Raw genomic sequence first — 57450 nt, 5'->3', positions numbered from 1 at the left:
CCCCACCCCCGTAGGACCGGTCAGCCGCCCCCCAGCGGCGTAAAGCCAGGTTAAGGAAGGCAGGGGGGCCGTCTCGTCCTCCGCCGGGACGAACCCGCCCCGGGCCCTGGTACGGAGGAACCCCTAGGGGCTGTAAGCCCTTGGGCGGACCTGTCGTCGGGGTCGCCTCCTCCCCCGGGCCCACCCCAGCCTCATCCCTCCCGCCGCATGAGGGTCAAGTGGGAAGCTGGTCCCGGCAGATAGGTGCAGGGGGAAAGGAAATCCCGTGGGCGGCGACACCAGACCGGCGGTGCGCGAGGGCACCCGGCGCGAGGGGCCCGAGCGGCGGGGCGCGGTGGTGGCCGCCCTGATGCTGTCGATGGCGCTGGCCGCGCTCGACTCGACGATCGTCTCCACCGCCGTGCCCCAGATCGTGGGCGACCTCGGCGGCTTCTCCTACTTCTCCTGGCTGTTCTCCGGCTATCTGCTCGCGGTCACCGTCACCCTGCCCGTCTACGGCAAGCTCTCCGACACCTTCGGGCGCAAGCCGGTGCTGGTGGCGGGCGCGGCCCTGTTCCTGCTCGGCTCGCTGCTGTGCGCGCTCGCCTGGAACATGGGCGCGCTGATCGCCTTCCGGATCGTGCAGGGGCTCGGCGGCGGCGCGCTCCAGGGCACGGTGCAGACGCTGGCCGCAGATCTGTACCCGCTCGAGGAGCGGCCCCGGATCCAGGCCCGGCTGTCCACGGTGTGGGCGGTGTCCGCGGTGGCGGGGCCGGGGGTGGGCGGGGTGCTGGCGGCGTACGCGGACTGGCGGTGGATCTTCCTGGTCAACCTGCCGGTCGGGGCGGTGGCGTTGTGGCTGATCGTGCGCCATCTGCACGAGCCGCAGCGGGAGTTGCCGGCCGCCCGGCCGCGGATCGACTGGGCGGGCGCCGTCGCGGTGTTCGCCTGCGGCGGGGTGCTGCTCACCGCGCTGGTGCAGGGCGGGGTGGCCTGGCCCTGGCTGTCGGCGCCGTCGATCGCCCTGCTGGGTACGGGAGTTGCCCTGGTGGGGGTGGTGGTGCTGGTGGAGCGGCGGGCGGCGGAGCCGATCATCCCGGGCTGGGTGTGGCGCCGCCGGACGATCGCCGCGGTGAACCTCGCGCTCGGCGCGCTGGGTCTGCTGATGGTCGCGCCCACGGTGTTCCTGCCCACCTACGCGCAGTCGGTGCTGGGGCTCGGGCCGGTGGCGGCCGGGTTCGTGCTGTCGGTGTGGACGCTGAGCTGGCCGGTGTCGGCGGCGCTGAGCCAGCACGTGTACCGCAGGATCGGCTTCCGGGACACGGCGGTGCTCGGCATGGCGGGGGCGGCGCTGTGCCTGTTCGCCTTCCCCTTCCTGCCGTACCCCGGTGACGCCTGGCAGCCGGCGCTGCTGATGCTGCTGCTCGGCGGCGCCCTCGGGCTGTTCCAGCTGCCGCTGATCGTGGGGGTGCAGTCGACGGTGGGCTGGTCGGAGCGGGGTACGACGACGGCGTCGGTGCTGTTCTGCCGGCAGACCGGGCAGACGCTGGGCGCGGCGGTGTTCGGCGCGGTCGCCAACGGGGTGCTCGCGGCGCGCGTCGGCGGGGCGGGCGACCTGGACTCGGTGACCCGCGCCCTGGGCTCCGGCTCGGGGGCGGAGGCGACCCGGCGGGCCATCGCGGAGGCGGTGCACGCGGTGTACCTGGGAGCGGCGGGCGCGGCGGCGCTGGCGGTCCTGGTGCTGCTCCTCGTCGCGCCGCGGAAATTTCCGGTGCTCGCCGACTGAGCGGTCCCTACCCTGGTGGCCATGGTGAGGCCGGAACGGCTGCGGCAGGAGCACGCGGAGGCCCTGCTGGTCTTCGAGCGGGAGAACCGGGCCTACTTCGCCCGGACGATCCCCGACCGCGGCGACGACTTCTTCCGGCCCGCCGTCTTCGCGGCCCGGCTCCGGGCCCTGCTGACCGAGCAGGAACTCGGCATCTGCCACTTCCATGTGCTGCTCGACGACGAGGGCCGGCTGGTGGGGCGGATGAACCTGATGGACGCGGAGAACGGCGGTGCCGAACTCGGCTACCGCATCGCGCGGAGCGCGGCGGGCCGGGGCGTGGCGACGGCGGCGGTCGGACAGATGTGCCGGCTGTCGGCGCGGACGTACGGGCTCCGGGTCCTCACCGCGGTCACCACCCAGGACAACCCCGCCTCGCGCACGGTCCTGGAACGCAACGGTTTCACCCGCACCGGCGAGCCGGAGGTCGACGGCCGGCCGGGCGTCTCCTATCGCCGTGCGCTGTAGCGGCCGGCACCCGATCACCTCGTAGCGGGCGCTCTCGAAAAGTCGGAGTTAACGGCGGTAACACCCGAGGTCAGACCGGTCGGGGCGGAAGTAAGCGCATACCGACCGATCAGTTTGCCGAAACCCTCGCGCAGGGGGCTACCAACAAGTAACGTGCGTCCTCGCTCGACCGCCCCCCACCTCCCTGCGGTCCCTACCGGACCCGAGCCGCCACGCAAGGAGCACGGGATGTCCTTCGACCCGTATCCGCCGTACCCCCACCGGCCGCCGCAAGTGCAGCCGTACGCCACCTACCCCTGGCAGCCGCCCGCGCCCGCCGAACCGCCGCCCTACCGTCCCCCGCGCCACCCTCCCCTCGGGCACCACAGCGACCTGCGGATCCTGCGCAGCGCCTACCGCTGGCAGCGCCGCACCGCCACGCTCACCGCGCTGGGCTACTTCGTGCTGTTCCTCGTGCTGTCGGCGGCCGCGCCGTCCGTGATGGCCGGCGAGGTCACCGACGGCCTGCCCACCGGACTGCTGCTCGCCCTGATCCAGCTCCCCGTCACCTGGCTCGCGATCGCCGTCTACGAGCACACCGCGCGCCGCCGTGTGGACCCGCTCGCCGAGCGCATCCGCAAGCAGGCCGAGGTGGACGCCCGTCGCGAGGGGGCCTCGCACCGATGACCAGCCAGTTCAGCGGCGACACCCAGACGATGTCGCTGGTCGCCTTCTCCGCCGTCGTCACCATCACCCTGCTGCTGTGCGTGATGACCGGCCCCGACCGGGACGACCTCGACGAGTTCTACACCGGCTACGGCTCCCTGTCCGCGATGCGCAACGGCCTGGCCATCGGCGGTGACTACATCTCCGCCGCGACCGTGCTCGGCACCAGCGGCGTCATCGCCCTGTACGGCTACGACGGCATCGTCCTCGCCCTCAGCACCGCGCTGTCGCTGATGCTGCTGATGTTCCTGCTGGCCGAACCCCTGCGCAACGCGGGCCGGTTCACCATGGGCGACGCGCTGGCCCGCCGGATGCCCGGCCGCGGCGTGCGGATCGCGGCCTGCGCGGTGACCATCGCCGCCCTGCTGCCGCTGATGCTGGTCCAACTGGCCGGCACCGGACAGCTGATGGCGTTCCTGCTCGGCTTCTCCGGCGACTCGCTGAAGACCGGGTGCATCATCGGCCTCGGCGCCCTGATGATCAGCTACGCGGCGATCGGCGGCATGAAGGGCACCGCCCTCATCCAGATCCTGAAGATGGTGATGCTGCTGGGCTCCGGCGCGGTGGTCGCCGTCCTGGTGCTGAGCAGGTTCGACTGGAACCCGGCGGCGCTGTTCGACGCGGCCGCCGAGCGGAGCGGGGTGGGCTCCGCCTTCCTCAACCCGGGGCTGCAGTTCTCGGGCGGACCGATGCCGGGCCTGGACATGGTCAGCTCGCATCTCGCGGTCGTCCTCGGCGGTGCCTGTCTGCCGCACATCACCATGCGGATGTACACCGCCTCCAGCGCCCGTCAGGTGCGCCGCTCGATGTCCTGGGCGGTCTCCACGGTCGTGCTGTTCGTGCTGGTCATCACGGTGGTCGGGTTCGGGGCGACCGCGCTGATCGGGCGCGCGGTGATCGCCGGGGCCGACCCGCAGGGCAACACCGCCTATCTCCTCGGCTCGCAGGCCGCGTTCGGGCCGGAGGTGTCCACCGCGGAGACCTTCCTGTTCACCGCGGTCACCACGGCGATCTTCCTCACCGTGCTCGCCTCCGTCGCGGGGATGATCCTCGCCTGCGCCAACTCCCTCGCCCACGACGTGTTCGCCACCCGGTTCAGGGAGCTGTCGGGGCGGCGCGAGATGACGGTGGCGCGGCTGTCCGCAGTCGCGGTGGGCGTGCCGGCGATCCTGCTGGCCACGCTGGTGCAGCACCGGAGCCTCCAGCCGCTGGTCACGCTGTCGTTCTGCATCGGCGCCTCCGCCATCGCGCCGGCCCTGGTCCTCAGCCTCTTCTGGCGCCGCTACACCCGCGCCGGCCTGCTGGCCACGCTGATCGGCGGAACGCTGGTGGTGCTGCTGCTGATGCCGGGCACCAACCTGGTCTCCGGCTCCCCCTACTCCGCCTTCCCCGAGGCCGACTTCAACTGGTACCCGTTCACGACGACCGCGCTGGTCTCCGTACCGGCGGGCTTCCTGTTCGGCTGGCTGGGGACGGTGGCGTCGGGGCACCGCAGGGCGGAGGAGCAGCGGCGGCAGTACGAGGCCGTGGAGGGATGGATCCTGGCGGGGGCACTGCGCCGCAAGGGCTGACCCCGCCGAAAGTTCTCCCGAACCCCGGCAACCTCTCGCGCCACCTGCGGCGACAAGGGGGCGGAAGTGCCGATGGCCTTCCGCCCCCGAACCTCCGAAGCGAGAGCGACGACGTGAGCGAGAGAGCAACCGACCGCGGGCACCGGCCGCGGCACAGGAAGTCCCACCGCCGGGCGGTGCTGATCGGCGGCCTGGTCACCGCACTGGGCGCGGGCGCCGTCACCGGCGGCATGCTGATGACGGCCTCCGCGTCGGGCCCCGGCGCCGGCGCCTACCGGCTGGTCAACGCGGCCGACAGCACCTGTCTGAGCCTGCCGGCCTCCGGCACCCAGCTGGCCACCGCCGCCTGCGCCGACGGTGCGGCCGGCCAGGTGTGGCAACTGGCCGAGGCGGACGGCGGATTCACCGTCAAGGACGCGGCCGGGCTGTGCGCCACGGTGAAGGGCGCGTCCACCTCGGCCGGCAAGGCCGTGCAGCAGCAGACCTGTGACGGCGGCGCGGCCCAGGTGTGGCGGCTCGACGCGGTCGGCGAGGCCCACCACCTGGTGAACGCCAACAGCGACAAGTGCCTGAACGCCAAGTCGGCGCTGGTGCAGCAGAACTCCTGCGACAAGGCGAGCAGCAAGAGCTGGACGCTGGTGGCGCAGGGCACCACGGTGCCCTCCCCCACCGCGACCGCCACCGCTACGAAGACGCCGACGCCCACGGCCACCGCTACGGCGACGAAGACGCCCACCGCCACCGCCACCCCCACGGCGACCGCCACCGGCGGCACCGGCCTCGGCGCCTGGCCCACCGCCACCGGCAACCAGTCGGTGTCCGAGACGATCGAGGTCTCCGGCACCTTCGACGGCGCCCTCAAGCGCTTCTCCGGCTCCGGCGAGCTCGGCAGCGACGGCCAGTCCGAGAGCCAGGGCCCGCTGTTCAAGCTGGCCGACGGCGCCGTGCTGAAGAACGTCGTCCTCGGCTCCCCGGCAGCCGACGGCGTCCACTGCTCGGGCAGCTGCACGCTGCAGAACGTGTGGTGGGAGGACGTCGGCGAGGACGCCGCCACCTTCAAGGGCAAGTCCACCTCCGCCACGTACCTGGTGGACGGCGGCGGCGCCCGCAAGGCGGACGACAAGGTCCTGCAGTTCAACGGCGCCGGCACCCTCACCGTCCGCGACTTCCAGGTGGAGGACTTCGGCAAGCTGGTCCGCTCCTGCGGCAACTGCTCCACCCAGTACCAGCGGCACGTCGTCATCAGCAACGTGAAGGTGACCGCGCCCGGCAAGACCCTGGTGGGCATCAACTCCAACTACGGCGACACCGCGACCCTCTCGCGCGTCACCGTCGTGGGGGACGACGACCTCAAGATCTGCGAGCGCTTCAAGGGCAACAGCTCCGGCGCCGAGCCGACGTCCCTGGGCAGCGGCCCGGACGGCACGTACTGCCGCTACAGCACCTCGGACATCACCTTCCAGTGATGCCGGTTCCGACGAGGGGTGCCCGGGTCCCGGGCACCCCTCTCGGCCGCTGCGCTACTCCGCCGCCGCCCGCCCGGTCAGGGTGGTGAGGCTGTCGCGCACATGGTCCATATGGGCGCGTACGTCGTCCCACAGCTCCCCGTGCTCGCGCAGCACGCGCTCGGTCTCCCGGGCGATCCGCTCCTCGCGCACCCGCGCCCCGGCGAGCAGCTCGGCCGCCCGCTCCCGCGCCTCCTCCAGGTACGGCGGCACCACGGCCCGGGTCTCGGCGAGCACCCGCTCCGCGTCGGACAGCGCCGCCTCCGCGCGGGCGAGGCGCTCCACGTTCCGCGCCTCGGCCGCCACCGCCCGCTCCTCGGCCTCCCGTTCGAAGGCGGCCGAGCGTTCCGCGTGCTCCCCGGCCTGCCGGGCGAGCACGCCCTCGGTGCGCCGACGGGCCTCGCGCAGCGCGCCCAGCGCCTCCGCGCGGCCCTCCTTGACCTCGCGCCGGGCCACGATCCGGGTCTCGTCCGCCTCGGCCCGCGCGGCGAGCAGCACCTCACGGGCCCGCTCCTCGACCTCGGCGCGTACGGCGCCGGCCCGGGTCAGGGCCGCGCCGCGCACGCCGTCCGCGTACTCCCGCGCCGCCTCGGTGAGCCGCCGGGCCTCGTCTTCGGCGCCCTCCCGCAGGGCGGCGGCCTCCTCCAGCCCGAGCCGGAGGATCTGCCGGGCGCGCTCGGGGAGGGTGTCGTAGGTCTGCGGCGCGAGCCGGGCCACGGTCTCCCGCAGCCGTTCCGCCTCGCCCTCCATCTCCTTGGCGAGCACGGTCAGCCGGGCGGCGCGCTCCCAGGCGTCGTCCCGGTCCCGGCAGAGCGCGGCGGCGTAGGCGTCGACCTGCTCGGGACGGTAGCCGCGCCCCCGGACGGCACTGAAGCCGTGGGACGGGACCGGTGTGCCGGTCATGCGGGAACCCCTCTCCATCGGACGGACGCGAAAAAGATGATTTCGCGGACATACTGATGTATCGGAAAGAAAGGCTCATAACGCGACACTCCGGGCGGAGGTCACGGGCACTGCCCTGCCCAGGTGCCGAACTCCCCGCCCGGTCGGGGCCGGACACACGAAAGCCGGGCCCGGTCGTCACCGACGACCGGGCCCGGCTCACTCACCCGTGTGCCGCTCAGCGGCGGCGGGTCACAGCAGGCCGTCCCACATCTGCTCCAGCAGCACCGACCACCAGCTCTCCGGCGAACCGAGCGCCGCCGGGTCCAGGGAGGCCAGCTGGGCCTGGAAGTCGACGGTCCAGCGGCCCGCCTGCTCCTGGTTCAGCCCGAACCGCAGCCGCCACATCCGGCCCAGCAGCCCCAGGCAGCGCTGGAACTCGGGCAGCCCGGTGTTGACGAACTGCGGCGGCACCGGGGCACCGCCGGGGCCCGCCTCCACCGGCACGGCGACGATGTTGGCCGTGCCGTACTGCACGCACAGCGCCCGGCCGAAGTCGCTGCCCATCACCAGGTACGACCCGGCGTCCGCGGCCGGCTGCACCCCGCGCTCGGCCGCGAGCTCCGCCAGCGTCGGCACCGGGCGCCCGGGCTGGGCCTGCGCCCAGAAGAAGGGGCCCATGTCCATCGGCAGCCCCGCCACGACCAGCGAGTGCGCGACGATCGGCGGCACCCCCTGCCGGGATACGGCGGCCTGCTCGAACCGGAACACGCCCGGACCGAAGGCAGCGGCCAGCTCCTGCGCGATCCCCTCCGGCGGGATCGGGGGCGTGGGCGGCACCGGCTGGAGCGGCGCCCGCGCCGGCGCGAGCCGTGCGGGACCGTCCGCCACCTGGTGCAGTTCGCCCTGGTGCGCGAGCAGCTGCTGCATGCCCTGCTGCCGGCTGGCGTGGTCCGTGCCGTACGGCGCGATGCTCGCGATCCGCGCCTGCGGCCACTGCTCCCGGATCATCCGCGCGCAGTAGGCGCCCGGCAGTTCGCAGGACTCCAGTTCGGTGTGAAGCTCCAGCACCTGGTCCGGCGGCACGTTCATGGCCCGCAGCTCGTGGAAGATCTGCCACTCCGGGTGCGGCGTGCCCGGCGCCGAACGCCGGATCAGCTGCTGCTCGGAGCCGTCCTGCGCGCGGTAGCGCAGCACGGCCTGGTAGCCCGGTCCCACGGTCGGCTGACCGGTGGGCTGCGGATAGCCGTACGCCGGGGGCTGCTGACCGGGGACCGGCTGCCCGGGCGGCGGTACGGCGCCAGGCGGCATCGGCGGCTGGGGCGCGCCCGGGGCCATGCCGGGGACGCCCGGGGCGCCCGGCGGCGGAGGCACGCCGGGGCCGCCCACCGGGGGTGCGGAGAGCACGGTCTCGGCGTGGTGCACGGCACCGCGCCCGGCGCTCGGGGCGCCCGGGGCCGCGGGGCCGCCCGGCGGCGGGGTCTGCGTGCCGGGGACGCCGGGGGGCTGCGGGGCTCCGGGGCCGCCGGGGGCACCGCCCAGCTGGCTCGGGTCGGCCAGCATCGTGGCGGCGTGGTGGACACCGCCGGGAGGCGTGCCACCGGGTGCGCCGGGCGGCCGAGGGGCGCCGGGCGGCGCCGGTGCGGGCGGACCGGCGGGCGCGTCGGGGCCCTCGGGGCCGAGCGCGGAGACCAGTTGCGTGGGCTGGTACCCGCCGGCGGGGGCTCCCGGAGGCGGCGTGGCGCCGGGGACGCCCGGGGCGCCCGGGGCGCCGGGGACGCCCGGCGGGGGCGGCGGGGTGGCGCCGCCCGGCGCGCGGCGCGGCGGTGCCGCCTTGCTCGTCGCGGCGTCGGCGATGTCACCGGCGTTCGGGGCGAGCGGGCGGTCGGGGGTCCGCGGTCCGGGAGCGGCGGGCGGAGGCGTGGCACCCGGCGCGGGGGCGCCGTGCGGGGGCGTACCCGGCGCGTTCTGGCCGCCGAGCGACGGTGTGACCGCCGTCGGCGGAAGCTGGCTGCCGCCGGAGATCAGCGCCGTCTTCGCATCCGGCGCGACGGGCGGCGGCGTGTTGTCGTCGGTGCCGCTCAGCGGCGGCGCGAACACGGTCAGGGGCAGCGGTACGGAACGGTCGTCGCCGGCGTCGGCGTTGGTGTCCGTACCGGCCCACGGGGTCGCCCCCGCGGGAGCCGGAGCCGGAGCCGGAACCGGAGGCGTCGCGGGCGCGCCCGCACCGTCACTCGCACCGGCGTCCGGCCAGGCGGCCGCACCAGCACCCGGACCCGTACCCGCACCGTCGGCGACAGGCGCCCCCGGCGCGGGAGTCGGCGTCGCCGCGGCCGCCGCGGCCCCCGAGCCGGGCACCCCGGCCTGGGTCTGCGGAAGCGAACCCGAACCCGGCACCCCCGCCTGGGTCTGCGGCAGCGAACCGGAATCCGCCGCGGCACCGGAGGCGGCGCCCCCGGAGGTGTCGCCACCGCTGCGGCGCCCGGGGATGCCCATCTGGTCCGCGGCCTCCTGCAACCACTCCGGCGGAGTCAGCAGGAACGACGTCTGGTTGAGGTCCACGCGCGCGGCGGGCGCCGGCGCGGGTTCCTCGGCGGCCTCGGGGCGGCCGTACTCCTCCTCGTAGCGGCGGATCACCTCGCCCACCGGCAGCGCGGGCCACAGGGTGGCCTCCCCGCTGTCGCGGGCGATGACGAGCCGCTGCGCGCCGCCGTCCGAGCGGGGTCCGTCGGCGCGGTCCTCGGCCCACACCACGAACCCGAGTTCGAACTCCCGCACCCGCACCTCACGATGCTGGTACGACGGCACCTCGCCGTTGATCCACTCCTCGGCGCGCTCCTGCGCCTGAGCGAACGTCACCATTGCGAAACTCACTCCCCAGACACGGAGGTAGACACCGGCACGGCGCGGGCGAAGCCGCCGTCGACCATGAGGTTCGCCACCGTCTCCAACTCCGGCGGCGATCCCGCCAGCCTGGAGAGGAAGGCGTCGAAGTCGTCACCGCAGGGCAGCAGCAGCCGCGCCACCCGGTCGGCCGGCGCCCACGAGGGATCGACGTCACGGGCGTCGTCGTAGGCGCAGAACCACACCGAGCCGATGCGCTCGCCCTTGACCTTCACGGCCAGCAGGCCGCCCTGGACGAAGCCGACGCCCAGGTAGTCCTTGGTCAGGTGGTCGCGCAGGCACTTGTTGACGTAGACCAGGTCGTTGACGGCGGCCTCGTCGCGCACCGTGAAGAACGGCTGGTCGATCAGGAGGCCCAGCTCCGCGTCGAGCGCGGTGCCCACCGGCGCGCAGCCGCCCGCCGCCTTCAGGAACGAGCGGTAGGCGCCGGGCAGCCGGTAGCCGAGGTCCTCCTCGACGCCCAGCACCTGCGCCTCGCTCACCGCGGTACCGGACTTCGGCAGCCCTATGTGGGCGGGGCGCGTCTCCTGGAGCGGCCGGGTGCCCCGCTTGTCCTGGTCGACGGCCGCCGTCGCGATGCCGCCGTGGTGCCGCAGCAGGGCCTTCACCTCGACCGGGACCAGCTCCAGCCGCCGCGAGCCCAGGACGTGGTGCCACGTCCAGCCGTGCGGCGTGGCCACCGACGGCACCGTGTCCCACAGTTCGTGGCCGGTCGCCGACAGCGCCGCGTTCGCCGACACGTAGTCGGTCAGGCGCAGTTCGTCGACGCCGAAGCCCTCCGGCGGATCGGCGATCTCGGCGGCCGCGCGCGCGTAGGGCGAGAAGTCGGGATACCCGTGCTCGTCCATCCGCACCCCCCTGGGGTGGCGGGCTGCCCTGACCGGGTCCGGGAAGTGCACGACCTGCCCGGCGTAGGGCGCGTTCGGCGGCACGGTGTGTTCCCCGGCCTGGCGGCCGGGAGGTGCTCCCAGCCCGAGCCGACCTGTCGTCATGGCAGTTGCCCCCTGCGGCATCCTGGTACGGCACGCAATGTCCGGCCTAGGCCGCTGCGCCCCGTATCGTCTGTCTCCACGCGTAGGCCGCATGGATGGCGGTGCCGACAGCCTATGCCGTAGGACGACACGGGTCACCGGGCCCCGGTCAGGGCCCCTCCGCTTCCGTGACCAGCCGTCACCCCATCGTGACAGCCTGCCCAAACCCGGGCGTGTCGCACGGCCCCAGCTTCCGCACCAGCCACGCCGTTTGGCACTCTGTGAGATCCGGGGGGATGCTCGGGAGGGGATGACGATCATGAACGCGACGCAGACAGGACCGCACGGGGGTGCGAGATCCGGCACGTCCGGCGACCCCCGGGTCGGCTGGAGCGCCACCGAGGCGCCGCACGCCCCTGCCCTGCGCCACCGCCGCGACGGCATACTCCCCACCATCGCCGCCGCCCTGTCGGTGCGCGGTGCCACCCTCACCGGCACCGCCGCCCGCGGCGACCTGCCGCCCGCGCTGCACCCGCTGGTCCAGGACTTCCTGGACACGCTCACCAGCGCCCAGCGCGACCGGTTCACCGGCCGCTGCGCCGAGACGATCCTCATCTCCCGGCACCTGACCACCGCGGACGCCGCCCGCAGCAAACGTGCCGCCCGCAAACCGCTGTCCAACGGCGAGGCCCGCAAGATTCTGAGGCAGGCCAAGCTCACCACGCGCCGCATCCGTGAGGACGGCGACCCGCTGCACGGCAGCTTCGCCGCCCCGTGCCGCGCCTGTACGGCCCTCAGCGCGCACTTCGGCGTCCGGGTCGTCGACCCCGCGACCGACGGCTGAGGCCCGCGCCCCCGTACCCGCACGATTGAAGGCAGATGCTTCCGGATCCCCGTACCTCCACCACCCGCTTCGCCGTACCCGTCGACGCCGCCCTGCGCGCCGCCGGCTGGCAGCCCGGCCGCTGGGACATCAAGCAGGCCGAGATCTGGGCCGACGCCCTGCGCGAGCACGCCTCGCCGGCGGGCCACCGGCACACCGTCTTCCCCGCCGCGGTGGAGGCGTGGGCGGAGTTCGGCGGACTGCGCCTGACGCCCCCCGGCCCCGGCCGCCAGGTCGCCCCGGCCGCCGTCCACCTCGACCCGCTGCACGGCCTGCACATGGCCCGCACCCTCGGCGACCTCGGCCGCGCCCTGGACACCGAGGTCTGCCCCCTCGGCACCGAGACCGACACCCACGCCCTGCTGGCCATCGACGCCGAGGGCCGCGTCTACACCCTCGACCACACCGGCGACTGGTACCTCGGCCCGGACATCGACCTGGCCCTCACCACCCTCGTAGCAGGCACGGAACCGACCCGCCTGACAGCGGGCTGACCCCCACGGGCCCGCTGCCGCGGAGAAACCGGCCCCGAAGACCCGTCGTCGCCTTCCTGTCCTCCACCCGCGGACCGGCCCGGCGACCTCCGGCGGCCCCCGCTGCGTGAGCCCGCAGAAAGCCTGTGGGACGCCGCCGGGCCCCGCGCGAGCCTGTCCGAGCGCGGGTCACACAGCCCCGTCGCCGACGCGCCGAGCGTGCGTGCCGGCACCGCCGGACAGACGGCAAGGGGACAACACGCCCCACACCGCCCGAGCGCGGGCTCACACAACCCCGTCGCCGACGCGGCAAACATGCATGGCCCAGCGCCGCCGGCCAGAGTCCAACGGGACAACACGCCACCCGAGCCCCCGCCGGCCTCATCGAGCACCGGTCACACAACCCTTCGCCAGCACGGCAAGCACGCATACCGACACCGCCGAGCGAACGACAACGGGACGACCGGCACCACGCCGCCAAGACCCCGCGCAAGCCTGATCGAGCGCAGGTCACACAGCCCTGTCAGCGGGACAACGCGCATGCATGCACGGCACCGCGGGGCCAACGGCAACGGGACGACAAGCCCTACGGAGCCGGACCCGCACGAGCCAGGGCCACACAGCGCCCCGTCGCCGGCACGACGAGCATGCGCACCGGGCAGCGCCGAGCGGACGGCCCACGCCGCCAAGACCCCGCGCAAGCCTGATCAGCGCAGTCACACAGCCCCGCCAACACGACAACGCGCACGCATACCCGGCACCGCCGGGCCGACAGCAACGGAACGACCAGCCCACGGAGCCGGACCCGCGCGAGCCAAGGCCACACGGCCCCATCGCCAGCACGGCAAGCACGCGTGCCGGGCGCCGCCGAGCGGGCGGCAATGCAACGACTGACCCCACGCCGCCCGAGCCCGCGCCGCACAGCCCCGCCGACAGGACAACGCGCGTGCATGCCCGGCGCCGCCGAGCGGGGTGGGCGGGCGGGTGGCAAGGGACCGGCGCGACCTACGCCGCCGGGATCACCGCCGACACCCGGAAGCCCCCGGCGTCCGTCGGACCGGAGACGAAGACGCCGCCCAGGGCGGAGACCCGCTCCTTCATGCCGACCAGGCCGTTGCCGCCGGACGGCAGCCGGGCCAGGGAGCCGGAGGTCACCTCGGGCGGCGGCTCGTTCTCCACCTGCATCGCGATCTCGGCCATCCGGTGCGCGAGCCGTACGTGCGTCTTCGCGCCCGCCGCGTGCTTGTGGACGTTGGTCAGCGCCTCCTGGACCACCCGGTACGCCGTCTGCTCGACCTCCGGCGCGTAGGCGCGGGCGTCGCCCTCGACGGAGAGGTTGACCACCATCCCGGCCGCGGCCGACTGCCCGATCAGTTCGTCCAGTTCCGACAGACACGGCCCCTCGGCCGAGGCCGGCGGTCCCTCGCCCCCGGCGGCGCGGGAGGCCGCGGCCGCCGCGGCGGCGCCCACCGCGGCCAGCGGCACGGCCGCGCGCCGCTCGGTACGGCCGTCGGCGGCCCGCAGCACGCCGAGCATCTCGCGCAGTTCCGTCAGGGCCTGCCGGCCCATGTCGCCCACCAGGGCCGCGTTCTTCACGGCCTTCTCCGGGTCCTTGCGGGCGACGGCCTGGAGCGCCGCCGCGTGCACGACCATCAGGCTCACCCGGTGCGCGACCACGTCGTGCATCTCGCGCGCGATCCGCGTCCGCTCCTCGCCGCGCGCCCACTCCGCGCGCTCCTCGGCGCGTTCCGCGAGCAGTTGCAGCTCCCGCTCCAGGGAGTCCGCCCGCTCCCGCAGCGACTCCATCAGCCGCCGCCGGGCGCCCACGTACAGCCCGAGCAGCACGGGCGGCGCCGTCATACCGAGCGAGGTGGTGATCGCGCCGATCGGCACGAACCAGTCCCCGAACTGCAGGTCGCCCTGGTCCACGCCCTGGCGCAGCCAGACGAACGTCACGATCAGCATCCCGATCTGCGACATCCCGGCCAGCGCGGCGATGATCCGCCGGGGCAGTTCCGAGGCGGCGAGGGTGTACAGACCCACGACGATCATCAGGAAGCCCATCTGGGCCGGCATCACCGCGATGGACACCAGGACGACGGCGATGGGCCAGCGCCGCCGCACCACCAGCACCGAGCCGGCCAGCACCCCGAAGAGCACACCCACGAAGCGCGGTATCCCCGCGTCCGCGGCGAAGGCGAACCCTTTCGCCCCGCATTCCAGCGCGGACACGGCGGCCAGAGCGATGTCCAATGCCGCACTGCGCCACCTGTCCCACCACCAGGGTCCGGGCCCTGCCCGGTCCGCGGCGTGGTCTTCCCCCGTCGTGGTCATGGCTCCAGCCTACGGGCGGTGAGCGCCGGATTTCCGGTGACTTTCGACGACTGGCCTACACCACGGCGCCCGGTGGAACGGCGATATCGACGTCCGAAATCCCTCGAACTGCCGAATCGCTCACCGTTCGACCCCGGAAGATCCAATTCCGCCCTCCGTGACGCCTTCGCCGACTCGTACCGTCGCACGGAAGGCGCCCGGTACGGCATAGTGGGGGACGCCGTCCGGTGACCTGACCGATCGTCCGGTTCCATCGGGTTCATTCCCCCGTGGTGTAATTGGCAGCACCGTGGCTTTTGGTGCCATTTGTCCGGGTTCGAGTCCTGGCGGGGGAGCCAACGCACGTTCCGGGCCCTGACAGTTGAGTCGGGGCCCGCTCTCATATCCCCCACGAAACGCCCCGGTATCCTGCGGATGTCCCACCCCATCCCAAAAGCCGAAGGGCAACTCCGTGAGCGCCATTCGCCCGGCAGCCGTCGTCGTTCTCGCAGCGGGTGAGGGCACCCGTATGAAGTCGGCCACACCCAAGGTCCTGCACGAGATCTGTGGCCGTTCCCTGGTGGGCCATGTGCTCGCCGCCGCCCGCGAGTTGCAGCCCGAGAACCTGGTCGTGGTCGTCGGCCACGCCCGCGAGCAGGTCACCGCCCACCTCGCCGAGGCCGACCCCGCGGTGCGCACCGCGGTGCAGGCGCAGCAGAACGGCACCGGGCACGCCGTACGGATGGCCCTGGAGGAGCTCGGCGGCACCGTCGACGGGACCGTCGTCGTCGTCTGCGGCGACACCCCGCTGCTCACCGGCGCGACGCTGCGCGACCTCGCCGCCACCCACTCCGGCGACGGCAACGCCGTGACCGTGCTGACCGCCGAGGTCCCCGACGCCACCGGGTACGGGCGGATCGTGCGGGACGCGGCCTCGGGCGCCGTCACCGCGATCGTGGAGCACAAGGACGCCGACGACGCCCAGCGGGCGATCCGCGAGATCAACTCCGGGGTCTTCGCCTTCGACGGCCGGCTGCTCGCCGACGCGCTCGGCAAGGTCCGCACCGACAACAGCCAGGGCGAGGAGTACCTCACCGACGTGCTCGGCATCCTGCGCGAGGCCGGGCACCGGGTCGGGGCCTGCGTGGCCGGCGACCACCGGGAGATCGCCGGCATCAACAACCGCGTGCAGCTCTCCGAGGCGCGGCGGACCCTCAACGACCGCCTGCTCAACGAGGCGATGCTGGCCGGCGTGACGGTCGTGGACCCGGCGACCACCTGGGTCGACGTCGCGGTGACCTTCGAGCAGGACGCCCTCGTCCACCCGGGCACGCAGTTGCTCGGCACCACCCACGTCGGCGCCGGTGCCGAGGTCGGGCCGAACACCCGGCTGACCGACACCCGGGTCGGGGCGGGCGCGCGGGTGGACAACACGGTGGCGGACCGGGCCGAGGTCGGCGCGGAGGCGACCGTGGGCCCGTACGCGTACCTGCGGCCGGGGACCCGGCTGGGCGCCAAGGGCAAGATCGGTACCTACGTCGAGACCAAGAACGCCTCGATCGGCGAGGGCACCAAGGTCCCGCACCTGTCCTACGTGGGCGACGCGACCATCGGCGACCACACCAACATCGGTGCCGCCAGCGTCTTCGTGAACTACGACGGACAGGACAAACACCACACGACGATCGGGTCGCACTGCCGCACGGGCTCGGACAACATGTTTGTGGCTCCCGTCACGATCGGGGACGGTGCCTACACCGCCGCCGGGTCCGTGATCACCAAGGACGTGCCGCCCGGTTCCCTGGCCGTGGCCCGTGGCCAGCAAAGGAATATCGAGGGCTGGGTGGCCCGCAAGCGTCCGGGCAGCGCCGCGGCGAAGGCCGCCGAGAGCGCGTCCCGGGAGCCGGAAGGCGAAAGCTGACTGGAAACAGGCACGTCCACGACGGCGTACCGTGATAAGTGCACATCCGCACCCAACCAGCTGAGACGGCCGTTCACGCCAGCCGGGACGGGCTGGCAAGGCCTCTCGCATCCAGCTGAGACACCTCTGAGGAGACAGTGCTGTGACCGGGATCAAGACGACCGGCGAGAAGAAGATGATGTTCTTCTCCGGCCGCGCCCACCCCGAGCTTGCCGAGGAGGTCGCCCACCAGCTGGGGGTCGGGGTCGTCCCGACCAAGGCCTTCGACTTCGCCAACGGCGAGATCTATGTGCGCTACGAGGAGTCGGCGCGTGGTGCGGACTGCTTCGTGATCCAGAGCCACACGGCTCCGATCAACCAGTGGATCATGGAGCAGCTGATCATGATCGACGCCCTGAAGCGCGCCTCGGCCCGCTCCATCACCGTCATCGTGCCGTTCTACGGTTACGCGCGGCAGGACAAGAAGCACCGCGGCCGTGAACCCATCTCGGCGCGCCTGATCGCGGACCTGATGAAGACCGCGGGCGCCGACCGCATCCTCACGGTCGACCTGCACACCGACCAGATCCAGGGCTTCTTCGACGGCCCCGTGGACCACCTCTTCGCGCTGCCGCTGCTCGCCGACTACGTGGGCAAGAAGGTCGACCGCGAGAAGCTCACCGTGGTCTCGCCGGACGCCGGCCGGGTACGGGTCGCGGACCGCTGGTGCGACCGGCTCGGCGCGCCGCTGGCCATCGTGCACAAGCGGCGCGACAAGGACGTGGCGAACCAGGTGACGGTCCACGAGGTCGTGGGCGAGGTCAAGGGCCGGGTGTGCGTCCTGGTCGACGACATGATCGACACCGGTGGCACGATCTGCGCCGCGGCGGACGCCCTGTTCGCGCACGGTGCGGAGGACGTCATCGTGACGGCCACCCACGGCGTGCTCTCCGGTCCCGCCGCGGACCGGCTGAAGAACTCGCGGGTGAGCGAGTTCGTGTTCACCAACACGCTGCCCACCCCGGGCGAGCTGGCGGACGACCTGGACAAGATCACGGTGCTGTCGATCGCGCCGACGATCGCCAGCGCGGTGCGCGAGGTGTTCGAGGACGGCTCGGTGACCAGCCTGTTCGACGAGCAGTAGAGGCTCCTCGAAGATCCTTTTGGGTACGGCCTCCCCGCCGAGTAGACTGCTCAGGTTGCTCGGCGAGGGAGGCCGTACCCGTCTGTTCGGGGTATGGCGGTCCGTTATCGACGCGCTCTTCGTAGCAGGCCGTTCGTGGCCGGGTGACCTGTCCGTCTCTCACCCTACGAGGAGTGATCCACATGTCCGAGGTCAAGCTCGCCGCCGAGTCCCGCACCGAGTTCGGCAAGGGCGCCGCCCGCCGCATCCGCCGCGAGTCCAAGGTTCCCGTCGTCCTCTACGGCCACGGCACCGACCCGCAGCACCTGACCCTCCCGGGCCACGAGCTGCTGCTCGCGCTGCGCACGCCGAACGTCCTGATCTCCCTGGACATCGACGGCAAGGGCAACGAGCTGGCGATCCCGAAGTCCGTGCAGCGTGACCCGATCAAGGGCTTCCTGGAGCACGTCGACCTGCTGCTCGTGAAGCGCGGCGAGAAGGTCACCGTCGAGATCCCGGTCCACGCCGAGGGCGAGCTGGCCGCCGGCGGCAACCTGCTGGAGCACGTGCTCAACGCGCTTCCGGTCGAGGCCGAGGCCACCCACATCCCCGAGGGCGTCACCGTCTCCGTCGAGGGCCTGGAGGCCGGCTCCTCCGTCCTCGCCAAGGACATCACCCTGCCCAAGGGCGTCACCCTGGCCGTCGACGAGGACGCCGTCGTCCTGCAGGTCCTGGCCGCGCAGGCCGAGGAGGCCCCCGAGGGCGAGGCCGCCGAGGGCGAAGAGGCCGCCGAGGCCTGATCGCGAGCCCGGTCGGCGGACCGGCTTGCCCACAGCGGATTCACAGCCGCCGTTTCCCCCGGAAGCGGCGGCTGTGGCCTATGGAGGAGACATGGACGTGACTTCCGACCCGAGCGCACCCTGGCTGATCGCCGGCCTCGGCAACCCCGGCCCCGAGTACGCGCTGAACCGGCACAACGTCGGGTTCATGGTCGCGGACCTGCTGGCCGAGCGGATCGGCGGGAGGTTCAAGCGGGCCGGCAAGGCGCAGGCGCAGGTCGTGGAGGGCCGGATCGGGCCGCCCGGGCCGCTGAACCGGCGGGTGGTCCTGGTGAAGCCGATGTCGTTCATGAACCTCTCCGGCGGGCCGGTGAACGCGCTGAAGGACTTCTACAAGGTGCCCGTCGACCACATCGTCGCCGTCCACGACGAGCTGGACATCGACCACGGCACCCTGCGCCTGAAGCTGGGCGGCGGGGACAACGGGCACAACGGGCTGAAGTCGATGACGAAGGCCATGGGGCCGGACTACCACCGGGTCCGGTTCGGGATCGGCCGGCCTCCGGGGCGGATGCCGGTCGCCGACTTCGTCCTGAAGGACTTCTCCGCGGCCGAGCGCAAGGAGCTGGACTACTTCGTGGACCGGGCGGCGGACGCGGTGGAGTGCCTGGTCATCGAGGGGCTGGAGCGGGCGCAGGGGACGTACAACTCGTAGCGCCGCCGAGCCCCGGTGGGTCCTCTCCCCCGTCCTCGGCCGGGTCTCCGGGTTGCCGGGTGAAGGCCGACATCAGGCGGTCGTGGTCGCCGGGGGCGTCCGGGTTGGCGGCGGCCCAGTCGAGGGCGTACCCGTGCAGGGTCCCGCGGTGTTCCGCCGCGGGTCCGTAGGTGGCGAGGCGGGAGACCACCCGCCAGGCGGGCGGGCTCAGCCGGTGCCCGGCCAGCCACTCCAGGGCCTGGCCGACGGTCCCGTCGTCGGCGGCGCCGACGTACTCCAGGTGGTGCAGCAGCGCGGCCAGGACGTAGGCGGCGTCCTCGGTGCCGGCGTGCGGACCGAGCCAGGCGCGGGCGTGGGCGACGGTGGACCGCCGGGCCTCCGGCGCCAGCTGCTCGAACTGGACCAGATGGCAGATCACGAAGCCCGCCTCGCGGACCAGGTGATGCCGCTCCAGCCAGGTCAGTATCCGCACCACGATCCGCGGATCGGGGTCGGCGGACGGACGCAGCCGCCGTACGACGGCCTGGAGGAGGCGCGCGTCCCCCGGGTCGCCGGTCCCGGGGGCCAGGACCCGCCGGACCTGGCGCAGCAGTCGCCGCTCGGTCTCGGGTGCCAGCGGCGGCAACTGGTGCAGGTAGTGCAGGGCGTTGTCGTCGCCGAGGGCCTTGCGGGTCCGGTCGCGGTAGAGGCGCAGCGCGATGTCGGCGGCGCGCTCGGCCTGGGCGACGGTCAGCCGGGAGCCGAAGCGGAACAGCACCCGGACGAGGACCTGCCGGCGGTAGAACTCGGGGTCGGCCGAGGCCTCGGCCTCGGGGTCGTCCGGGAGGCGCGCGGCGGGCTCCTCCTCCGCGCCGTCGTCGCCGGGGTCCGGGGCGGGGCGGGGGCCGTGTGCCTCGGGGTCCTCCAGCCAGTCGAGGATGTGGTCGACGGCGGTCCGCATGGCCTCGGTGGCGTCGAGGGTCTCGGTGGGGACGCCCCAGTAGAAGAGCATCTTGCGCAGCACGGGGAACGCCTGCGGGGTGCGGCCGTGGGTGCGCAGCCACTCAAGGGCGAAGGTCGCGCCGGTGCTGCGGTCGTCGTCGGAGGTGTTCTCGCCCTGGGCGAGGAGCAGGTACGGGCCGAGGACCAGGGACGCCTCCAGGCCGGTGCCGTGGGCGGTGAGCCAGGCGTCGGCGCGGGCCAGCGCGTCCCGGGTGGCCGCCGGGGTGAGCGGGCGGGCGCGCAGCAGGCCGCCGATGATGTGGCGGTCGCCGTCCGCGGGGACGCCGGGCGGTCCGGGCAGCCGGCTCAGGGCGACGGCGGCGACGGCGGCGGTCTGTGCCTCCGTCAGGGACTGGGTGCGGAAGAAGACGGCCTTCAGCAGCCGGTCGTCGTCGGCCTCGGCGCCGAAGGCGGCGAGCCAGCCGACGGCCCGCTCCAGGGTCCGCTCGACGATGGTGGACTCGTCGAGGTCCCGGGTGGCCAGGCCCTGCCATTCCAGGACGCAGCGTATGACGAAGTCGGCGTGGGGTTCGGTGCGGTGGTCGTCGATCCAGATCAGGGCGTGGCCGACGGCCCGGGCGAGGTGGTCGGGGTCGGCGCCGGCCCGCTGCCGGCGCAGGGCGTGCAGCAGTGGCTGGAGGACGAACGACGCCTGCGGGACCGGTCCGTGGCGGCCGAGCCAGGTCAGGGCGTGGCCGACGGCGGCCTTCTCCATCGCCGCGGACATGCCGCGGCGGCTGAGGAGGTCGTGCAGGACGAAGCAGGCGTCCGCCTTGCGGCCGTGGCTCTCCAGCCAGTCCAGGGCGTAGCGGCACATCTGCTCGACGAGGCCGGGGCGGACCTCGGGGTCGCGTCGGCGCAGGGCGGCGGAGATCAGGAAGGTGGCGCGCTCCTGGCCGCGGTACACCTCCAGCCAGTCCCGGGCGGTGCTGTAGAGGAGGTTGCTGTCGTCCCGGTCGGGGCGGGCGGTGCGGACCAGGGCGACGATCAGGCGTTCGATGGCCGGTTCGCGGCGCAGCTGGTGGGCGAGGGCGATGGTGGTGTGGGTGACCTCGTCGAGGAGGCCCTGGTCGAGGGGGGTGTCGTCGTCGCTCTGGAGCAGGGCGAGCAGGGCGTAGCGGGCCTCGCGGGCCCCGCCGTGGGCGCGGAGCCAGGTGCGGGTGAGGGGTTCGAGGTGGGCGCGGAGGTCGTCGTCGAGGTCCTCGGTCCGGCGCAGGGCGCTGATCAGCTGGATGGCGTCGAGGTCGTCGGTGGTGTGCCGGTCGAGCCAGGCGCGGGCCTGGTCGAGGAGGAAGCGCGGAGTGGGACGGGGGCTGTTGCGCAGGGCGACGGTGAGCAGGACCCGGAGGAGGGCGGGCTGGGCGGTCCGCGTGATCCAGGGGCCGACGAGGGTGTCCCAGGTGTCGAGGACGCCCTGCTGCCAGGGCGTGGCGGAGATCATCGAGACCAGGGTGCGCATGCCCTGGTCGGGGGCGGACAGCAGCAGCGCGAGGACTTCGGCGGCCTGTGCGCCGAGCCATTTCGACAGGGTGCCGTCGAGCTTCTTGCGGACCGGCTCCTCCTGGTCGTGCGCCCAGCGGCCGAGGTGGCCGACGGCGCGCCGGAAGCTGGTCAGGTCGCCGAGGAGGGCGTCGAGGAAGGCCCGCAGGACGGGCGTGTCGACGGTGTGCACCCCGGGCAGGCAGCTCTGTTCGAGGAGTTGGTCGGTGACGATGTCGTGGAGGGTGTCGACGGTGTCGGGGCCGTCGGTGGCCGCGACGAGCCAGCCGAGGGCCTGAAGGTTGTCGACGATGCTCTCGCCGGTGTGCCGGGTGCGGGGCCCGGTGCCGAGGAAGCGGTCGACGGTGTCCTCGACGGCGTCGCGCCGCTGCACACAGGCGAGGGCGGCCAGCGCGCTGGCCTGGATCAGGACGGGGTCGGGCGCACCGCGGGCGGCGGGGCCGTGGTCGGCCGAGGCGATGTCGTCGCGGGTGCGCCGGTACAGCCAGTCGACGAGTTCGGCGGGGGGCCGCACGGCGGGGCGCGGCCCGCGCCGGTCGCGCTCGTCGGCGGTGCCCTCGAAGGCGACGGCGAGCAGCAGGGCGAACATCGGGCGGGTGCCGCAGATCTCGGCCATGTCCTCGCCCCAGACGGTCCGGGCGTCGGGGGCGACCCGCTCGAAGATACTGGTGGCGACGGACCGCAGATACGTCTCGTCCTGTTCGAGCGCCTCCTCCTCGAACAGGGTGCGCGACCCGCGGGCCCGTACGGCGGCCAGGGCGCCGGGGCGGACGGAGGCCAGGCAGGCGATGCGGGCGCCCTCGGCGCGCTCGGCGTGCAGCAGGTCGGCGAGTTCGCGCAGTTCGAGTCCGGACTGGTCGAGGTAGTCCAGGACCAGGAGCAGACGCTGGTCCTGACGGTCCTTCAACTCCTCCTGTATCTCCTCGAACAGGACCCGGGCGGAGACCCCGGCGGCCTGGTGGATGTGGAGCACCTGCCAGCCGGTGCGCTCGGCGAGGGCGGCGGTCTCCAGACAGGTACGGGTCTTTCCGGCGCCGGCGAGGCCGGTGAGGAGCAGCCCGCAGCCGGGGGCGCCGAGGCGTCCGCGGGCGGGGTCGTCGAGGCGGGCGAGCAGGTTCTCGGGGCGGGCCGGGTGGGTGGCGTCGCCGGGGGCGACGTAGGGCAGGACGTCGTTGGTGAGGTAGGTGGCCCGGTTGCCGAGGGAGCGCAGGACCTGCTCGGTGGTGAGCAGCCAGGAGGGGCGGGTGCGGGGGCGGTACCCGGCGTAGTGCAGGGGTTCGGCGTCCCAGGTGCGGGCGTCGATGGCGGGGATCTGGACGGCGTCGGTGTCGGCGGCCATCCGGGCGCGGGCGCGCTCGATCAGCGGCCGGGGGTCGGGCGGCCAGGGGTCCTTCGCGGCGGTGAGTTCGGCGAGCAGGGCGCGGGTGAAGGCGCCGCCGCGCTCGTCGCCCCAGGAGATGTCGCCGTCCTGGGTGGCGTGCAGGAGCAGCAGGCGGCTGGCGGTGGGCGCGGGCGGGGGCGTGCCGATGCGGTCCTCACCGAAGGCGTCGAGGTTCTCGACGTGGTTGCGGCAGGCGTCGATGGAGACGACCTTGTGCCGGATGCGCTGGTAACGGGGGCTGTGCAGCAGGGCGTTCTGGAGGTTGGCGGTGTCGAGGGCGGCGGCCCGCCCGTACCGTCTGGCGTCGGCGTGGACGAGCAGGTGGCGGGCGGCGCCGGAGGTGATGGCGCCGTGGCCGCTCCAGCCGAACCAGAGCAGGTCGGCGTCCCACTCGGGCAGTTTCTCCCCGATGACGCGGCGGACGGTCGCGTAGTCGGCGCCGAGCAGGGGGATGCCGAGTTCGCGGGCGGCGGCCTCGGTGCGCTCCCGGTTGTGGTCGAGGGGGGTGACGCAGAGCCGGATGTGGTCGGCGGGGACGCCGCCCGCGCGCAGCCAGCTGGCGTGGCCGAGGGCGTCCCGGGCGCAGCCGTCGAGGTCGGGGAAGGGGTCGTTGCCGTAGCGCTCGGCGCCCACCAGGATCGCCCGGGTCCGCTCGGGGGCGATCCCCGACAGCTCCCCGCTCATACGCCGTCCCGCAGGAGGGCCGCCAGCCTGTGCTGGAACCCGCGGTCGGCGAAGTAGGCGCTGTGGGCGGCCGGGAAGGGCTCGGTGGTGTTGATCTCCACGTCCTGGACGCGGCGCGGGAAGACGGGGGCGGCGGCGAAGCCGAGCAGGTCGCGCCGGTCGTGGAAGTTGGTCCAGGCGGGGAAGTGCCCGGGCAGCGGGGCGCCCGGGTCGAGGCAGGGCAGGGCGCCGATCTCGTGCAGGTGGGCGGCCTGGGTGCCGACGGTGACGAGGTGGCCGACGCCCGTGCCCTCCTCCTCGATCAGCAGGTCGACGGCCGCGATGCCGCCGAGGCTGTGCCCGAGCAGGACGACGGGCCCGTCACCGGACGGGATCCGGGCGAGCCGCTCCTTGACGAAGGCGCGCAGCCGGTGGCCGCGGGCCAGGTACTTCAGGACGTCGCCGAGCCTGGGGTGGACGCCGGTCATCAGTTCGGCGCGGTTCTTCTCCAGCCTGCCCAGCACCCCGAACCGGCGGGCGGTCCACCAGGAGGCGCGCAGCACGGCGCGGTCGACGGCGCCGCGCGGGACGCCGCCGAGGGCGCTGGTGACGGCGCGCACGGCCTCGTCGCGCCGGTCGGTGCTCCACAGCACGGGGGTGCCGCGGTGCTGGGCGCCGCCGAGGAGGTGGGCGACGACGGCGGTGGCGAGGGCGGCGGGGAGTTCGCCGGGGCCGAGGCCGTGGGTGACGGCCAGGCGGCCCTCGGGGCTGTCGAGGACGGCGGTGACGGAGGCGGCGAACTCGTCCCGCAGCGCCTGGCCGGTGAGGAGCGCGGCGAGGGCCTCGGGCGGGTCGGCGGCCAGGGTCCGGGCGCGGCGGGCCACCTGGGGGCCGGTGCGGTCGGCGACGATGCCGCCGCCGTCGGCGCGGCGCAGCGGGGCGAGGGGGTCCTCGTAGAGCAGGCCCCACACCAGGGCGGCGCGGTCGTCGTCGGGGAGGTCGGCGGCGGGCACGGACTCGGCGTCGGGCAGGGCGGGGACAATCCCGGGTTCGGGGTCGGTTCCGGGTACGGGGTCGGTTCCGGTTCCGGTCGCGGGTTCCGCTCCGGGCAGCGCGGCGGCGCCCACGCCCTCGGGCACGCCGAACGCGTCGCCCCAGTAGCACTCCTCGACCCGCGCGCCGGGGGCGTGCACGGCCAGGGTGTCGCGCAACAGGTTCAGCATCCCGGTGTAGGCGGGGCGTCGTACACCCGTGCCATGGACGAACAACAGCGTGCTCATCGGTCTCCCCCGTCCCCCGGCCCCGAGGCGCCGCGCGCCGTCCGTACATTTTAGGAATGGCGTGCGGCGCCGCCGTAGTTCCCGTTCGGAGCGACATTGACTTTGGGCAACGCAATGGCCAAAGATCGCGGCCATGCCAACTGCCGCCAAGTCCGGCCAGGGCGCCTCGGCCGCGCTCCGGTTCGGGCGCGTCGCCGCCATGGGTACGGTCGCGGCGCTGATCCTCGTCGCGGGTGTGTGGGCGTCCTGGGGGACCGCCCAGCACGTCATGCTCACCAAGGGCCGTGAGAGCGGCACCGTCGAGGTGACCCGCTGCGCCGAGGACACCTGCACCGGCCCCTACACGCCCCTGTCGCAGGGCTCGCAGCGCCGGGACCGCGTCGTCATCGCGCACACGGCCGCGGTCCGCAAGGGGCGGACCTACACGGTCGTCGTCAAACCGGACAGCGACGAGGTGGTCCGCTCCGGCCCCGCCGGCATCGTCTACGCCTGGGTCCCGCTCGGCGGCGCCCTGCTGCTGGCCTCGGTGGTGGTGGCCGGCGGACTGCGGCGCGCCCGCGCCGCGCAGGTGCTGGCCGGCACGGGCGTCGTCCTGCTCACGGCCGCGTTCCTGACGATGTGACGGCCCGCCCGGCACACGAAAGTGCCCCCGAGCCGTACGAGGCTCGGGGGCACCGTGGCGCCTGACGCGGACGTCAGCCGGTGTTGCGCAGGCCCGCCGCCACGCCGTTCACCGTCAGCAGCAGCGCCCGGGAGAGCAGCGGGTCCGCCTCCTCGCCCGAGGCCGCCGCGTCGCGCTGGCGCTTGAGCAGGGCGACCTGGAGGTAGGAGATCGGGTCCAGGTAGGCGTCCCGGATGGAGAAGGTCTGCTTCAGCACCGGGGCGGCGTCGAGCAGTTCCGCCTCGCCCGTCACCTTCAGCACCTCCCGCACGGTCAGCTCGTGCTCGGCCTTGATGACGTCGAACACGTGCTTGAGCTCGTCGGGGACGAGGGTGTCGACGTAGTGCTGGGCGATGCGCAGGTCCGTCTTCGCGAGCGTCATCTCCACGTTGGAGATGAAGTTGCGGAAGAAGTGCCACTGCTCGTGCATCTCGTCGAGGACGGTGTCCAGGCCCGCCTCGCGCAGCGCCCTCAGACCGGAGCCGACGCCGAACCAGCCGGGCACGATCTGCCGCGACTGGGTCCAGCCGAACACCCACGGGATGGCCCGCAGGCCGTCCAGGGAGACGCCCGAGCCGGGGCGGCGGGAGGGCCGCGAGCCGAGGTGCAGGTCGGCGAGCTGGTCCACCGGCGTCGACGCGAGGAAGTACGTCGGCAGGTCCGGGTCCTCCACGAGCCTGCGGTACGCGGCGTGCGCGGCGTCCGAGACGACGTCCATCGCGGCGTCCCAGCGGGCGAGCGCCTCGTCGGACTGGCGGGGCGCGGTGTGCAGCGCGGACGCCTGGAGCGTGGCCGCGACGGTCAGCTCCAGGTTCTCCCGGGCCAGCGACGGCACCAGGTACTTGTCGGAGATGACCTCGCCCTGCTCGGTCACCTTGATCTCGCCCTCCAGGGTGCCCCAGGGCTGGGCGAGGATCGCGTCGTGCGAGGGGCCGCCGCCGCGGCCGACGGTGCCGCCGCGGCCGTGGAAGAGCCGCAGCCGTACGCCGTAGCGGTGGGCGACGTCGCGCAGCCGGCGCTGGGCGCGGTGGATCTCCCACTGGGAGGTGGTGATGCCGCCGAACTTGGAGGAGTCGGAGTAGCCGAGCATGACCTCCTGGACATCGCCCCGCAGCGCGACCAGGCGCCGGTAGGACGGGTCCGAGAGCATGTCCTCCAGGATCGTGTCGGCGGCCTTGAGCTCGTCGGTGGTCTCCAGCAGCGGCACGATGCCGATCTTCGCCCAGCCGGCGTGCAGATCGATCAGCCCGGCCTCGCGCGCCAGCACGGCGGCCGCGAACACGTCGTCGGCGCCCTGGCACATCGAGATGATGTACGACTCGATGACCTCGGGCCCGAAGACCTCCAGCGCCCGCTTGACGGTCTGGAAGACCCCGAGGGTCTTCTCGCCGGCCGCGTCCACCGGGGCCGGGGTGGGCGCGAGGGGACGGCGCGACCTGAGCTCCTTGGCGAGCAGCTTGCCCCGGTACTCGCGCGGCATGTCCGTGTACCGCCAGGACTCCTCGCCGAGCCGGTCGAAGAGCTGGCCGAGGGCGTGGTGGTGGGCGTCCGCGTGCTCACGGACGTCCATCGTGGCGAGCTGGAGGCCGAAGGCGGCCAGCGTGCGGATCGTGCGGTCCATCCGGCCGTCGGCGAACAGACCGCCGCGGTGCTCGCGCAGCGAGGTCTGGATCAGCGTGAGGTCGGCCAGCAGCTCGCTGGTGCCCAGGTAGTCGTGGCCCTCCTCGTGCGGGATGCCCTTGGCCAGGCGCGTCTTGGTGTTCTCCAGCTTCTGCCGGATGCAGGTGGCCTTGAGCCGGTACGGCTCCTCGGCGTTGAGGCGCTTGTAGCGGGGGCTGATCTCGGGCAGCCGTTCGAGGTCGCTGCGCAGCGAGTCCAGCAGCTCCTCGGTCGCCCCGGTGTAGCGGATGGAGTTCGACAGGAAGCCGCGCAGCTCGTCGATCATCTCCAGGGCGTCGTTGATGCCGTGCTCGTGCTGGAGGATCAGCACGTCCCAGGTGACCTGCGGGGTGACGTTCGGGTTGCCGTCGCGGTCGCCGCCGATCCAGGTGCCGAAGGTGAGCGGGCGGGTGTCGTCGGGGAGCCTGACGCCGACCCGCTCCAGCTCGGCGGTGAGGTCCTCCAGCACGTCGCCGACGGCGCCCGCGTGCAGCTCGTCCAGGTAGTAGATGGCGTTGCGGGCCTCGTCGGCGGGCTCGGGACGGACCACGCGCAGCTCGTCGGTCTGCCAGACGAGGTCGATGTTCTCGGCCAGCCGGATGTCGTAGCGCCGGCGGTCGGACTCGATGACCGGGGTCTCCAGCAGCGCGGCGATGCGCCGGAGCTTGTTCAGCACCGACCGGCGCGCGGCCTCGGTGGGGTGCGCGGTGAAGACCGGGCGGACGTTGAGGTTCTTCACCGTCGCGCGCAGGTGCTCGGGGTCGGCGTCCTTGAGCCGGTCCGCCGTACGGGCCAGCAGACCGCCCTCGGCGGAGCGCCGGGCGCGCAGCTCGCGGCCGCGGTGCACCTGCTCGGTGACGTTGGCGAGGTGGAAGTAGGTGGAGAAGGCGCGCACCAGCTTGGCCGCGGTGTCGAGCTCGGTGCCGCGCAGCAGCTCCGCCGCGGCCTCGCCGTCCTCGCGGGTGAGTCGGCGCACCCTCTCGACCAGGTCGAGAAGGTCCGGACCCTCCTGCCGGACGAGGGTCTCGCCCAGGAGATCGCCCAGGCGCCTGATGTCGGCGCGCAACTCGCTGGTCGACGGGGTGCTCGTAGTCAGGTCGTCGGCACTGCTCACAGGTGCGGCTCCTTGCAGTGTTGAAGCTCGTCTGGAGGGAACCCGGTAGTACGTCACGCGCGGCGGCTGCCGCATACGGGCCGGACATCCGGGAAGAAATCAGAGCGGACCGCGCTGTCCGACCGACTCCAGGATATGTGTCCGTGCCGAGCCCGGACTCACGGGCTCTTGCCGCCGGGCGACGCGCTGCCATACTTACGTCGCCGTAGGTTACGCAACCGTAGGAATCCTGGTCACCGGACCGGGGAACGGTTTCCGGAGCCATCGGCTCACCTCACACCCTCGACCCCACAGGGGACGCCCATGACCACGAGCTCCGATGTGATCGAAGACGCCCCGCGGGCGGACGACGACACCCCGATTCGCTCAGCCACGCTCGGCGGCGACAAGAAGGGGAGGGTGGAGCAGCTCGCGCTGGCGGGCTTCATCGTCGTCCCCTTCGCGGCCCTCGCCCTGGCCGTGCCGCTGGCCTGGGGCTGGGGTGTGAGCTGGCTCGACCTCGGCCTGCTGGTGTTCTTCTACTACCTCGCCTGCCACGGCGTCACGATCGGCTACCACCGCTACTTCACCCACGGCTCCTTCAAGGCGAAGCGCCCGCTGCGCATCGCGCTGGCCGTCGCGGGCTCGATGGCCGTCGAGGGTCCCCTGGTCCGCTGGGTCGCCGACCACCGCAAGCACCACAAGTTCTCCGACGCCGAGGGCGACCCGCACTCCCCCTGGCGCTACGGGGAGACCGTCCCGGCCCTGATGAAGGGCCTGTGGTGGGCCCACATCGGCTGGATGTTCGACGAGGAGCGGACCCCGCAGGACAAGTACGCGCCGGACCTGATCAAGGACCGGGCGATCCGCGCGATCTCCCGCCAGTTCCTGTGGTGGACGATGCTCTCGCTGGCCCTGCCGGCCCTGATCGGCGGTCTGGTGACGATGTCCTGGTGGGGCGCGTTCACCGGCTTCTTCTGGGGCTCCCTGGTCCGGGTGGCGCTGCTCCACCACGTCACCTGGTCGATCAACTCCATCTGCCACGCGGTCGGCAAGCGCCCCTTCAAGTCCCGGGACCGCTCGGGCAACGTGTGGTGGCTGGCGGTGCTGTCCTGCGGCGAGTCCTGGCACAACCTGCACCACGCCGACCCCACCTCGGCGCGGCACGGCGTGATGCGCGGGCAGATCGACTCCTCCGCGCGGCTGATCCGCTGGTTCGAGCTGGCCGGCTGGGCGTACGACGTGCGGTGGCCGTCACGCTCGCGTATCGATTCGCGCCGCAACACCGCCGATGACGGCTCCCGGCGCGGGGCGGAGGCCGCGAAGGCGGCATGATTGACGGCGTGGCGACCGACTCCAGCAGTACCCCGAGCAACGAGAAGCCCCGGCGCGCGCGCCGTACCCGGATGACCGGTGCGGAGCGCCGCCAGCAGCTGCTGGAGATCGGTCGCACCCTGTTCGCCGCGAAGGGGTTCGAGGGCACCTCGGTCGAGGAGATCGCGGCGAAGGCCGGGGTCTCCAAGCCGGTGGTGTACGAGCACTTCGGCGGCAAGGAGGGCCTGTACGCGGTCGTGGTGGACCGGGAGATGCGCCGGCTGCTGGACATGGTCACCGGCTCCCTGACCGCGGGGCACCCGCGTGAGCTGTGCGAGCAGGCCGCCTTCGCCCTGCTGGACTACATCGAGGAGTACACGGACGGATTCCGCATCCTGGTCCGCGACTCCCCGATCCCCCAGTCGACGGGCTCCTTCGCCTCGCTGATCTCGGACATCGCCACCCAGGTGGAGGACATCCTGGGCCGCGAGTTCAAGAGCCGCGGCTTCGACCCCAAGCTGGCCCCCCTCTACGCCCAGGCCCTGGTCGGCATGGTCGCCCTGACCGGCCAGTGGTGGCTGGACGTCCGGCGCCCGAAGAAGGCGGAGGTGGCGGCCCACCTGGTGAACCTGGCCTGGCACGGCCTGGACGGCCTGGAGGCCAAGCCGCACCTGATAGGGCGCCGCAAGTCCTAGCCCTCCTTGCGGGCGACCGCGAAGACCCGGCGGAACGGGAACGGCGTGCCGTGCGGGCCCGACGGATACGCCTCGCGCAGGGCCGCCCGGTACTCCTCCACGAAGGCGTCCCGCGCCGGGACGTCGTCGGCGAGCGCGGTGAGGACGGGCAGCAGCCCGGTGCCCTTCACCCAGTCCAGGACCGGGTCCTCTCCGGTCAGCAGATGGACGTACGTCGTCTCCCACACGTCCGTCTCCGGGCAGCCGAGGGCCGCCAGGCGGTCCAGGTAGGCCGTGGGGGTGAGGATCGCCCCGTCGTGGCGCAGGGCGTGCGCCAGGCGGTCCCGCCAGCGCGGGGCCCGGGCCAGCTCGCGCATCAGCCGGTGGCTCGGGGAGTCGAAGTTGCCGGGGACCTGGAAGGCGAGGGTGCCGCCGGGGGCGAGCCCGGCGATCCAGGCGGGGAAGAGGTCCGCGTGGTCCGGCACCCAGTGCAGGGTCGCGTTGCTGACGATCAGGTCGAACGGCTCCCCGGGCACCCAGGTGCGGACGTCGGCGTGGGCGAAGTCCAGGCTGCCGCCGCCCGGGGTGGGCCCGGCGTGGGCGGCGGCCCTGGCGAGCATCTCGGGCGAGTTGTCGTAGCCCGTGACCCGGGCGGCGGGCCAGCGCTCGGTGAGCCGGGCGGTGGCGTTGCCGGGGCCGCAGCCCAGGTCCGCGATCCGGGGCCGGCCGGACGGCGGTTCGGGGACGCGCGCCAGGAGGTCCGCGAACGGGCGGGCCCGGTGATCGGCGTGACGCAGGTACTGGGCGGGGTTCCACGTGGGCGTCGTCATGCCTCCAGCATCCCCCAGATTTACCTTCACATCAAGATGCTTGATATCAAGAGACTTCACGTCGACACAACCACTACACTGATCGTCATGGAGGACGAGGTCGATCGGCTGGTCGCTGCGTGGCGCCGGGAGCGCCCGGACCTCGACGTGGAACCGCTGGAAGTGCTCAGCCGGGTCAGCAGGCTGGCGCGGCACCTGGACCGCGCGCGCCGGCTGGCCTTCTCCGAGCACAGTCTGGAGCCCTGGGAGTTCGACGTGCTGACCGCGCTGCGGCGCGCGGGCACGCCCTACCAGCTCTCCCCCGGACAGTTGCTGACGCAGACTCTGGTCACGTCCGGCACCATGACCAACCGCATCGACCGGCTCACCAAGAAGGGCCTGGTGGAGCGGCTCCCCGACCCCAGTGACCGGCGGGGTGTGCTCGTCCGGCTCACCGACGAGGGCCGGGACCGCGCGGACCAGGCCCTGGCCGGACTGCTGGACCAGGAGCGCGCCATCCTCGGCGAGCTCTCCCGGCTCCAGCGCGGCGAACTGGCGGGACTGCTACGCCAGTTGACCGCCCCGTTCGACAACATCCCCGGCTAGGTCGACCGGCCCGACGCCCGCGCGGCGGGCCAGCGCGACGGCGGCCAGGGTGCTGTGGACGCCCAGCTTGCCGAGCACGTTCTGCATATGGGTGCGGACGGTGTGCGGGGAGAGGAACAGGCGCTCGGCGACCGCCTTGCGCCCCAGCCCCGCCACCATGCACCTGAGCACCTCGCGCTCGCGCGGGGTCAGCGACTCCACCAGCCGCTCGCTCTCGGTGCGGTGCTTGCGCGCCGCGGTCAACTCCCGCAGCACACCGGTGAGCAGGGCAGGCGGAAGGTGCGTCTCCTCGCGGAGCACCCCGCGGATGACGGTGAGCAGCCGGGACAGCGAACAGTCCTTGGCGACCCAGCCGGACGCCCCGGCCTGGAGCGCCAGCGCGGCCCGCCGCGGATCGTCCTTCTCGGCGAGCACCACGATGCGCACCCCGGGCTGCGCGGTGCGCACCCCCGCGACCAGGGAGATGCCGTCGACGAGTCCGTCCTCCCCCACCTCCTGCACGGGCACCGCGGGCCGTATGCCCGGGGCCACACCGCCCAGATCTGCGTCGACGAGCAGCACGTCGTAGCGGCGCCCCTCGGCGGCCGCGCGCTCCAGGCTGCGCAGGGCGGCCGGACCGCTGCCCGCGGCGGAGACGTCGACGTCCGGCTCGGCCGCCAGGGCGGCGGCGAGCGACTCGGCGAAAATTCGGTGGTCGTCGACGACCAGGACTCGGATACGAACCACTGAAACCCCCTTCCCCAAGCTCCTGAAGAGCCGGGGATACCCCAGGTCCGGAGAACGACGACCCACGCGGGCACGGCACCCACGGGTGGTTACGGACGCACGGCCGCCGCCATGCGGGAATGGCTACCCCCACCGCGGGCGCCGTACCCGGCTGTCTCGCCCCCTGATCAGCACCGGCCCCCACCGGCGCTGCTCATCAGAGTACGGGCGAGGGCCTGGAGCGGAAGGCGATTTGCAGAACTGACCCGTCGACGCGTTTATGGTGAGCCGCATGTTCCGAATGGAGACAGAAGTCGACAAGGAGCGGCGCGATCTTCTCGGCGCCCGGATGCGGGACACCAACACCGCGGCCTCACCGGTGCTCGCCGCACTGCGGGGGACACCCGGTGAACGTGAACTCCCGCTGCATGTCTGGATGCTGGACGAGTCCGGCGCCCTGGCCGGCGGGCTGGTGGGTCACACCTGGGCGACCTGGCTGCACGTGGCGCTTCTCTGGGTCGACGAGCGGCATCGCGGCGCCGGGCTGGGCTCGCGGCTGCTCGCGCAGGCGGAGCGGACGGCCCGCGACGGACGGGGCTGCCTCAGCGCCCGGTTGGAGACCTGGGACTTCCAGGCGCCGGACTTCTACCGGCGCCACGGCTACGAGGTGGTGTGCGTGATCCCCGACTACCCGCCGGGGATCACGGAGTTCACACTGACCAAGCGCCTCACCTGATGCGGCGCGCGCCCGGCGCGGGGACCGCCTCGAAGACCCGCGGGGCGGTGAACCCGGCCGTCGCGAAGGCCTCCTGGACGGCCTTGGAGACGGTGTCCGCGTCGGCCGCCTCCACCAGCACGATCGCCGAGCCGCCGAAGCCGCCGCCCGTCATCCGGGCGCCGAGCGCGCCGGCCGCCAGGGAGCTGTCCACCACCAGGTCCAGCTCGGGGCAGGAGACCCGGAAGTCGTCGCGCAGGGAGGCGTGCCCGGCGACCAGCACCGGGCCGATCGCCCGGGTCTCGCCCGCCCGCAGCAGGGACACCATCCGCTCCACCCGCTCGTCCTCGGTGACGACGTGGCGGACCAGACGCAGCACCTCCTCGTCGTCGGCGAGGCGCTCCAGCGCCGCGTCGAGTCCGTCGTAGGGGATGTCGCGCAGGGCGTCGACACCGAGCAGGGCGGCACCCTTCTCGCAGCCCGCGCGGCGCTTGCCGTACTCGCCCTCGCTGTGCGAGTGCTTGACCTGGGTGTCGACGACCAGCAGGCGCATGCCCTCGGCGGCCAGGTCGAAGGGGATCTGCTGCTGGGAGAGGTCCCGGGTGTCGAGGAAGAGGGCGTGGCCCTCCTCGCAGCACGCGGAGGCGGTCTGGTCCATGATGCCGACCGGCGCGCCGACGTAGACGTTCTCCGCGCGCTGGCAGAGCCGGGCCAGCTGCCAGCGCTTGAGGCCCAGTCCGTACAGGTCGTCGAGGGCGAGCGCGACGACGACCTCCAGGGCCGCCGAGGACGACAGGCCGGCGCCCGCCGGGACCGTGGAGGACAGGTGGATGTCGGCGCCGGTGATCTCGTGCCCGGCCTCGCGCAGCGCCCACACGACGCCCGCCGGGTACGCCGTCCAGTTCCGGTCGGACTCCGGGGCCAGGTCGTCCACGCGCAGTTCGACGACCCCGCCCCCGACGTCCGCGGAGTGCAGCCGCAGGACGCCGTCGGTGCGCCGGGCGACCGCGGCGAGCGCGGTGTGCGGCAGCGCGAAGGGCATGACGAAGCCGTCGTTGTAGTCGGTGTGCTCACCGATGAGGTTGACCCGGCCCGGTGCCGCCCACACCCCGTCCGGCTCCGTGCCGTACAGCTGACTGAACCGCTCGGCGACAGCCTCGCTCATCCCTGACCCCTGACCTTTCGTGCTGAACAGACCGCTGGAGAGGATTACTTCCCGTGCCGCTGCGCGAACTCCCAGGCGTCCGCGACGATCGCGTCGAGGTCGGTACGGGAGGGGCGCCAGCCCAGCTTCTCGCGGGCCGCGTCGGCGGAGGCCACCAGGACCGCCGGGTCGCCGCCCCGGCGCGGGGCCACCACCTCGGGGATCGGGTGCCCGGTGACCCGGCGCACCGTCTCGACGACCTGGCGCACGGAGAAGCCGTTGCCGTTGCCGAGGTTGCAGATCAGGTGCTCGCCGGGGGTGGCCGCGCCGACCGCCAGCAGGTGCGCCTCGGCGAGGTCGGCGACGTGGATGTAGTCGCGCACGCAGGTGCCGTCCGGCGTCGGGTAGTCGTCGCCGAAGACCGAGACGGCCTCACGGCGGCCCTGCGCCACCTGGAGGACCAGCGGGATCAGGTGCGACTCGGGGTCGTGGCGCTCGCCGGACTCGCCGTAGGCGCCGGCCACGTTGAAGTAGCGCAGCGACACCGCGGCCAGTCCGTGCGCGGCCGCCTCGCCGGTGATCATGTGGTCGACGGCCAGCTTCGAGGCGCCGTAGGGGTTGGTCGGCCTGGTCGGCGCGGACTCCACGATCGGGACCTGCTCGGGCTCGCCGTAGGTCGCCGCGGTGGAGGAGAAGACCAGCCGGCGCACGCCCGCCTCGCGCATGGCGCCGAGCAGGGCCATGGTGCCGCCGACGTTGTTGTCCCAGTACTTCTCGGGCTTGACCACCGACTCGCCGACCTGCGAGGAGGCGGCGAAGTGCAGCACGCCGTCGAAGGAGGCGTCCAGCCACTTGGCGGCGTCGCGGATGTCGCCCTCGACGAAGACGGCGCCCGCGGGGACGCCCTCGCGGAAGCCGGTGGAGAGGTTGTCGAGCACGGTGACCTCGTGGCCCGCCTCCAGCAGATGCCGGGTCACCACGCTGCCTACGTAACCCGCCCCGCCTGTCACCAGGTACTTCATGAACTCGCTACCTCTCGCAGTCGCTCTGCCGCGCGCTCCGGCGGCACGTCGTTGATGAACACGCTCATGCCGGATTCGGAACCCGCGAGGAACTTCAGCTTGCCGGGGGTCCTGCGGATGGTGAAGAGCTCCAGGTGGAGCGCGAAGTCCTCACGGACGACGCCGTCGAACTCCTCCAGCGCCCCGAACGGCGCCTGGTGCCAGGCGGCGATGTAGGGCGTCGAGGGCTCTTGCGCACCGAAGATCCGGTCGAAGCGCCTCAAGAGTTCCAGATAAACCTGGGGGAACTCCGAGCGTGCCGCCTCGTCCAGCCCCAGCAGGTCCGGCACCCGGCGGCGCGGGTACAGGTGGACCTCGTAGGGCCAGTGCGCGGCGTAGGGCACGAAGGCGACCCAGTGTTCACTCGCGAGGACGACGCGCTCACCGGCGAGTTCACGCTCCAGGACGGCGTCGAAGAGGTTCCCGCCGGCGGTGGCCTCCTTGTGCTGGGCCACCTGGCGCAGCATCAGGGCGGTGCGGGGGGTGGTGAAGGGGTACGCGTAGATCTGGCCGTGCGGATGACCGAGCGTCACGCCGATCTCGGCGCCCCGGTTCTCGAAGCAGAACACCTGCTCGACGGAGGGCAGATGGGAGAGCTCGGCGGTCCGGTCGGTCCACGCGTCCAGGACGAGACGGGCCTGTTCGTCACTCAGATCGGCGAAGGAGGCGTGGTGGTCGGAGGTGAAGCAGACCACCTCGCAGCGGCCGGAGTCACCGGCGAGCGAGGGGAAGCGGTTCTCGAACACCACGACGTCGTACGACGAGTCGGGGATCTCGCTCAGCCGCTCGCCCTGCGAGGGGCACAGCGGGCACTCGTCGGCCGGCGGGTGGTAGGTCCGCCCCTGGCGGTGCGAGGCGACGGCGACCGAGTCGCCGAGCAGCGGGTCCCTCCGGACCTCGGAGGTGGTGACGGTGCGGTCCAGCGGCCGGCGGTCCACCGCGTCCCGCACGCGGTCGTCGCGCAGGTCGTAGTAGATCAGCTCGCGACCGTCGGCCAGCAGGGTCGAGGTCTTCTTCACGCCGGACTCCCTCATCGAGCCACACAACCATCAAACAGAACTCAACATATCGAAACACAACTCACCAGAAGCGTCAACATCACAATCAAACAAAGCTCACCACCAGAAGTGTTCAATTGCTGAACGCGGAGGAACCAGGTTCCGCACGGATCAGTTCGCGCAACGAAGCGAGTACGCATGCAGACCCCCACATACCTCGCAGCCGAGCTACGGCTCCCCACCAACTGGCTCGACTACACGATCCTCGGCATCTACTTCGTCGTCGTCCTGGGCATCGGCTTCGCGGCCCGGCGCTCGGTCAGGACGAGCCTCGACTTCTTCCTGTCCGGACGCTCGCTGCCCGCCTGGATCACCGGCCTCGCGTTCATCTCCGCCAACCTGGCCGCCACCGAGATCCTCGGCATGGCCGCCAACAGCGCGCAGTACGGCGTCTACACCGTGCACTGGTACTGGATCGGCGCCATCCCGGCGATGGTCTTCCTGGGCCTGGTGATGATGCCCTTCTACTACTCCAGCAAGGTCCGCTCGGTCCCCGAGATGCTGCTGCTGCGCTTCGACAAGTCGGCGCACCTGCTGAGTTCGGCGCTGTTCGCCTTCGCCGCCATCCTGATCTCCGGGGTGAACCTGTACGCCCTCGCGATCGTCGTCGAGGCGCTGCTGGGCTGGCCGCAGTGGGTGGCGATCGTGGTCGCCGGCGCCTTCGTGCTGGCCTACATCACCCTCGGCGGCCTCTCCTCGGCGATCTACAACGAGGTGCTGCAGTTCTTCGTGATCCTCGCAGCCCTCATCCCGATCGTGGTGCTGGGCCTGAAGAAGGCCGGCGGCTGGGGCGGCCTGACGGACACGCTCACCAAGGCCCAGGGCGCCGACTTCACCACCGCCTGGGGCGGCACCGGCATCGGCAGCGACAACCCGCTCGGCGCCAACTGGCTGACCATCGTGCTGGGTCTGGGCTTCGTGCTGTCCTTCGGCTACTGGACCACGAACTTCGCCGAGGTCCAGCGGGCCCTGTCGGCGAAGAACCTCTCCGCGGCCCAGCGCACCCCGCTGATCGCGGCCTACCCGAAGATCTTCATCGTCTTCCTGGTGATGATCCCGGGCCTGACGGCGGCGGCCCTGGTCCCGGGCTTCGGCACCGAGGAGTCGGGCTACCAGTACAACGACGCCATCCCCTACCTGATGGAGCAGCTGCTGCCCAACGGCGTGCTGGGCATCGCGGTCACCGGTCTGCTGGCGGCCTTCATGGCGGGCATGGCGGCGAACGTCTCGTCCTTCAACACGGTCTTCACCAACGACATCTGGGCGCGGTACGTCGTCAAGGGCCGCGAGGACTCCTACTACATCGGCTTCGGCCGGCTGATCACCGTCATCGGCGTGTGCGCTTCTGTCGGAACGGCGTTCCTGGCCTCCACCTTCTCCAACATCATGAGTTACCTCCAGACGCTGTTCTCCTTCTTCAACGTGCCGATGTTCGTGGTCTTCATCGTCGGCATGTTCTGGAAGCGGGCGTCCGTCGTCTCCGGCTTCTGGGGTCTGCTCGCGGGCACCGTCGCCGCGATGGTCAACTACTTCTGGATCTACAAGCAGGGCATCGTCGACATCCCCACCGACCAGGGCGCCAACTTCGTCTCCGCGATCGTCGGCTTCGTGGCCGGCGGCGTGGTCATGGTCGTCGTCTCCCTGTTCACCCGGCCCAAGCCCATCGAGGAACTCCAGGGCCTGGTCTACGGCACCCGCTCCCCCGGCATGTCCGAGGCGCCCGCCGAGGGCGACGACGCCTGGTACCGCAAGCCGGCCCTGCTGGGCTGGGGAGCGATCATCCTGGCCGCCGCCTGCTACATCCCGTTCTCTTTCTGATCGCGGGAGAATCGAGAAACCATGTCTGAGCACCACGGATACTCCGAGGACGACGTCCAGCGGGAAGTCACCGAGCTGCAGGGCAAGTCCGCCACCGCGGCGAGCCTGTTCGACCTGCGCCGCATCATCGGCGCCCTCTTCGTCCTCTACGGCGTCATCGTCACGATCGCCGGGATCAACCCCTCGGACGCCGACCTCGACAAGGCGGAGGGCGTCAACATCAACCTCTGGACGGGGCTCGGGATGCTGCTCCTCGGCATCTTCTTCCTGGTCTGGCTGAAGCTGCGCCCGACCCCGCCGCCCACCCCGGCCGAGCCGCCGCAGGACGAGCGCGCGGAGTGAGCCGTACCCACGCGTGAGGAGGGCCGGGACCACTCGGGTCCCGGCCCTCACGCGCGGTCAGGGGCGCGTCCGCCCCCGCGGTGCCCCGGTCAGGGCTCGACCGGCCGGGGGCCCGCCCGGTCCAGCAGGCCCGTACGGGCGGCCAGGGCCGCCGCCTCCAGGCGGGAACCCACCCCCAGCTTCATCAGGACCCGCTGTACATGGGTGCGAGCCGTGGAGGGGGCGATGCCCATGCCCGCGGCGATCAGCCGGGTGTCCTCGCCCTCGGCGACCCGGACCAGGACCTCCACCTCCCGGGGCGTCAGCATCTGGAGCAGCCGCTGGCCCTCGTCGTCCGGCTGGGCCGCCGGATTGAGCAGCTCGCTGAAGGCCCCCTGGAGCAGTTGCGGCGCCACCGCCGCCTCGCCCGCACGCGCCTTCATGATCGCCCGTTCCACGCCCTCGATCCGCTCGTCGTGCCGGACATAGCCCGAGGCGCCCGCGGCGAACGCCGCCGCGATGCCCCTGGGGCTCGGCACCGGTCCGAGGACCAGCACCGCGACCTGCGGACGTTCCCGTTTGATCTTCACCACCGGGTCGAACATGCCCGGCTCGGCCGGTGTCGCCGTCCCCAGCAGGCACACCTCCGGCGCCCGTGTGATGACCAGTTCCGCCGCCCCCGCGGCCGGTGCCGCGGCGGCCAGTACCCGGTGCCCCCTCAGTTTCAGCGCCGAGGCCAACGCCTCGGCGAGCAGTCGGTGGTCGTCGACCACCATGAGCCGCACTCCCATCGAGCAACCCCCCAGTCCCCCCTGCGAATCCCCTCGCACCCACAGACACGCCCCCGTGGATGCCCCCGGAAGCTACACGCTTGTTCGACGTTGCGCTGCCCCTACTGGAGAGAAGTGCCCCGGATCGCCGAAATTCCTCTCATTCGAGGGTGATGCGCGGTAAATGCACGGCCCCGCCCCTGAACAGGGACGGGGCCGTGGCCACAGATGTTCGTTCGGCTACTTGGCGCCGAAGCCGATCACCAGGTACTCCTCCTCGCCGGTGGAGCCGAGCTCACTGGCGAAGACGTCCGACATGAACAGCCGGCCCTGGCTGTACAGGATCTCGGCGTAGTCGGGCAGCATGCTGCGCTCCACCCGCATCACCTTCTCCGTGGACGGGTTCTCCATCAGCTTGGTCTCCTTGAAGGAGCCGCCGTCGAGGGAGACGACCTGCCCGCCCTTGTCGTAGGGGCCGCGCTTGTAGGCGATCAGGTTGGGGCCGTCCATGCGCAGCGGGACGAACTCGTAGTTGTCGCCGGCGTCCGCCCGCTGCCCGGTCTCCTTGCCGGTGGCGAGGTCGAAGGAGACGATCTCGTTGGTGTCGCTGTACTCGGCCTTGCCGTCGTGCTTCTCGGTCGGCAGGTAGAGCCGGTCCTCGCCCACGGCGAGCTGGCGGCACTCCTCGACCTTGGTGATGCCGTCGCAGGAGGCGTTGAACTGCTCGCCCGGGGCGGAGATGCGGGCGCGCAGCTTGCCGGTCTTGTTGTCGATGGAGAAGAAGTCCGAGATGCCGCTGCCGTCGCCGGCCGCGTCACCGACGTCGGCGGCCACCACCAGGGGCTCGGTGGAGACGACGCTGGCGTACTCGATGCCCGCGGACATCTTGTACTCCGTGATCACCTTCCCGGACTTCGGGTCGATGTTCTGGATGTTCAGCTGACGCTCGCCGTAGGAGCCGCACTTGCGGACCGCGACCAGCTTGGGGCCGCCGCCGTAGCCGGCGTCGTAGCAGGTGTCGGTCGGCTTGGGCGCCCACAGCTGGTCACCGGTGGCGATGTCGAACGCGGCGCCGCCGCTGGTGCTGCCGACGGCCACCGTGCCCGCGCTGACCGTGACGTTGTCGAAGCTGATCGGCGAGGTGCCGCTCTCGACCGTCTTGGTCCACAGCTTCTTGCCGGTGTCGAGGTCGATGCCCGCGACCTGGGTGCAGCCGTAGGAGGGGTTGGCCTTGGTCGGCATCTTCGGCTGGTAGGTGATCGCCGTCCGGTTGTCCTCGGTGGCGTGGTTGCTGCCCTGGCAGACCGGGCCGGGCAGCTCGATCGTCCACAGCTCGGTGCCCTTGTCGGGGTCGTAGCCGACGATCTCGGCGACACCGCTCTTGGCGTACACCTTGTCGGTGAGCCAGGAGCCGACCGTGGAGACGGTCTGGTCCTTCTTCACCTCGGGCGCCGGGACCTGGAAGAGGACCTGGGAGTTGGGGTCGGCGGGCGCCTTCTCGGTCGCCTTGCCCGACTGGGTGCCGCCGGTGTCGCCACCGCCGTCGCCGCCGCCCGAGGTGTCGCCGCCCTTGTCGCCGCCGCCGGTGCCGCCGCTGGAGCTCGCGGTGTCGTCCTTGCCCTTGTCGTCACCGGAGTTGGACGCGTACAGGAAGCCGCCGCCGACGATCAGGGCGATGGCCACGACCGCGGCCACGATGATCGCCAGCTGGGAGTTGAACTTCCGGCCGCCGCCGGGCTGACCCGGCTGCGGCGGCATCGGCATGGTCGGCGGCTGGTAGCCGTAGGGCTGCTGGCCGTAGGGCTGGGTGGGCGGCTGGCCCGGGTAGCCGTAGCCCTGCGGGGGCGTCTGCGGGTAGCCGTAGCCGGCCGGCTGCTGCGGGGGCGTGGGCGGCTGCGGGTAGCCGTAGCCCTGCGGCGGCGTGGGCGCTCCGAAGCCGCCCTGCGGCGGGGGCGTGGGCGCGCCGAAACCTTCCGCCGGCGGGGGCGTCGGTGCGCCGAAGCCTCCCGCGGGCGGCGGGGTGGGCGCGCCGAAGCCCGGCGGCTGGGCCTGGGGCTCGGCGGGCGGCTGCGCCGGGGGCGCGGGCTGCTTCGGCGGTTCGTCCTGCGGCGGGCCGAACCCTCCCCCCTGCGGGGGCTGGTTGGGCGGCGGGGGCGGGGGCGTGGTCATGATGTGAGTACCTCGGAGTGGGGACGGCTCGATACGGACGGGACGCGGGAGCGGATCACTTGCCGAAGGCGAGCATCAGCTTCTCCTTCGCCTCGTCGTTGCCGGACAGCCGTGTGGTCGACAGGTAGAAGCGGCCGTCGACCCAGTCGTAGGTACCGGAGTAGAAGCTGTCCTCGATGTCGGCGGTGCCGGACGGGTGCTGGAGCAGCTTGACCGGCTTGTGGGCGCTGCCCGAGGTCGGGATCGACACGACCTGGCCGCCGGACTCCCAGGACGGCTTGACGTAGGCGATGAGGTTTCCGCCCTCGGTCCGCAGCGGCATCATCGACTCCTCCACCGGGGACTTCACCCGCCACTGCTCCTTGCCGGTGGCCAGGCTGATGGCGACGATCTCGTTGGCGCCGGTGGTGGCCTCGGTGGGCAGGTAGAGCGACTTGCCGTCGGAGGCGACGCCGGAGCAGCCCTGGAGGTCACGCTGGAGCACGGCCCAGCCGCACTCGGGGGAGAAGCTCTCGTCGACGTCGACCTGGGAGGCGATGGAGCCGCCGGAGCCGAGCGTGGAGATGTTCCAGGAGTTCTTGTCCTCGTTGGTGCTGTAGACCACGACCGGGTTCAGCGAGTAGACCCGGCCGACGCGCCAGCCCTTGTCGGGCTTCCAGGTCCACTTGGCCTTGCCGGTCTTCGGGTCGAGCTCCTGGACCTCGTCGTGCTCGTTGTTCCCGCCGGCACCGCAGGACGACACGGCGACCAGCTTCTCGCCGCCGGCGAAGCCGGCCGGGAAGCAGGCGTCGCCGTACTTCTTCTTGTCCCACAGCTTCTTGCCGGTGGTGACGTCGTACGCGGTGCCGGACTGCGAGCGGCCCACCATCAGTGTGGAGCCGGTGATGGACAGCTCGATCTGCAGGGTGCTGTCGAAGAGTTCGCCGTCGGCGACCTCGCCCGTCCAGCCCTTCTCCCCGGTGTTCAGGTCGAGTTCCTGGAGCTGGTTGCACTCGGCGCGGTCGCTGCTGCCGCTCATGTACGCCACGACGACCTTGTCGTCGGCCGTCTTCTGCGGGGTGACGGCGCAGATCTTCTCCGGGAAGGCGATCGCGTCCCAGGAGGGCGTGCCGTCGGCGACGTCGTAGGCGAAGACCTCCTTGTACGCCGCCTTCACCGCGGTCTTGTCGGTGATCCACATGCCGGGGGCCTCGGCGCCGGAACCGGGCGCGTCGGGGCCCGACTTGTACCAGAGCACCTTCGCCTCGCCGGCCTTGCGGCCCTCGTTGAGGTTCTCGGGGTCCTCGCCACCGTCGCCGCTGCCGTCGCCGGGGTTGACCGGGTCCTCGGAGGCCTTGGGGTCGTCGCTCTTCTGCGCGACCGGCTTCTTCTTCTTGCCGTCGCCGCCGTCGTCGCCGCCGGTCACCGCGAACACGGTGCCGCCGATGACCAGCAGGGCCGCCACCGCGGCGCCGATGACCAGCGCCGGCTTGCCCTTGAAGGGGTTGCGCAAGCCGGGCGGGGTGGGCGCACCCGGGTACTGCGGCTGCTGCGGGTAGCCGTAGCCGGGCTGGCCGTAGGGGCCCGGCTGCTGCGGCTGGCCGTACGGGCCGGGGGCGGTCGGCGCCCCGTAGGGACCCGGGGTCGCGTACGGGCCCGGCTGCTGGGGCTGGCCGTACGGGCCGGGCTGCTGCGGCTGCGACGGCGGGTAGCCGTAGCCGGGCTGCGGGGCGCCGGCCGGCGGGGTGTGCGGGGGCGGGGGCGTCTGAGGCGGCTGGGCCGGGGGCTGCGGGGCCTGCGGCTGCGGCGGCTGGGGGGCGCCGAAACCTCCCTGCGGCGGCGGGTCCTGCGGCGCGCCGAAGCCTCCGTTCGGCGGCTGGCTGGGCGGCTGGCTCATCAGCGGTTTCCCCCTTGTGACCGATGTGGCGCCGCGCTCGGTGGCGCTCGCGTTTCCGCCACACCCATTCTTCTCAGACGGTTCTCAGACGGCCCTTTCTATCACTCGGCACCGACACTTCAGCGGGCCGGTCAACCCCTGTTCCCAAGGGACGACCGGCCCGTGATACCGCTGTTACGCGCCTTCACGCGCCCTTCACGCCGCTTACGCGTCCTCCGCGAGTTCCAGCCAGCGCAGTTCCAGCTCCTCGCGCTGACCCGCCAAGTCACGCAGCTCGGCGTCCAGTTCGGCCACCTTCGCGAAGTCTGTGGCGTTCTCGGCGATTTGGGCGTGCAACTTGGTCTCCCGCTCGGAGACCTTGTCGAGCTGCCGCTCGATCTTCTGCAGCTCCTTCTTGGCGGCGCGCTGGTCGGCCGCGCTCTTCTCCGGAGCGGCCTTCTCGACGACCGGGGATGCGGCGGCCGCGGCCTCCTCCATCTGGTGGCGGCGCTCGATGTACTCGTCGATGCCGCGCGGCAGCATCCGCAGGGCGGCGTCGCCGAGCAGGGCGAACACCCGGTCCGTGGTGCGCTCGACGAAGAACCGGTCGTGGGAGATGACGATCATCGAGCCGGGCCAGCCGTCGAGCAGGTCCTCCAGCTGGGTGAGGGTCTCGATGTCGAGGTCGTTGGTGGGCTCGTCGAGGAAGAGCACGTTCGGCTCGTCCATCAGCAGCCGCAGCAGCTGGAGCCGGCGGCGCTCACCGCCGGACAGGTCGCCGACCGGCGTCCACTGCTTCTCCTTGTTGAAGCCGAACGTCTCGCACAGCTGGCCGGCCGTCATCTCGCGCCCCTTGCCGAGGTCGACGCGCTCCCGGACCTGCGCCACCGCCTCCAGCACCCGCAGGGCGGGGTCGAGTTCGGCGACCTCCTGGGAGAGGTAGGCGAGCTTGACGGTCCTGCCCACGGCGACCCGGCCGCCCACGGGCTGGGTCTCGCCCTCGGTGCGGGCCGCCTCGGCCATCGCGCGCAGCAGCGAGGTCTTGCCCGCGCCGTTGACACCGACCAGGCCGATGCGGTCGCCGGGGCCGAGCTGCCAGGTGACGTGCTTGAGCAGCACCTTGGGGCCGGCCTGGACGGTCACGTCCTCCAGGTCGAAGACGGTCTTGCCGAGCCTGGACGAGGCGAACTTCATCAGCTCGCTGGTGTCCCGGGGCGGCGGCACGTCCTTGATCAGCTCGTTGGCGGCCTCGACCCGGAAGCGCGGCTTGGAGGTCCGTGCGGGGGCGCCGCGGCGCAGCCAGGCCAGCTCCTTGCGGACCAGGTTCTGCCGCTTGGTCTCCTCGGTGGCGGCGATGCGCTCCCGCTCCGCGCGGGCGAAGACGTAGTCGGAGTAGCCGCCCTCGTACTCGAAGACGCTGCCGCGCTGGACGTCCCACATGCGGGTGCAGACCTGGTCCAGGAACCAGCGGTCGTGGGTCACGCACACCAGCGCCGAGCGCCGCTCGCGCAGGTGCCGGGCGAGCCAGGAGATGCCCTCCACGTCGAGGTGGTTGGTGGGCTCGTCGAGGACGATCAGGTCCTGTTCCTCGATGAGCAGCTTGGCGAGCGCGATCCGGCGGCGCTCACCGCCGGAGAGCGGGGCGATGACGGTGTCCAGGCCCTGCGGGAAGCCGGGCATGTCCAGGCCGCCGAAGAGGCCGGTCAGCACGTCCCGGATCTTGGCGTTGCCGGCCCACTCGTGGTCGGCCATGTCCCGGATGACCTCGTGCCGGACGGTGGCGTTCGGGTCAAGGGAGTCGTGCTGGGTGAGCACGCCCAGGCGCAGCCCGCCGGAGTGGGTGACCCGGCCGGTGTCGGGCTCCTCCAGCCTGGCCAGCATCCGGATCAGGGTGGTCTTGCCGTCGCCGTTGCGGCCGACGACCCCGATCCGATCCCCTTCGGAGACGCCGAGTGAGACACCGTCGAGCAGGGCACGGGTGCCGTACACCTTGCTGACGTTCTCGACATTGACCTGATTGACGGCCATTTCTCTCCTGCCCAGGGGGATCGATCGACCCTCCAGGGTAGTCGGCGGCGCGGGGCGGCGGACGCGCTGTCCACAACCCCCGGGAGCACCCCGTGCTACGCGGCCACCACGGTGGCGCCCTCGGCCGGTCCCGACGCGACCCGCACCGCGCGGCAGGTGCCGGAGGCCCCGAGGGAGTCGGCGACCTTCGCAGCCGACTCCGGGTCCCGGGCCAGGAACGCGGTGGTGGGGCCCGAGCCGGAGACCAGGGCGGCGAGCGCCCCGGCGCCGCGGCCCGCGGCGAGAGTGCCGGCGAGTTCGGGGAAGAGGGAGAGCGCGGCGGGCTGGAGGTCGTTGGAGACGGCCGCGGCGAGCGCGTCCGGGTCGCCGTCGGCGAGCGCGCCGAGCAGCGCCTCGGAGGCGACCGGCTCGGGGATGTCCCGCCCCTCGGCCAGCCGGTCGAACTCACGGAACACGGCCGGGGTGGACAGTCCGCGGGCGGCCGTCGCGAACACCCAGTGGAAGGTGCCGCCGGTCTCCAGCGCGCGCAGCTTCTCGCCGCGCCCGGTGCCGAGCGCGGCGCCGCCGACCAGGCTGAACGGCACGTCGCTGCCGAGTTCGGCGCAGATGTCGAGGAGTTCCTCGCGGGGGGCGCGGGTGCCCCACAGCGTGTCGCAGGCGAGCAGGGCGGCCGCGCCGTCCGCGCTGCCGCCGGCCATGCCGCCGGCGACCGGGATGTCCTTGGCGATGTGCAGGTGCACGTCGGGGGTGATGCCGTGGCGCGCGGCGAGCGCCTCGGCGGCGCGGACGGCGAGGTTGGTGGAGTCGAGGGGGACCTGGCCGGCGTCGGTGCCCTCGCAGGTCACACTGGGGCCGCCCGGGGAGGGGGTGACGGTGACCTCGTCGTACAGGCCGACCGCGAGGAAGACGTTGGCCAGGTCGTGGAAGCCGTCGGGGCGGGCGGCGCCCACCGCGAGCTGGACGTTGACCTTGGCGGGGACGCGTACGGTGACGGCCACTTAGCTGTTCTCCTCGCTGACCTTGTGCTCGGCGATCCGCGCGAACTCCTCGACCGTCAGGGACTCCCCGCGCGCCTGCGGGGAGACCCCGGCCGCGACGAGCGCCGCCTCGGCGGCGGGCGCGGAACCGGCCCATCCGGCGAGGGCGGCCCTGAGCGTCTTGCGCCGCTGCGCGAAGGCGGCGTCGACGACGGCGAAGACCTCCGCCCGGGAGGCGGTCGTCCGCACCGGCTCGGTCCGGCGGACCAGGGAGACCAGGCCGCTGTCGACGTTGGGCGCCGGCCAGAAGACGTTGCGGCCGATGGCTCCGGCCCGCTTGACCTCGGCGTACCAGTTGGCCTTCACCGAGGGCACGCCGTAGACCTTCGAGCCGGGCGCGGCGGCGAGCCGGTCGGCGACCTCGGCCTGCACCATCACCAGGGTGCGCTCGATGCTGGGGAAGGTGGCGAGCATGTGCAGCAGCACGGGGACGGCGACGTTGTACGGCAGGTTCGCCACCAGCGCGGTCGGGGCCGGGCCGGGCAGCTCGGTGACGAGCATCGCGTCGGAGTGGACCAGCGCGAAGCGGTCGGCGCGGTCGGGCATCCGGGCGGCGACGGTGGCGGGCAGGGCGCTCGCGAGGACGTCGTCGATCTCGACGGCGGTGACCCGGTCGGCCGCCTCCAGCAGGGCGAGGGTGAGCGAGCCGAGTCCCGGCCCGACCTCCACGACCACGTCGTCGGGCCGGACGTCCGCGGTGCGGACGATGCGGCGCACGGTGTTCGCGTCGATCACGAAGTTCTGGCCACGCTGCTTGGTGGGCCGCACACCGAGCACCTCCGCGAGTTCGCGGACGTCGGCGGGGCCCAGGAGGGCGTCGGGGGCGGGGCTGCTGCTCACGGGACAAGGGTACGGGCCCGGGCACCCGCCCCCCGGCCAGGTCCGCCCGCCCCGGGCCCTATCCGCCCAGCCGTGCCCCGCAGTGCGGCCAGGGGCCGGCGCCGCGCTGCACGTACAGCTTCTTCGCCCGGAACGTCTGCTCGGCCGCCGGGGCGTCCTGGGGGCGCCCGCTGCCGCCGAGGCCCCGCCAGGTCCGGGTGTCGAACTGGTACAGGCCGCCGTAGGTGCCCGAGGGGTCGACCGCGTCGGGGCGGCCGCCGGACTCGCAGGCCGCGAGCGCCTGCCAGTCCAGTCCGTCGGCGCCCCGCACGGACGTCGGCATGGGCCGTGTCCCGACCCGCACCTCCTGGACGCGCGGCTCCCGCACCAGTTCGGTCCTGACCAGCCGCGGCTTCTGCCGCACTCCGTTGACGGTGCGCAGCGCGTAGGTGAAGCGGCGCAGCCCGGGCTGTCCGGCGCGTTCGACGACCTCGGTGCCCCGGAAGAGCGACGGGTCCTCGGTGCGCCGTACGCCGTGGGGGATCTCCTCCTCGCGGACCTCCTGGGAGCCGGTGATCCGCAGCACGGTCAGGGTCTGCCCGTCGCGCGGGAAACTGTCGGACGGGGCGGAGGTGGCGTCGAGCCCGCGCAGGGTGATCCCGGCCTCCCGGACGACCTCCGCCACGGTGGCCGCGTTGGTGCGGACCCTGCGGGCCCGGCCGTCCGCCATGACGGTCACGGAGCGCTCGGTGCGCACGTCCAGGGCCAGCCCCGCGCGCCCGATGGTGAGGGAGCGCGCCCGGGACAGGTACGCCCCTTCGGCGCGCACCCCCCACTCCCGCAGCGCCTCCTCCACCGTGTGCGCGGTCGTCCACGCCTCGTAGCTCCGGCCGTCGAGGGTGAGCCGCACCGGGCGCCCGTACTCGACCGTGATCTCGTCGCCGCTGCTCAGTTCGGTGCCCGGGGCGGGTGAGATCACGTCGTGCGCCCCCACCTCCACGCCCTCCTGGGCGAGCAGTTCGGTGACGTCGTCGGCGAAGGTGTGCAGGGTGCGCGGCCGGCCGTCTACGGTCAGCTCGACGGCCTTGTCCTCGGCGACGAAGGCGGTGGTGCCGCCGGCGAGGAACGCCACGACCAGCGCCTGCGGCAGCAGTCGGCGTACGGAACCCTCCGCGCCGCCCGGCTGGCGAGCCTTGCGCCGGCGTGCGCCCCGCCGTCCCGCTCCGGCGCGCGCGACGGGCGCGAGAGCCTCCTCGTAGGCGGGGCGGTAGGTGTCCGCGCCCAGGCCGTTGCCCAGGTCCCCGTCCAGGTCTCTGCCCAGATCCAGGCCCAGGTCCAGGTCGACGCGGGTCTGCTCGTACGTGACCGGCATCCCGTACGCGATGGTCTCCGCGCTGTGCAGGTCGCCCCCGTACACCTGGTGCTGCTGGTACTCCTCGTGCGTCTCGTGCGTCTCGTACGTCCCGTACTGCGATTTGCTGCTCACGCCGCCACGCTCCTGAGAGCCAGAGGGGTCCCGATCGCGCCAGAACCTAGCGGAGCGAGTGTCACTCTCCAAAGCGACGCGACTACACACCGTCGCGTCCGAAGGGGTGTGCGGCCCGGCCGGGCGTCACCGGCCGGGCGTCACCGGGTGCGGGCTCAGTAGTCGAAGGCGCGTGCGGTGTTCGCGCCGAGGGCCGTGCACAGGGCGTCCTCGTCGATCCCGCGCACCGCGGCCATCGCGCGCACCGTGACCGGAACGAGGTACGGGGCGTTGGGCCGTCCGCGGTAGGGCGCCGGGGTCAGGAAGGGCGCGTCGGTCTCGACCAGCAGCAGTTCCAGCGGCGCCACGGCGACGGCGTCCCGCAGGTTCTGGGCGTTCTTGAAGGTGACGTTGCCGGCGAAGGACATGAAGTACCCGGCGGCGGCGCAGATCTCCGCCATCTCGGCGTCGCCCGAGTAGCAGTGGAAGACGGTCCGCTCCGGGGCGCCCTCCTCCTTCAGCACCCGCAGCACGTCGGCGTGCGCGTCGCGGTCGTGGATGACCAGCGCCTTGCCGTGCCGTTTGGCGATCTCGATGTGGGCGCGGAAGGAGCGCTCCTGCGCCTCCTTGCCCTCGTCACCGGTGCGGAAGTAGTCCAGGCCGGTCTCGCCGACCGCCTTGACGTGCGCCAGCGCGGCCAGCGCCTCGATCTCGGCGAGCGCCGCGTCCAGCCCGGCCTCGCCGCCCGGCTGCCGCGCGCCCTGCCGGGACCAGCCGTCGGGGTCGCCGTGGACGATGCGCGGGGCCTCGTTGGGGTGCAGGGCGACGGCGGCGTGGACGCTGTCGAACGCGGCCGCGGTGTCGGCGGCCCACCGCGAGCCGCGGACGTCGCAGCCGACCTGCACGACCGTCGTCACCCCGACCGACGCGGCCTTGGCGAGCCCTTCCTCCACCGTGCCGGACTGCATGTCGAGGTGGGTGTGGGAGTCGGCGACGGGCACCCGGAGGGGCTCCGGGAGCGGCGGCGCCGCGTTCTTCTCGCTGGAGGAGGGCATGCCCCGATCCTACGAAAGGGGCAGGCGCTCCCCGCGGCCGAGCCCGCTCAGCTCGCCCTGCGCTGGAAGGGGTGCAGCAGGTCCGACAGCTGCCAGTGGTGGCGCTCCGCCGCCGGCGCGGCCGGCTGCGCCGGGGGCACGGGGCGCGGCCGGCGTGCCGCGGCGCGGGCCGACGAGACCTGCCCGGCGCGCAGCAGCCGTACGACATGGCCGTCGCAGTTCACGCAGGTGGGGCGGCTGAGCGGGGAGGGGACGACGCGGCCGTCCGCCACGTACAGGACGAACTCCCGCCCCTCGGCGTCCGTGTGGTGCTCGATCTCGTACGACTGTTCCCAGCCGTGCCCACAGCGCATGCAGGCGAAGGAATACGACTCGTGGACGACGGGGGTCTGTGCGGTGCGGAGGCGGTGCTGCCCTGCGATCTCACTCATGCCGGCTCCTGTCGGTTCCGCTGGCAGGGGCGGGTCGCGCCCCTCGACTCCAGTGGACTCCTCGAACAGGGCGGAAGCACGCGAGCTGTGCACTGTTGGGACCGCCTTGGACGTTCCTTGCCGAAACGCCCGTACCGCTTTACCGCGGCATGGAGTCCGCCTCACCAGGGCGTGACGCGGGCCCCGGTCCGTCACCGGCCCTTGGCCGCCACCACCGCGTCGAAGACGACCCGCTTGGGCAGCCCGGCCTCCACCGCGACCGCCGCGATGGCCTCCTTGCGCCGCTCGCCCGCCTCCTCGCGCACCCGCACCCGGCGCACCAGTTCCTCCGGGCCGATCTCCTCGGGCCCCTTCTCCGGCGCGCCCTCCACGACGACCGTGATCTCCCCGCGCACCCCCTCGGCCGCCCACTCGGCCAGTTCGCCGAGCGGACCGCGCTTGATCTCCTCGTAGGTCTTGGTCAGTTCCCGGCACACCGCGGCCCGCCGCTCGGCGCCGAACGCCTCGGCCATCGCGGCGAGGGTGTCGTCGAGCCGGTGCGGGGCCTCGAAGTAGACGAGGGTGCGCCGCTCCCCGGCCACCTCGCGCAGCCGGGAGAGCCGCTCGCCCGCCTTGCGCGGCAGGAAGCCCTCGAAGCAGAACCGGTCGACGGGCAGCCCGGACAGCGCGAGCGCCGTGAGCACGGCCGACGGCCCCGGCACCGCGGTGACCTTGACGTCCTTCTCGACGGCCGCGGCGACCAGCCGGTACCCGGGGTCGGAGACCGACGGCATGCCCGCGTCGGTGACGAGCAGCACCCGGGCGCCGCCGAGGAGTTCGTCGACGAGTTCGGGGGTGCGGGCGGCCTCGTTGCCCTCGAAGTAGGACACCACCCGCCCCTTGGGCGTGACGCCCAGGGCCTGGGTCAGCCGGCGCAGCCGCCGGGTGTCCTCGGCGGCGACGACGTCGGCGCCGGCGAGCTCCTCGGCGAGCCGGGGCGGGGCGTCGGCGATGTCCCCGATGGGAGTGCCGGCGAGGACCAGGGTTCCGGGTGCGACTGTCACGTTTCCATCCTCGCAGGCGCCATGCGCGGGACTCCCACAGAAGGGTTCCCTACGATGGCGCGGTGACCAGTACCGCGTCCTCCATGGACACCCTGCAGGACAAGGCGCCGCACGACCGGCGGCCGTCGTGGCAGCAGCGGCTGCGCCGATTCGGCCACCCGGCGGGGCCCGCGAGCGACGTCCGCGACCGTCTGAACCCGCCGTACGCCAGGCCGGGGCCGAGACTGTGGTCGGTGCTCGGGCTGCCGCCGGTGTTCACCGACCGGCTGGTGCGCTGGTCGGGCTGGGGCGGCCCGCTGCTGGTCACGCTGTTCGCGGGCATCCTGCGGTTCTGGAACCTGGGCAGCCCCAAGGCGGTGATATTCGACGAGACGTACTACGCCAAGGACGCCTGGGCACTCGTCCACCGCGGCTACGAGGTCAACTGGGACAAGAACGCCAACGACCTGGTGCTCCAGCTCGGCGACAAGGTCTCCATCCCGACCGACGCGGCGTACGTGGTGCATCCGCCGGTCGGCAAGTACGTCATCGGGCTGGGCGAGCTGGTGTTCGGCTTCGACCCGTTCGGCTGGCGGTTCATGACCGCGCTGCTCGGCACGCTGTCGGTGCTGATGCTGTGCCGGATCGGCCGCCGGATCTTCCGCTCGACCTTCCTCGGCTGCCTGGCGGGCGCGCTGATGGCGGTGGACGGACTGCACTTCGTGATGAGCCGCACCGCGCTCCTCGACGGCGTGCTGATGTTCTTCGTGCTGGCCGCGTTCGGCTGCCTGGTCGTCGACCGGGACCGGGCCCGTGAGCGGCTCGCCGCGGCCCTGCCCGCGGACGCGAACGGCCTGGTCCGCCCGGACGCGCACACCGCCGACACGCTCGGCCTGGGGCTTCGGCCCTGGCGCTGGGCGGCGGGTCTGATGCTGGGCCTGGCCATCGGCACCAAGTGGAACGGCCTGTACTTCCTCGCCGCGTTCGGGCTGCTGACGGTCCTGTGGGACGTCGGCACCCGCAAGGTGGCCGGGGCCCGCCACCCGTATCTCGCGGTCCTCAAGCACGACCTGGGGCTGGCGTTCCTGGCCACCGTGCCGGTCGCGGTCGTCACCTACCTGGTGTCCTGGACGGGCTGGATCCTCTCCCCCACGGACGGCTCCGGCGGCTACTACCGCGACTGGGCCGCCAAGGACGGGAAGAACAGCGACTGGTCGTGGCTCTTCCCCGACTGGCTGCGCAGCCTGTGGCACTACGAGACACAGGTGTACGACTTCCACGTCGACCTGTCCTCGCCGCACACCTACCAGTCCAACCCCTGGAGCTGGATCGTCACCGGCCGCCCGGTGTCGTACTTCTACGAGTCCCCGGCCCCCGGCAAGGACGGCTGCCCCTCCGACGCGGGCGAGAAGTGCGCGCGCGAGGTGCTGGCCATCGGCACGCCCCTGCTGTGGTGGGTGGCCTGCTTCGCCCTGCTGTACGTGCTGTGGCGCTGGTTCTTCCGCCGCGACTGGCGCGCGGGCGCCATCGCCTGCGGCATCGTGGCCGGCTATCTGCCCTGGTTCTTCTTCCAGGAGCGGACGATCTTCTTCTTCTACGCCGTGGTCTTCCTGCCGTTCCTCTGCCTGGCCGTGGCGATGCTGCTCGGCGCGATCGTCGGCCCACCGGGGTCGAGCGAGACCCGCCGGGTCACCGGCGCGACCGGCGCGGGCGTCCTGGTCCTGCTGATCGCCTGGAACTTCATCTACTTCTGGCCGATCTACACCGGCACCTCGATCCCGATCGACAGCTGGCGGTCGCGGATGTGGCTGGATACATGGGTCTAGCGGCCGGATACGTGGGGGTGGCATCCATCGGATAGCTGCCTCCGGCAACAATCGGGAAACTCCCGTCCCGCCCGTCACGGCCTCCGCCTACAGTGCGGGGAAAACGGGGACACGGGGAGGACTGCCCAATGGGCAAGGGGGTCAGGGCCACCGTCATCGGCGGTGTGTTCGCGGTGCTGGTGGGAGGCGCGGGGTACGGCGCCTACAACGTCGTGCAGGCGGTGAGCGGGGACGGCGGTTCGGTGCGGACCGGGCCGCCGAGCGCGGACGAGGTCGAGGAGACGTCGGAGAAGTTCTTCGCCGCCTGGGAGCAGGGACAGGCCGCCGAGGCCGGGTCGCACACCGACTTCCCGCAGGAGGCGACGGCGCTGCTCACCGCGTACGAGCAGGGGGCGGGCATCTCCAAGGTGCGCATCACGCCGGGGAAGGCGACCGGCGCCGTCGTGCCCTTCGAGGTCGCGGCGACGGTCTCCCACGACGGGACCTCCAAGCCGCTCGCCTACAAGAGCGAGCTGAGGATCGTGCGCGGGAAGACCTCCGGGCGGGCGCTGGTCGACTGGGCGCCGTCCGTGGTGCACCCGGAGCTGAAGCAGAAGGACGACACCCTGGTCACCGGTGAGTCCGCGACCCCGCCCATCGAGGCCGTGGACCGCGACGACCAGGTGCTGACGAAGGCGAAGTACCCCTCGCTCGGCCCGATCCTGGACACCCTGCGCCAGCGGTACGGCGACCGGGCCGGCGGCACGCCCGGCGTCGAACTGGTCGTCCGGCACGCCGCCGAGGGCGTCGCCGACACCCCGCTGCTCACCCTCGCCGAGGGCGAGCCGGGCAAGCTGCGCACCACACTGAGCGCGCGGGTGCAGGCGGCCGCCGAGAAGGCGGTCAAGGGGTACCCCGAGTCGTCCGTGGTGGCCGTGAAGCCGAGCACAGGCGAGGTGCTGGCGGTGGCGAACCACCGCAAGGACGCCTTCAACGCCGCCTTCGAGGGGCAGGTCGCGCCCGGCTCCACGATGAAGATCATCACGGCGGCGATGCTGATCGACAACGGTGTCGCCTCGATGAACGGCCCCGCGCCCTGCCCGGACAGTGCCACCTGGCAGAGCCAGACCTTCGGCAACCTGCCCGGTCTGGCGGCCAACGAGGGCGCCACCCTCGCCGACACGTTCATGCGCTCCTGCAACACCGGTTTCATCAAGCTCGTGGACGAGGAGCCGCTCACCGACTCCTCGCTGACGGCGGAGGCGCAGGAGCGGTTCGGGCTCGGCCGGGACGACTGGAAGACCGGCATCACCTCCTTCGACGGCAGCGTGCCCGCCTCGACGGGACCGGACCGCGCGGCCAACGCGATCGGGCAGGGCGAGGTCCAGATGAGCCCGCTGAACATGGCGTCCGTCACAGCGACCGCGATCACCGGCACCTTCCGGCAGCCGTATCTGGTCTCCCCCGACCTGGACGGGCGGGAGCTGGCCACCGCCGACGGACTGAAGGCGGACACCGCGACACAGCTCAAGCAGATGATGCGGCTCACCGCCACACAGGGCACGGCGCAGCCGGTGATGTCCGGGCTGGGCGGCGACATCGGCGCGAAGACCGGCTCCGCGGAGGTCGACGGGCAGGACGCCAACAGCTGGTTCACCGGGTTCCGCGACGACGTGAGCGCGGCGGCGATGGCCGTGTCCGGCGGACGCGGCGGCGAGGCGGCGGGCCCGATCGTGCGGGCCGTGCTGGCGGCGGGCGGCTGATGCAGCGTGTCGGGGTGGGACCCCAGGGTCCTTCTGCCACGGAGATCCATCAGAAGGGCCCTAGGGTGGTGACGTCGTTGGGCTGGGTGGGGATTTCGCGGAGGACTTGAGGACAGTGGGCAAGAGAAGGCGCGTCGCCGAGCGACGGAAGACGAGTCCCGCCGTACTGGCCGGGACGATCGCCGTGGTCGTGGCCGGCGCCGGGGTCGGCGCCTACGCGCTGTTCGGCGGGTCGGGTGACGGTGGCGGGAAGTCGGCCGCCGGCACCGAGTCGGTCAGGACCGGCCCGCTCTCCGCCAAGGAGGTCGCCACCGCCTCCCGGACCTTCCTCGACGCCTGGCAGGAGGGCCGGGTCGCCGCGGCGGCCGGCGCCACGGACGACGCGGACACCGCCCGCAAGGCCCTCACCGGCTACTTCAAGGACGCCCGCGTCAAGGACGTCGCCCTCACCCCCGGTACCGCCGCCGAGGGCCGGGTCCCCTTCTCCGTCGAGGCCACGGTGAGCTACGACAAGCTCAGCGAGAAGCTGACGTACGACAGCGCGCTGACCGTCGTACGGCGCGCGGGCGACGGGGAACCCGTGGTGCGGTGGCAGCCGTCCGTGGTGCACCCCGACCTCCAGGAGGGCGACACCCTGGTCACCGGCGAGGCCGGGACCCCGCCCATCAAGGCGCTCGACCGGGAGGGCGGCGAGCTGACCACCGAGAAGTACCCCTCACTGGGCCTGATCCTGGACTCCCTGCGCGAGAAGTACGGCGAGAGCGCGGGCGGCAAGGCGGGCATCGAGCTGCGGGTGGTCCGCGCCAAGGCCGACAAGGACGACAAGGCCGGCGACGCCGCCTCCGAGAAGGCCGGGGCGGCGGACAAGACCGTGCTGGAGCTGAGCGAGGGGACCCCGGGCACCGTGGAGACCACGCTGAGCCCCGACCTCCAGGCCGCCGCCGAGGAGCAGGTCGCCGAGAAGGCGCGCTCGTCGGTGGTCGTGCTGCGCGCCTCCACCGGCGAGATCCTCGCCGCCGCGAACGCCTCCAAGGGCTTCAACACCGCCTTCCAGGGCTCCCTGGCGCCCGGTTCCACCATGAAGGTCGTCACCTCCTCGATGCTCATCGAGAAGGACCTGGCCTCGACGAACAAGGCCCACCCCTGCCCCAAGTACTTCACCTACGGCGGCTGGAAGTTCCAGAACGACGACAAGTTCCAGATCAAGGACGGCACCTTCAAGGCGAGCTTCGCCCGCTCCTGCAACACCGCCTTCATCAGCCAGGCGCCCGAGCTGGACGACGACAGCCTCACCGAGCAGGCCCAGCAGGTGTTCGGACTCGGCCTGAACAACTGGGCGGTCGGCGTCTCCACCTTCGACGGCTCAGTGCCGGTGCAGTCGAAGGCGCAGATGGCGGCCGAGCTGATCGGCCAGGGCGGGGTGCGGATGAACCCGCTGAACATGGCGTCGGTCTCGGCGACCGTGAAGTCGGGCGTCTTCCACCAGCCCTACTTGGTCTCCCCCGAGGTGGACGGCCGGCAGCTGGCGAAGGCCGCGCGCACGATGTCCGCGGACACGCTGTCCCAGCTGCGCGAGCTGATGGCGTACACGGCGGCCTACGGCACGGCGGCCGAGGCGATGTCCGGGGTGGGCGGTGACGTCGGCGCGAAGACCGGTTCGGCGGAGGTCGACGGGCAGAAGAAGCCGAACGGCTGGTTCACCGCCTACCGGGGCGACCTCGCGGCCGCGGGCGTGGTCCAGGCCGCCGGTCACGGCGGCTCGACGGCGGGCCCGATCGTGGCGGCCCTGCTCAAGCAGGGCGGCTGAACGGTCCGGGGTACGGCGGCCGGTCTCAGTGGCGGACGGGATCGTCCGCCGCGGTGTAGGTACGGCGCAGGAATCTCAGCAGCGCCTTGCTGTCGAACTGCACGACCGAGACACCCTGCGAGGAGTGGAACTCCACCACCGCCTGGACCCGGCCGCACGGCCACACCCGGACCTCGCCGCTGCCGACGGGGGCGCGCAGGCCCTGCTCCAGCAGATCCCGGTCGAACGTCCATTCGTGCGCCCCGGGCAGTCCGAACTGCACGGACCCGGGGTCCAGTTCGGGGTCGTAGCGCAGGACCACGGGGACCGCGTCGCGGTCCTCCTCTATGCGGACGTCCATGTCCGTGACGATGTGGGCGCGTGCGTACTGTTCGACTACGGACATCGGAAGGCCCCTCACGCTCAGCGACCTGTAAGAAAGCTGTTAATCCGCTTTCCCTCCAATGTCGCACATATCCCCTGGGGCGCCTCCGGAGCCGGGGATCGCGCCCCGTTCTTTTCGGTCACGCGCTCTTGCAAAGCGTTCGCAACAAGCCACTATCATCGAACGGTGCATGTGCCTGACGGATTCATAGACGCCCCCACCTCGCTCGCGACCGGAGCGGTCGCCGCCGCCGCGGTCGCCGTCAGCCTGCGCGGCGCCCGCCGCGAGCTCGACGAACGCACCGCCCCGCTGGCCGGTCTGGTGGCCGCCTTCATCTTCGCGGTGCAGATGCTGAACTTCCCCGTCGCGGCGGGGACCAGCGGCCACCTCCTGGGCGGCGCGCTCGCCGCCATCCTCGTCGGCCCCTACACGGGCGTGCTGTGCGTGTCCGTGGTCCTGCTGATGCAGGGCATCCTCTTCGCGGACGGCGGCCTGACCGCGCTCGGTGTCAACATCACCAACATGGCGGTCGTGACGACCGTCGTCGCCTACGGGATCTTCCGGGCGCTGGTGAAGATCCTGCCGCGCACCCGCCGCTCGATCACCGTCGCCGCCTTCGTC

General features: G+C 72.6%; 45 protein-coding genes, 1 tRNA gene and 1 pseudogene (1 of these 47 running past the window's edge). 24 read left to right on the top strand and 23 right to left on the bottom strand.

What is annotated here, in order from left to right:
• Positions 1-265 precede the first annotated feature (265 nt).
• From ABT296_RS17340 to ABT296_RS17315, 6 genes and pseudogenes are all read left to right on the top strand, one after another.
• A complete protein-coding gene (locus ABT296_RS17340) occupies positions 266-1765 on the top strand; it encodes an MFS transporter (protein ID WP_351928046.1) in 1500 nt (499 codons plus the stop codon).
• Between the two features lie 21 nt (positions 1766-1786).
• Positions 1787-2272 carry a GNAT family N-acetyltransferase gene (locus ABT296_RS17335; protein WP_351928044.1) on the top strand — a complete coding sequence of 162 codons (486 nt, stop codon included), beginning with the start codon at positions 1787-1789 and terminating at the stop codon, positions 2270-2272.
• Positions 2273-2500: 228 nt separating this feature from the next.
• Entirely contained in the window at positions 2501-2938 is a 438-nt protein-coding gene (locus tag ABT296_RS17330; protein ID WP_351928042.1) for a DUF485 domain-containing protein, read from the top strand.
• Positions 2935-4548 carry a sodium/solute symporter gene (locus ABT296_RS17325; RefSeq protein WP_351928040.1) on the top strand — a complete coding sequence of 538 codons (1614 nt, stop codon included), beginning with the start codon at positions 2935-2937 and terminating at the stop codon, positions 4546-4548. Before ABT296_RS17330 ends, ABT296_RS17325 begins: the two co-directional genes overlap by 4 nt.
• A pseudogene (locus ABT296_RS17320) lies at positions 4512-5168 on the top strand (RICIN domain-containing protein); the annotation flags it as partial. The gene ABT296_RS17325 and the pseudogene ABT296_RS17320, both read left to right, overlap by 37 nt.
• 36 nt (positions 5169-5204) lie before the next feature.
• Positions 5205-6014, top strand: coding sequence for a pectate lyase (locus ABT296_RS17315; protein WP_502977273.1), 810 nt, complete (start codon positions 5205-5207; stop codon positions 6012-6014).
• Between the two features lie 54 nt (positions 6015-6068).
• Here the strand turns inward: ABT296_RS17315 and ABT296_RS17310 are convergent, their stop codons facing one another.
• The 3 genes from ABT296_RS17310 to ABT296_RS17300 form a co-directional block, all read right to left on the bottom strand.
• A complete protein-coding gene (locus ABT296_RS17310; protein WP_351928038.1) occupies positions 6069-6956 on the bottom strand; it encodes a coiled-coil domain-containing protein in 888 nt (295 codons plus the stop codon).
• A gap of 231 nt (positions 6957-7187) precedes the next feature.
• Entirely contained in the window at positions 7188-9797 is a 2610-nt protein-coding gene (locus ABT296_RS17305) for an SUKH-4 family immunity protein (RefSeq protein WP_351928036.1), read from the bottom strand.
• Between the two features lie 8 nt (positions 9798-9805).
• Positions 9806-10831 (bottom strand): SMI1/KNR4 family protein, encoded by a 1026-nt coding sequence (locus ABT296_RS17300; protein ID WP_351928034.1) that lies wholly within the window; start codon positions 10829-10831, stop codon positions 9806-9808.
• A gap of 289 nt (positions 10832-11120) precedes the next feature.
• Here ABT296_RS17300 and ABT296_RS17295 point away from each other — a divergent pair, with 289 nt between their 5' ends.
• Both ABT296_RS17295 and ABT296_RS17290 read left to right on the top strand, forming a co-directional pair.
• Positions 11121-11654, top strand: a complete 534-nt coding sequence (locus ABT296_RS17295; protein ID WP_351928032.1) for a YwqJ-related putative deaminase — start codon at positions 11121-11123, stop codon at positions 11652-11654.
• Positions 11655-11689: 35 nt separating this feature from the next.
• Positions 11690-12187: an SUKH-3 domain-containing protein gene (locus ABT296_RS17290; RefSeq protein WP_351928030.1), complete on the top strand. Its 498-nt coding sequence runs from the start codon at positions 11690-11692 to the stop codon at positions 12185-12187.
• Between the two features lie 984 nt (positions 12188-13171).
• On the opposite strand, the gene ABT296_RS17285 is transcribed toward ABT296_RS17290, so the two are convergent.
• Entirely contained in the window at positions 13172-14500 is a 1329-nt protein-coding gene (locus tag ABT296_RS17285; protein WP_351928028.1) for a sensor histidine kinase, read from the bottom strand.
• 263 nt (positions 14501-14763) lie between these two features.
• Here ABT296_RS17285 and ABT296_RS17280 point away from each other — a divergent pair.
• The 5 genes from ABT296_RS17280 to pth all read left to right on the top strand — a co-directional run bounded on the left by ABT296_RS17280 (position 14764) and on the right by pth (position 18996).
• A tRNA-Gln gene (locus ABT296_RS17280) sits at positions 14764-14838 on the top strand.
• Positions 14839-14951: 113 nt separating this feature from the next.
• Positions 14952-16400 (top strand): bifunctional UDP-N-acetylglucosamine diphosphorylase/glucosamine-1-phosphate N-acetyltransferase GlmU, encoded by a 1449-nt coding sequence (gene glmU / locus ABT296_RS17275; RefSeq protein WP_351928026.1) that lies wholly within the window; start codon positions 14952-14954, stop codon positions 16398-16400.
• 142 nt (positions 16401-16542) lie between these two features.
• Entirely contained in the window at positions 16543-17523 is a 981-nt protein-coding gene (locus ABT296_RS17270; protein WP_351928024.1) for a ribose-phosphate diphosphokinase, read from the top strand.
• Positions 17524-17705: 182 nt separating this feature from the next.
• The gene (locus tag ABT296_RS17265; protein WP_351928022.1) at positions 17706-18302 is read left to right on the top strand and encodes a 50S ribosomal protein L25/general stress protein Ctc; all 597 of its coding nucleotides are present in this window, start codon (positions 17706-17708) and stop codon (positions 18300-18302) included.
• A gap of 91 nt (positions 18303-18393) precedes the next feature.
• Complete coding sequence (gene pth, locus ABT296_RS17260) at positions 18394-18996, top strand: aminoacyl-tRNA hydrolase (RefSeq protein ID WP_351928020.1); 603 nt, start codon at positions 18394-18396, stop codon at positions 18994-18996.
• On the opposite strand, the gene ABT296_RS17255 is transcribed toward pth, so the two are convergent.
• Both ABT296_RS17255 and ABT296_RS17250 read right to left on the bottom strand, forming a co-directional pair.
• Positions 18953-23542 (bottom strand): hypothetical protein, encoded by a 4590-nt coding sequence (locus ABT296_RS17255; RefSeq protein WP_351928018.1) that lies wholly within the window; start codon positions 23540-23542, stop codon positions 18953-18955. The genes pth and ABT296_RS17255 overlap by 44 nt on opposite strands.
• The gene (locus ABT296_RS17250; protein WP_351928017.1) at positions 23539-24801 is read right to left on the bottom strand and encodes a lipase family protein; all 1263 of its coding nucleotides are present in this window, start codon (positions 24799-24801) and stop codon (positions 23539-23541) included. Before ABT296_RS17250 ends, ABT296_RS17255 begins: the two co-directional genes overlap by 4 nt.
• Before the next feature lie 133 nt (positions 24802-24934).
• On the opposite strand from ABT296_RS17250, the gene ABT296_RS17245 reads away from it, so the two are divergent.
• The gene (locus ABT296_RS17245; RefSeq protein WP_351928015.1) at positions 24935-25423 is read left to right on the top strand and encodes a hypothetical protein; all 489 of its coding nucleotides are present in this window, start codon (positions 24935-24937) and stop codon (positions 25421-25423) included.
• 73 nt (positions 25424-25496) lie between these two features.
• Here ABT296_RS17245 and ppc read toward each other — a convergent pair whose 3' ends face one another.
• The gene (ppc, locus tag ABT296_RS17240; protein WP_351928013.1) at positions 25497-28235 is read right to left on the bottom strand and encodes a phosphoenolpyruvate carboxylase; all 2739 of its coding nucleotides are present in this window, start codon (positions 28233-28235) and stop codon (positions 25497-25499) included.
• A 303-nt stretch (positions 28236-28538) separates the two neighbouring features.
• Between ppc and ABT296_RS17235 the strand changes: the two genes are divergently transcribed.
• A complete protein-coding gene (locus tag ABT296_RS17235; protein WP_351928011.1) occupies positions 28539-29549 on the top strand; it encodes an acyl-CoA desaturase in 1011 nt (336 codons plus the stop codon).
• On the top strand, positions 29546-30223 hold the full coding sequence (locus ABT296_RS17230; protein ID WP_351928009.1) for a TetR family transcriptional regulator: 678 nt from the start codon (positions 29546-29548) through the stop codon (positions 30221-30223). Before ABT296_RS17235 ends, ABT296_RS17230 begins: the two co-directional genes overlap by 4 nt.
• Here the strand turns inward: ABT296_RS17230 and ABT296_RS17225 are convergent.
• Positions 30220-31032 carry a trans-aconitate 2-methyltransferase gene (locus ABT296_RS17225; RefSeq protein WP_351928007.1) on the bottom strand — a complete coding sequence of 271 codons (813 nt, stop codon included), beginning with the start codon at positions 31030-31032 and terminating at the stop codon, positions 30220-30222. The two genes, ABT296_RS17230 and ABT296_RS17225, sit on opposite strands and share 4 nt — an antisense overlap.
• 87 nt (positions 31033-31119) lie before the next feature.
• On the opposite strand from ABT296_RS17225, the gene tamR reads away from it, so the two are divergent.
• A complete protein-coding gene (gene tamR / locus ABT296_RS17220; protein ID WP_351928005.1) occupies positions 31120-31617 on the top strand; it encodes a MarR family transcriptional regulator TamR in 498 nt (165 codons plus the stop codon).
• Here tamR and ABT296_RS17215 read toward each other — a convergent pair.
• Positions 31576-32343 carry a LuxR C-terminal-related transcriptional regulator gene (locus ABT296_RS17215; protein ID WP_351928003.1) on the bottom strand — a complete coding sequence of 256 codons (768 nt, stop codon included), beginning with the start codon at positions 32341-32343 and terminating at the stop codon, positions 31576-31578. The genes tamR and ABT296_RS17215 overlap by 42 nt on opposite strands.
• Positions 32344-32602: 259 nt before the next feature.
• Between ABT296_RS17215 and ABT296_RS17210 the strand changes: the two genes are divergently transcribed.
• The gene (locus ABT296_RS17210; RefSeq protein WP_351928001.1) at positions 32603-33058 is read left to right on the top strand and encodes a GNAT family N-acetyltransferase; all 456 of its coding nucleotides are present in this window, start codon (positions 32603-32605) and stop codon (positions 33056-33058) included.
• Here the strand turns inward: ABT296_RS17210 and galK are convergent.
• Genes galK through galT form a run of 3 tightly spaced genes read right to left on the bottom strand, consistent with a single transcriptional unit; the run spans position 33051 to position 36261 of the window.
• The gene (gene galK / locus ABT296_RS17205; RefSeq protein ID WP_351927999.1) at positions 33051-34202 is read right to left on the bottom strand and encodes a galactokinase; all 1152 of its coding nucleotides are present in this window, start codon (positions 34200-34202) and stop codon (positions 33051-33053) included. The genes ABT296_RS17210 and galK overlap by 8 nt on opposite strands.
• Before the next feature lie 44 nt (positions 34203-34246).
• Complete coding sequence (gene galE / locus ABT296_RS17200) at positions 34247-35203, bottom strand: UDP-glucose 4-epimerase GalE (RefSeq protein ID WP_351927997.1); 957 nt, start codon at positions 35201-35203, stop codon at positions 34247-34249.
• Positions 35200-36261 (bottom strand): galactose-1-phosphate uridylyltransferase, encoded by a 1062-nt coding sequence (gene galT, locus ABT296_RS17195; protein ID WP_351927995.1) that lies wholly within the window; start codon positions 36259-36261, stop codon positions 35200-35202. The genes galE and galT overlap by 4 nt, the downstream gene beginning before the upstream one ends.
• Positions 36262-36438: 177 nt before the next feature.
• Between galT and ABT296_RS17190 the strand changes: the two genes are divergently transcribed.
• Together ABT296_RS17190 and ABT296_RS17185 are read left to right on the top strand one after the other, a co-directional pair.
• Positions 36439-38118 carry a sodium:solute symporter family protein gene (locus ABT296_RS17190; protein WP_351927993.1) on the top strand — a complete coding sequence of 560 codons (1680 nt, stop codon included), beginning with the start codon at positions 36439-36441 and terminating at the stop codon, positions 38116-38118.
• A gap of 21 nt (positions 38119-38139) precedes the next feature.
• Positions 38140-38460, top strand: a complete 321-nt coding sequence (locus ABT296_RS17185) for a hypothetical protein (protein WP_351927991.1) — start codon at positions 38140-38142, stop codon at positions 38458-38460.
• Positions 38461-38549: 89 nt separating this feature from the next.
• On the opposite strand, the gene ABT296_RS17180 is transcribed toward ABT296_RS17185, so the two are convergent.
• The 10 genes from ABT296_RS17180 to rsmI all read right to left on the bottom strand — a co-directional run bounded on the left by ABT296_RS17180 (position 38550) and on the right by rsmI (position 51111).
• Positions 38550-39230, bottom strand: a complete 681-nt coding sequence (locus tag ABT296_RS17180; protein ID WP_351927989.1) for a helix-turn-helix transcriptional regulator — start codon at positions 39228-39230, stop codon at positions 38550-38552.
• A 219-nt stretch (positions 39231-39449) separates the two neighbouring features.
• On the bottom strand, positions 39450-41378 hold the full coding sequence (locus ABT296_RS17175; RefSeq protein WP_351927987.1) for an outer membrane protein assembly factor BamB family protein: 1929 nt from the start codon (positions 41376-41378) through the stop codon (positions 39450-39452).
• Between the two features lie 55 nt (positions 41379-41433).
• Positions 41434-43254, bottom strand: a complete 1821-nt coding sequence (locus ABT296_RS17170; protein WP_351927985.1) for an outer membrane protein assembly factor BamB family protein — start codon at positions 43252-43254, stop codon at positions 41434-41436.
• A gap of 204 nt (positions 43255-43458) precedes the next feature.
• Positions 43459-45261, bottom strand: coding sequence for an ABC-F family ATP-binding cassette domain-containing protein (locus tag ABT296_RS17165; RefSeq protein ID WP_351927983.1), 1803 nt, complete (start codon positions 45259-45261; stop codon positions 43459-43461).
• A gap of 95 nt (positions 45262-45356) precedes the next feature.
• Entirely contained in the window at positions 45357-46259 is a 903-nt protein-coding gene (locus tag ABT296_RS17160) for a 4-(cytidine 5'-diphospho)-2-C-methyl-D-erythritol kinase (RefSeq protein ID WP_351927981.1), read from the bottom strand.
• Positions 46260-47138 carry a 16S rRNA (adenine(1518)-N(6)/adenine(1519)-N(6))-dimethyltransferase RsmA gene (gene rsmA / locus ABT296_RS17155; protein WP_351927979.1) on the bottom strand — a complete coding sequence of 293 codons (879 nt, stop codon included), beginning with the start codon at positions 47136-47138 and terminating at the stop codon, positions 46260-46262.
• A gap of 58 nt (positions 47139-47196) precedes the next feature.
• Positions 47197-48603: a resuscitation-promoting factor gene (locus ABT296_RS17150; RefSeq protein WP_351927977.1), complete on the bottom strand. Its 1407-nt coding sequence runs from the start codon at positions 48601-48603 to the stop codon at positions 47197-47199.
• Positions 48604-48758: 155 nt separating this feature from the next.
• On the bottom strand, positions 48759-49637 hold the full coding sequence (locus ABT296_RS17145) for a TatD family hydrolase (RefSeq protein WP_351927975.1): 879 nt from the start codon (positions 49635-49637) through the stop codon (positions 48759-48761).
• 47 nt (positions 49638-49684) lie between these two features.
• The gene (locus ABT296_RS17140) at positions 49685-50068 is read right to left on the bottom strand and encodes a hypothetical protein (protein WP_351927973.1); all 384 of its coding nucleotides are present in this window, start codon (positions 50066-50068) and stop codon (positions 49685-49687) included.
• Positions 50069-50259: 191 nt separating this feature from the next.
• Entirely contained in the window at positions 50260-51111 is an 852-nt protein-coding gene (gene rsmI / locus ABT296_RS17135) for a 16S rRNA (cytidine(1402)-2'-O)-methyltransferase (RefSeq protein ID WP_351927971.1), read from the bottom strand.
• A 62-nt stretch (positions 51112-51173) separates the two neighbouring features.
• Here rsmI and ABT296_RS17130 point away from each other — a divergent pair, with 62 nt between their 5' ends.
• From ABT296_RS17130 to ABT296_RS17120, 3 genes are all read left to right on the top strand, one after another.
• A complete protein-coding gene (locus ABT296_RS17130) occupies positions 51174-52916 on the top strand; it encodes a dolichyl-phosphate-mannose--protein mannosyltransferase (protein ID WP_351927969.1) in 1743 nt (580 codons plus the stop codon).
• A gap of 128 nt (positions 52917-53044) precedes the next feature.
• Positions 53045-54658, top strand: coding sequence for a penicillin-binding transpeptidase domain-containing protein (locus tag ABT296_RS17125; protein ID WP_351927967.1), 1614 nt, complete (start codon positions 53045-53047; stop codon positions 54656-54658).
• A gap of 115 nt (positions 54659-54773) precedes the next feature.
• The gene (locus ABT296_RS17120; RefSeq protein ID WP_351927965.1) at positions 54774-56465 is read left to right on the top strand and encodes a penicillin-binding transpeptidase domain-containing protein; all 1692 of its coding nucleotides are present in this window, start codon (positions 54774-54776) and stop codon (positions 56463-56465) included.
• A 25-nt stretch (positions 56466-56490) separates the two neighbouring features.
• On the opposite strand, the gene ABT296_RS17115 is transcribed toward ABT296_RS17120, so the two are convergent.
• Positions 56491-56850 carry an SsgA family sporulation/cell division regulator gene (locus ABT296_RS17115; RefSeq protein WP_351927963.1) on the bottom strand — a complete coding sequence of 120 codons (360 nt, stop codon included), beginning with the start codon at positions 56848-56850 and terminating at the stop codon, positions 56491-56493.
• Between the two features lie 165 nt (positions 56851-57015).
• On the opposite strand from ABT296_RS17115, the gene ABT296_RS17110 reads away from it, so the two are divergent.
• Positions 57016-57450: the 5' portion of an energy-coupling factor ABC transporter permease gene (locus ABT296_RS17110; protein WP_351927962.1), read on the top strand. The gene runs 618 nt beyond the window's last position; 435 of the gene's 1053 nt are visible here — the first part of the coding sequence; it begins with the start codon at positions 57016-57018; its stop codon lies off the right edge, out of view.

This window comes from Streptomyces sp. NPDC000983 (assembly GCF_040299205.1).
Taxonomy (GTDB): domain Bacteria; phylum Actinomycetota; class Actinomycetes; order Streptomycetales; family Streptomycetaceae; genus Streptomyces.
This window is presented reverse-complemented; position numbering and strand designations above follow the sequence as displayed.

Excerpts from the sequence above, each read along its gene's own strand:
- galE (WP_351927997.1), bottom strand. The coding sequence starts at position 35,203 with ATGAAGTACCTGGTGACAGGCGGGGCGGGTTACGTAGGCAGCGTGGTG.
- ABT296_RS17230 (WP_351928009.1), top strand. The coding sequence starts at position 29,546 with ATGATTGACGGCGTGGCGACCGACTCCAGCAGTACCCCGAGCAACGAG.
- ABT296_RS17245 (WP_351928015.1), top strand. The coding sequence starts at position 24,935 with ATGCCAACTGCCGCCAAGTCCGGCCAGGGCGCCTCGGCCGCGCTCCGG.
- ABT296_RS17300 (WP_351928034.1), bottom strand. The coding sequence starts at position 10,831 with ATGACGACAGGTCGGCTCGGGCTGGGAGCACCTCCCGGCCGCCAGGCC.
- ABT296_RS17210 (WP_351928001.1), top strand. The coding sequence starts at position 32,603 with ATGGTGAGCCGCATGTTCCGAATGGAGACAGAAGTCGACAAGGAGCGG.
- ABT296_RS17180 (WP_351927989.1), bottom strand. The coding sequence starts at position 39,230 with ATGGGAGTGCGGCTCATGGTGGTCGACGACCACCGACTGCTCGCCGAG.
- ABT296_RS17265 (WP_351928022.1), top strand. The coding sequence starts at position 17,706 with ATGTCCGAGGTCAAGCTCGCCGCCGAGTCCCGCACCGAGTTCGGCAAG.
- ABT296_RS17325 (WP_351928040.1), top strand. The coding sequence starts at position 2,935 with ATGACCAGCCAGTTCAGCGGCGACACCCAGACGATGTCGCTGGTCGCC.
- galK (WP_351927999.1), bottom strand. The coding sequence starts at position 34,202 with ATGAGCGAGGCTGTCGCCGAGCGGTTCAGTCAGCTGTACGGCACGGAG.
- ABT296_RS17165 (WP_351927983.1), bottom strand. The coding sequence starts at position 45,261 with ATGGCCGTCAATCAGGTCAATGTCGAGAACGTCAGCAAGGTGTACGGC.
- pth (WP_351928020.1), top strand. The coding sequence starts at position 18,394 with ATGGACGTGACTTCCGACCCGAGCGCACCCTGGCTGATCGCCGGCCTC.
- ABT296_RS17235 (WP_351928011.1), top strand. The coding sequence starts at position 28,539 with ATGACCACGAGCTCCGATGTGATCGAAGACGCCCCGCGGGCGGACGAC.
- ABT296_RS17290 (WP_351928030.1), top strand. The coding sequence starts at position 11,690 with ATGCTTCCGGATCCCCGTACCTCCACCACCCGCTTCGCCGTACCCGTC.
- ABT296_RS17310 (WP_351928038.1), bottom strand. The coding sequence starts at position 6,956 with ATGACCGGCACACCGGTCCCGTCCCACGGCTTCAGTGCCGTCCGGGGG.
- ABT296_RS17335 (WP_351928044.1), top strand. The coding sequence starts at position 1,787 with ATGGTGAGGCCGGAACGGCTGCGGCAGGAGCACGCGGAGGCCCTGCTG.
- ABT296_RS17250 (WP_351928017.1), bottom strand. The coding sequence starts at position 24,801 with ATGAGCACGCTGTTGTTCGTCCATGGCACGGGTGTACGACGCCCCGCC.
- ABT296_RS17145 (WP_351927975.1), bottom strand. The coding sequence starts at position 49,637 with ATGCCCTCCTCCAGCGAGAAGAACGCGGCGCCGCCGCTCCCGGAGCCC.
- ABT296_RS17330 (WP_351928042.1), top strand. The coding sequence starts at position 2,501 with ATGTCCTTCGACCCGTATCCGCCGTACCCCCACCGGCCGCCGCAAGTG.
- ABT296_RS17305 (WP_351928036.1), bottom strand. The coding sequence starts at position 9,797 with ATGGTGACGTTCGCTCAGGCGCAGGAGCGCGCCGAGGAGTGGATCAAC.
- ABT296_RS17170 (WP_351927985.1), bottom strand. The coding sequence starts at position 43,254 with ATGAGCCAGCCGCCCAGCCAGCCGCCGAACGGAGGCTTCGGCGCGCCG.
- ABT296_RS17185 (WP_351927991.1), top strand. The coding sequence starts at position 38,140 with ATGTCTGAGCACCACGGATACTCCGAGGACGACGTCCAGCGGGAAGTC.
- ABT296_RS17295 (WP_351928032.1), top strand. The coding sequence starts at position 11,121 with ATGACGATCATGAACGCGACGCAGACAGGACCGCACGGGGGTGCGAGA.
- ABT296_RS17225 (WP_351928007.1), bottom strand. The coding sequence starts at position 31,032 with ATGACGACGCCCACGTGGAACCCCGCCCAGTACCTGCGTCACGCCGAT.
- ABT296_RS17125 (WP_351927967.1), top strand. The coding sequence starts at position 53,045 with ATGGGCAAGGGGGTCAGGGCCACCGTCATCGGCGGTGTGTTCGCGGTG.
- ABT296_RS17255 (WP_351928018.1), bottom strand. The coding sequence starts at position 23,542 with ATGAGCGGGGAGCTGTCGGGGATCGCCCCCGAGCGGACCCGGGCGATC.
- ABT296_RS17175 (WP_351927987.1), bottom strand. The coding sequence starts at position 41,378 with ATGACCACGCCCCCGCCCCCGCCGCCCAACCAGCCCCCGCAGGGGGGA.
- tamR (WP_351928005.1), top strand. The coding sequence starts at position 31,120 with ATGGAGGACGAGGTCGATCGGCTGGTCGCTGCGTGGCGCCGGGAGCGC.
- ABT296_RS17190 (WP_351927993.1), top strand. The coding sequence starts at position 36,439 with ATGCAGACCCCCACATACCTCGCAGCCGAGCTACGGCTCCCCACCAAC.
- ABT296_RS17285 (WP_351928028.1), bottom strand. The coding sequence starts at position 14,500 with ATGACCACGACGGGGGAAGACCACGCCGCGGACCGGGCAGGGCCCGGA.
- ABT296_RS17140 (WP_351927973.1), bottom strand. The coding sequence starts at position 50,068 with ATGAGTGAGATCGCAGGGCAGCACCGCCTCCGCACCGCACAGACCCCC.
- ABT296_RS17115 (WP_351927963.1), bottom strand. The coding sequence starts at position 56,850 with ATGTCCGTAGTCGAACAGTACGCACGCGCCCACATCGTCACGGACATG.